Origin of the sequence: Candidatus Nitrosocosmicus agrestis, from assembly GCF_008389435.1 — an archaeon.
Lineage (GTDB): Archaea > Thermoproteota > Nitrososphaeria > Nitrososphaerales > Nitrososphaeraceae > Nitrosocosmicus > Nitrosocosmicus agrestis.
This window is the reverse complement of sequence record NZ_VUYS01000012.1, coordinates 57,672-108,802: the sequence shown is the minus strand read 5'-3', so window position 1 is coordinate 108,802 and position 51,131 is coordinate 57,672. Positions and strand designations below refer to the sequence as shown.

43 protein-coding genes (1 of these 43 only partly in view) are annotated in these 51,131 nt (G+C 32.9%); 18 read left to right on the top strand and 25 right to left on the bottom strand.

The window, feature by feature from the left end; translation table 11 throughout:
* Window positions 1-1,047 precede the first annotated feature (1,047 nt).
* Window positions 1,048-1,347 (top strand): hypothetical protein, encoded by a 300-nt coding sequence (locus F1Z66_RS09125; RefSeq protein ID WP_149863307.1) that lies wholly within the window; start codon window positions 1,048-1,050, stop codon window positions 1,345-1,347.
* Between the two features lie 483 nt (window positions 1,348-1,830).
* Here F1Z66_RS09125 and F1Z66_RS09120 read toward each other — a convergent pair whose 3' ends face one another.
* The gene (locus F1Z66_RS09120; protein WP_149863306.1) at window positions 1,831-2,043 is read right to left on the bottom strand and encodes a hypothetical protein; all 213 of its coding nucleotides are present in this window, start codon (window positions 2,041-2,043) and stop codon (window positions 1,831-1,833) included.
* Window positions 2,044-2,415: 372 nt separating this feature from the next.
* Between F1Z66_RS09120 and F1Z66_RS09115 the strand changes: the two genes are divergently transcribed.
* Window positions 2,416-2,769: a hypothetical protein gene (locus F1Z66_RS09115; RefSeq protein WP_149863305.1), complete on the top strand. Its 354-nt coding sequence runs from the start codon at window positions 2,416-2,418 to the stop codon at window positions 2,767-2,769.
* An 816-nt stretch (window positions 2,770-3,585) separates the two neighbouring features.
* The gene (locus F1Z66_RS09110; RefSeq protein WP_195907521.1) at window positions 3,586-4,341 is read left to right on the top strand and encodes a class I SAM-dependent methyltransferase; all 756 of its coding nucleotides are present in this window, start codon (window positions 3,586-3,588) and stop codon (window positions 4,339-4,341) included.
* 664 nt (window positions 4,342-5,005) lie between these two features.
* On the opposite strand, the gene F1Z66_RS09105 is transcribed toward F1Z66_RS09110, so the two are convergent.
* From F1Z66_RS09105 to F1Z66_RS09095, 3 genes are all read right to left on the bottom strand, one after another.
* Window positions 5,006-5,983, bottom strand: coding sequence for an FkbM family methyltransferase (locus F1Z66_RS09105; RefSeq protein WP_195907520.1), 978 nt, complete (start codon window positions 5,981-5,983; stop codon window positions 5,006-5,008).
* A gap of 200 nt (window positions 5,984-6,183) precedes the next feature.
* Complete coding sequence (locus F1Z66_RS09100; RefSeq protein ID WP_149863302.1) at window positions 6,184-6,531, bottom strand: hypothetical protein; 348 nt, start codon at window positions 6,529-6,531, stop codon at window positions 6,184-6,186.
* Window positions 6,532-6,738: 207 nt separating this feature from the next.
* Window positions 6,739-7,767: an aldo/keto reductase gene (locus F1Z66_RS09095; RefSeq protein WP_149863301.1), complete on the bottom strand. Its 1,029-nt coding sequence runs from the start codon at window positions 7,765-7,767 to the stop codon at window positions 6,739-6,741.
* Between the two features lie 341 nt (window positions 7,768-8,108).
* Here F1Z66_RS09095 and F1Z66_RS09090 point away from each other — a divergent pair, with 341 nt between their 5' ends.
* On the top strand, window positions 8,109-8,576 hold the full coding sequence (locus tag F1Z66_RS09090) for a pyridoxamine 5'-phosphate oxidase family protein (protein WP_149863300.1): 468 nt from the start codon (window positions 8,109-8,111) through the stop codon (window positions 8,574-8,576).
* Between the two features lie 879 nt (window positions 8,577-9,455).
* The gene (locus F1Z66_RS09085) at window positions 9,456-10,451 is read left to right on the top strand and encodes an SPFH domain-containing protein (RefSeq protein ID WP_159357627.1); all 996 of its coding nucleotides are present in this window, start codon (window positions 9,456-9,458) and stop codon (window positions 10,449-10,451) included.
* 627 nt (window positions 10,452-11,078) lie between these two features.
* Here F1Z66_RS09085 and F1Z66_RS15865 read toward each other — a convergent pair.
* Window positions 11,079-11,588, bottom strand: coding sequence for a hypothetical protein (locus tag F1Z66_RS15865; RefSeq protein ID WP_195907519.1), 510 nt, complete (start codon window positions 11,586-11,588; stop codon window positions 11,079-11,081).
* Window positions 11,589-12,448: 860 nt separating this feature from the next.
* Here F1Z66_RS15865 and F1Z66_RS09075 point away from each other — a divergent pair.
* Window positions 12,449-13,069, top strand: coding sequence for a hypothetical protein (locus F1Z66_RS09075; protein WP_149863298.1), 621 nt, complete (start codon window positions 12,449-12,451; stop codon window positions 13,067-13,069).
* A gap of 251 nt (window positions 13,070-13,320) precedes the next feature.
* On the opposite strand, the gene F1Z66_RS09070 is transcribed toward F1Z66_RS09075, so the two are convergent.
* The 4 genes from F1Z66_RS09070 to F1Z66_RS09060 all read right to left on the bottom strand — a co-directional run bounded on the left by F1Z66_RS09070 (window position 13,321) and on the right by F1Z66_RS09060 (window position 18,783).
* Window positions 13,321-14,079, bottom strand: coding sequence for a class I SAM-dependent methyltransferase (locus F1Z66_RS09070; RefSeq protein ID WP_149863297.1), 759 nt, complete (start codon window positions 14,077-14,079; stop codon window positions 13,321-13,323).
* A gap of 2,033 nt (window positions 14,080-16,112) precedes the next feature.
* Window positions 16,113-16,283 (bottom strand): hypothetical protein, encoded by a 171-nt coding sequence (locus F1Z66_RS15495; RefSeq protein ID WP_154670533.1) that lies wholly within the window; start codon window positions 16,281-16,283, stop codon window positions 16,113-16,115.
* A gap of 1,020 nt (window positions 16,284-17,303) precedes the next feature.
* The gene (locus F1Z66_RS09065) at window positions 17,304-17,663 is read right to left on the bottom strand and encodes a hypothetical protein (protein ID WP_149863296.1); all 360 of its coding nucleotides are present in this window, start codon (window positions 17,661-17,663) and stop codon (window positions 17,304-17,306) included.
* Window positions 17,664-18,132: 469 nt separating this feature from the next.
* Window positions 18,133-18,783, bottom strand: a complete 651-nt coding sequence (locus F1Z66_RS09060; RefSeq protein WP_149863295.1) for a TMEM175 family protein — start codon at window positions 18,781-18,783, stop codon at window positions 18,133-18,135.
* Between the two features lie 663 nt (window positions 18,784-19,446).
* On the opposite strand from F1Z66_RS09060, the gene F1Z66_RS09055 reads away from it, so the two are divergent.
* Together F1Z66_RS09055 and F1Z66_RS09050 are read left to right on the top strand one after the other, a co-directional pair.
* Window positions 19,447-20,049, top strand: a complete 603-nt coding sequence (locus F1Z66_RS09055; RefSeq protein WP_159357628.1) for a GlcG/HbpS family heme-binding protein — start codon at window positions 19,447-19,449, stop codon at window positions 20,047-20,049.
* A 760-nt stretch (window positions 20,050-20,809) separates the two neighbouring features.
* The gene (locus tag F1Z66_RS09050) at window positions 20,810-21,472 is read left to right on the top strand and encodes a MarC family protein (RefSeq protein WP_149863293.1); all 663 of its coding nucleotides are present in this window, start codon (window positions 20,810-20,812) and stop codon (window positions 21,470-21,472) included.
* A 461-nt stretch (window positions 21,473-21,933) separates the two neighbouring features.
* On the opposite strand, the gene F1Z66_RS09045 is transcribed toward F1Z66_RS09050, so the two are convergent.
* The gene (locus tag F1Z66_RS09045; protein WP_149863292.1) at window positions 21,934-23,463 is read right to left on the bottom strand and encodes an alpha/beta fold hydrolase; all 1,530 of its coding nucleotides are present in this window, start codon (window positions 23,461-23,463) and stop codon (window positions 21,934-21,936) included.
* 290 nt (window positions 23,464-23,753) lie between these two features.
* Window positions 23,754-24,008, bottom strand: a complete 255-nt coding sequence (locus tag F1Z66_RS09040; protein WP_149863291.1) for a ChaB family protein — start codon at window positions 24,006-24,008, stop codon at window positions 23,754-23,756.
* Window positions 24,009-24,227: 219 nt separating this feature from the next.
* Between F1Z66_RS09040 and F1Z66_RS15490 the strand changes: the two genes are divergently transcribed.
* Window positions 24,228-24,374, top strand: a complete 147-nt coding sequence (locus tag F1Z66_RS15490; RefSeq protein WP_154670532.1) for a hypothetical protein — start codon at window positions 24,228-24,230, stop codon at window positions 24,372-24,374.
* A 141-nt stretch (window positions 24,375-24,515) separates the two neighbouring features.
* Here F1Z66_RS15490 and F1Z66_RS09035 read toward each other — a convergent pair whose 3' ends face one another.
* Both F1Z66_RS09035 and F1Z66_RS09030 read right to left on the bottom strand, forming a co-directional pair.
* Window positions 24,516-24,767, bottom strand: coding sequence for a hypothetical protein (locus tag F1Z66_RS09035; protein ID WP_149863290.1), 252 nt, complete (start codon window positions 24,765-24,767; stop codon window positions 24,516-24,518).
* Between the two features lie 322 nt (window positions 24,768-25,089).
* Entirely contained in the window at window positions 25,090-25,371 is a 282-nt protein-coding gene (locus F1Z66_RS09030) for a SemiSWEET family sugar transporter (protein ID WP_149863289.1), read from the bottom strand.
* Window positions 25,372-27,037: 1,666 nt separating this feature from the next.
* Between F1Z66_RS09030 and F1Z66_RS09025 the strand changes: the two genes are divergently transcribed.
* On the top strand, window positions 27,038-27,328 hold the full coding sequence (locus F1Z66_RS09025; RefSeq protein WP_149863288.1) for a hypothetical protein: 291 nt from the start codon (window positions 27,038-27,040) through the stop codon (window positions 27,326-27,328).
* Between the two features lie 177 nt (window positions 27,329-27,505).
* On the opposite strand, the gene F1Z66_RS15485 is transcribed toward F1Z66_RS09025, so the two are convergent.
* Window positions 27,506-27,655: a hypothetical protein gene (locus tag F1Z66_RS15485; RefSeq protein WP_154670531.1), complete on the bottom strand. Its 150-nt coding sequence runs from the start codon at window positions 27,653-27,655 to the stop codon at window positions 27,506-27,508.
* 315 nt (window positions 27,656-27,970) lie between these two features.
* On the opposite strand from F1Z66_RS15485, the gene F1Z66_RS09020 reads away from it, so the two are divergent.
* From F1Z66_RS09020 to F1Z66_RS09010, 3 genes are all read left to right on the top strand, one after another.
* The gene (locus F1Z66_RS09020) at window positions 27,971-28,204 is read left to right on the top strand and encodes a hypothetical protein (RefSeq protein ID WP_149863287.1); all 234 of its coding nucleotides are present in this window, start codon (window positions 27,971-27,973) and stop codon (window positions 28,202-28,204) included.
* Between the two features lie 616 nt (window positions 28,205-28,820).
* On the top strand, window positions 28,821-29,537 hold the full coding sequence (locus F1Z66_RS09015; protein WP_149863286.1) for a hypothetical protein: 717 nt from the start codon (window positions 28,821-28,823) through the stop codon (window positions 29,535-29,537).
* Window positions 29,538-29,819: 282 nt separating this feature from the next.
* Entirely contained in the window at window positions 29,820-30,077 is a 258-nt protein-coding gene (locus F1Z66_RS09010) for an antibiotic biosynthesis monooxygenase (protein WP_159357629.1), read from the top strand.
* 213 nt (window positions 30,078-30,290) lie between these two features.
* Here F1Z66_RS09010 and F1Z66_RS09005 read toward each other — a convergent pair whose 3' ends face one another.
* Entirely contained in the window at window positions 30,291-30,533 is a 243-nt protein-coding gene (locus tag F1Z66_RS09005) for a hypothetical protein (RefSeq protein WP_149863284.1), read from the bottom strand.
* Window positions 30,534-31,349: 816 nt separating this feature from the next.
* Here F1Z66_RS09005 and F1Z66_RS09000 point away from each other — a divergent pair.
* Window positions 31,350-32,375: a methyltransferase gene (locus F1Z66_RS09000; RefSeq protein WP_149863283.1), complete on the top strand. Its 1,026-nt coding sequence runs from the start codon at window positions 31,350-31,352 to the stop codon at window positions 32,373-32,375.
* Window positions 32,376-33,020: 645 nt separating this feature from the next.
* Here the strand turns inward: F1Z66_RS09000 and F1Z66_RS08995 are convergent.
* The 5 genes from F1Z66_RS08995 to F1Z66_RS15480 all read right to left on the bottom strand — a co-directional run bounded on the left by F1Z66_RS08995 (window position 33,021) and on the right by F1Z66_RS15480 (window position 42,319).
* On the bottom strand, window positions 33,021-34,307 hold the full coding sequence (locus tag F1Z66_RS08995; protein WP_159357630.1) for a hypothetical protein: 1,287 nt from the start codon (window positions 34,305-34,307) through the stop codon (window positions 33,021-33,023).
* Between the two features lie 1,167 nt (window positions 34,308-35,474).
* Window positions 35,475-35,897: a hypothetical protein gene (locus F1Z66_RS08990; RefSeq protein ID WP_149863281.1), complete on the bottom strand. Its 423-nt coding sequence runs from the start codon at window positions 35,895-35,897 to the stop codon at window positions 35,475-35,477.
* Between the two features lie 384 nt (window positions 35,898-36,281).
* Complete coding sequence (locus F1Z66_RS08985) at window positions 36,282-36,878, bottom strand: pyruvoyl-dependent arginine decarboxylase (protein WP_149863280.1); 597 nt, start codon at window positions 36,876-36,878, stop codon at window positions 36,282-36,284.
* A 1,034-nt stretch (window positions 36,879-37,912) separates the two neighbouring features.
* Window positions 37,913-39,775: a DEAD/DEAH box helicase family protein gene (locus F1Z66_RS08980; RefSeq protein ID WP_149863279.1), complete on the bottom strand. Its 1,863-nt coding sequence runs from the start codon at window positions 39,773-39,775 to the stop codon at window positions 37,913-37,915.
* Between the two features lie 939 nt (window positions 39,776-40,714).
* On the bottom strand, window positions 40,715-42,319 hold the full coding sequence (locus F1Z66_RS15480; protein WP_154670530.1) for a hypothetical protein: 1,605 nt from the start codon (window positions 42,317-42,319) through the stop codon (window positions 40,715-40,717).
* Window positions 42,320-42,843: 524 nt separating this feature from the next.
* On the opposite strand from F1Z66_RS15480, the gene F1Z66_RS08970 reads away from it, so the two are divergent.
* Window positions 42,844-43,713 carry a class I SAM-dependent methyltransferase gene (locus F1Z66_RS08970; protein ID WP_149863278.1) on the top strand — a complete coding sequence of 290 codons (870 nt, stop codon included), beginning with the start codon at window positions 42,844-42,846 and terminating at the stop codon, window positions 43,711-43,713.
* 100 nt (window positions 43,714-43,813) lie between these two features.
* Here F1Z66_RS08970 and F1Z66_RS08965 read toward each other — a convergent pair whose 3' ends face one another.
* Window positions 43,814-44,317 (bottom strand): Mut7-C RNAse domain-containing protein, encoded by a 504-nt coding sequence (locus F1Z66_RS08965; protein ID WP_149863277.1) that lies wholly within the window; start codon window positions 44,315-44,317, stop codon window positions 43,814-43,816.
* 350 nt (window positions 44,318-44,667) lie between these two features.
* On the opposite strand from F1Z66_RS08965, the gene F1Z66_RS08960 reads away from it, so the two are divergent.
* Together F1Z66_RS08960 and F1Z66_RS08955 are read left to right on the top strand one after the other, a co-directional pair.
* Window positions 44,668-45,018 carry a hypothetical protein gene (locus tag F1Z66_RS08960; protein ID WP_195907518.1) on the top strand — a complete coding sequence of 117 codons (351 nt, stop codon included), beginning with the start codon at window positions 44,668-44,670 and terminating at the stop codon, window positions 45,016-45,018.
* 63 nt (window positions 45,019-45,081) lie between these two features.
* Complete coding sequence (locus F1Z66_RS08955) at window positions 45,082-45,261, top strand: hypothetical protein (RefSeq protein ID WP_149863275.1); 180 nt, start codon at window positions 45,082-45,084, stop codon at window positions 45,259-45,261.
* 356 nt (window positions 45,262-45,617) lie between these two features.
* Here the strand turns inward: F1Z66_RS08955 and F1Z66_RS08950 are convergent, their stop codons facing one another.
* The 4 genes from F1Z66_RS08950 to F1Z66_RS08940 all read right to left on the bottom strand — a co-directional run bounded on the left by F1Z66_RS08950 (window position 45,618) and on the right by F1Z66_RS08940 (window position 49,942).
* Window positions 45,618-46,232, bottom strand: coding sequence for a LemA family protein (locus F1Z66_RS08950; protein ID WP_149863274.1), 615 nt, complete (start codon window positions 46,230-46,232; stop codon window positions 45,618-45,620).
* 45 nt (window positions 46,233-46,277) lie between these two features.
* Window positions 46,278-47,141 (bottom strand): TPM domain-containing protein, encoded by an 864-nt coding sequence (locus F1Z66_RS08945; protein WP_149863273.1) that lies wholly within the window; start codon window positions 47,139-47,141, stop codon window positions 46,278-46,280.
* Window positions 47,142-48,073: 932 nt separating this feature from the next.
* A complete protein-coding gene (locus F1Z66_RS15475; protein ID WP_154670529.1) occupies window positions 48,074-48,214 on the bottom strand; it encodes a hypothetical protein in 141 nt (46 codons plus the stop codon).
* 231 nt (window positions 48,215-48,445) lie between these two features.
* Window positions 48,446-49,942: a carboxypeptidase M32 gene (locus F1Z66_RS08940; protein ID WP_149863310.1), complete on the bottom strand. Its 1,497-nt coding sequence runs from the start codon at window positions 49,940-49,942 to the stop codon at window positions 48,446-48,448.
* Window positions 49,943-50,387: 445 nt separating this feature from the next.
* Between F1Z66_RS08940 and F1Z66_RS08935 the strand changes: the two genes are divergently transcribed.
* Window positions 50,388-51,131: the 5' portion of an aldo/keto reductase gene (locus F1Z66_RS08935; RefSeq protein ID WP_149863272.1), read on the top strand. Its footprint extends 72 nt past the window's final position; the window shows 744 of its 816 coding nt (coding positions 1-744); it begins with the start codon at window positions 50,388-50,390; its stop codon lies beyond the right edge, outside the window.

The following is a 51,131-nucleotide window of genomic DNA, read 5'->3' as shown; positions in this document are numbered from 1 at the left end:
AAGGATAGGCCTGAAAAGTACAAATGCAACCCATAGTAAACATACTTTGAAGGTGTTTTATTTCTGGTAAACATAAAGGAGATAAAGCATCTTCAATCTATAAGAATTCCTTAAATGAACAGAGCCATTTCTTTTGTTTAGAGATACAAATGATAGGATGGGTGGTTGGGTGGATGGGTGGCAATACAATAAGTTTTAGATATACTTGTATTTAGAATAAGTTAGTAGTAGACAGACCCCAGATTATAGGTAAGAAAAACCAATTCCTTCCATAATTGTCAAATATAGGGTATTTTGTAATAAAATTAAAGTATTTATAGAAAATTTTCAGCCTCTCACAATACAAACTATCTAGAAAGAAATTCGAGAAAAGATATACCACTTATTTTTTACTATTGGTTGAGCGAAAGAAAGTTGATACCCTATATTGTCCCGTAAATGGAAATATCTTTCTCCCCAAGACACATCTTTTGGGACAATTTCAATTATATTTTCAGAAGTCGACTTGCTATTTTGAAAATATGAAAATATGTCATCGACATCATCAGTTTGGAAAATTAACCTTCCTAATCTGTCTTAGATTTAGTCGCACCAGAATATGAATGCTAACCCTTGACTAGATCCAAGTTTAGATAAACATTCGGTGTAGATTAACCAATTTGAAAAATGTAAAATATGTCATCAGAATCTCATCACCAAATACTAAATTAAATCCCGATATTTTAGATTAAAATTTACAGGTTGGTTCCATATTAGTAATTGAGAGAGTTACAGCAGAAATTCTGTGTGCGTTGACCATAAATCAATAATGTCTTAGTACTTTGCAGGGTTCATTGCTAGCACCTCTAATACAATGAACAAAAGAGGTGTATAACTACCTAGTATGATTATTATTACCATCAACAAATGAGTAAGAACTACCAAATATTAGGAATCGGTAGCACTTATAGAAAATTTAATATCAGAATCACAATACTAAAACATCATTTATCTAAACAATAGATAAGTAGGAAATCCTTTTATTATTAACTCAAAGTCGTAACATTAATGACAGAGAGGATGGTAAAAATAGATCAAGCCAGTCAAAGTGATTCTGGCACAAAGCTCCAAAACAATTCTCCGCGGTCAAATGACCCAGAAACTGGAAAGCAATTGGAGCAAAATAGGGAAAATGAAATTACCGCCCGACAGCGAGTTTTTAATAGCTCTTCAGAATATAAAAAAAGAGAGATTGTATTCGGTCAGATACAGCGCTTGCAGACCAGATTATCTAATTTAGAAACAAAAAACAGATCAAATTTTAGAAATTTTAAAGTCAAATCATCAATTAAATTCAAATTAGTCTAAAACAGATTTCACCCTATTTTCACACATTATTTAAAATTTAACATGATATTTTTCCAATCTTTATGCTCATTCCACGATAAATACGAGTCAGATGTTTTCCATATGTGGACTCTAAAGTATATAGTCTCAAAAAATCCAATAGTAAATGCATTTTAGGAAAATAATGTTTTTAGATTGATTAATGTTGTTTTACCAAATGGCAGTTTTGACACCTTTTACACATTATTTTTTAATTTTTACACACTATATGTTTCGTATCATACAGATATACCAATATTCTTAATGCAAATTGTATGACTATAATGAATAACAATATTTCTTTTGAGAACGAGTAAAGAATTAGTATATATTTATTAGAAAGTCGTATTTTCTTTGAGAAATCTAAATACAATACTCTTAATATTGGTTCATAAGATCTATTCAAAGCAGATAATGATTGAAAGGTCCTTTCATAAACCCTCACGTATAGTTGCAAAACTAAATTTACTTATTATTAGGACTTGAAGTATAATTATTCTGATTATGATTACTCATTGATAAATTAGTAGAGGATGACTCATTTATGATGGTACCGGGCAAATCAGGCGGACTTTGTATTTGAGCAGTTACCAAGAGCAATGGCGATGATAAAAATAGCAGAGCCAAACCAAAATTTGATAAAGCAAGTATGCCAAAAACTATAGCATGGGATATCATTCAACAGCAATTAAGTATGATAATATAAAACCAGTAATCAATCAATAGTCATCTTGAAGTTTTCAGAAAATATGTCGTACTTTGCTAACCCACAAAAAATTTGCCAACCTTTCCATAATAGTATAAAAATTAGAGGCGGGATTTCATAACAGGTTACCTACCCCATAGTCTTCATTAAATCCATTTTTTCAATACATTTCACGTTACCTAGTTACCTTGTGACTATCTGAATAGTGTAAGAAATATCTTGTGGTTATAGATACAAATATTTATCTACACATGACATTAATTTTTCAGAACTAATTTTCCATTTACTTGGAGATATTACCCAATGTTAGTAAACTTTTATATTGTCATATGCTAAATCATGTAATGAATTCAGTCCTAATTATTTCAGTTATAGCTGCAATATGTACTGCGGCGGCCGGGCTATTACATCTAAGCATGGTCCCCGCACAATCTACAAATTCAACCATATTGTTTTTGGTTGGCGGTATTGCTCAAGTCTTTTGGGTTATTCCAACAATTAAAAGATGGGGATTTGGCTGGGATGCAGTGGGTCTGGGTGGAACACTGGTCTTTGTCTTAATTTGGGTAATAACTCGAATCCCCGACAATCCAATAACAGGCAGAGGTGGACGTATAGGGGATACTGCCATAATTCTGGAAACTCTTCAGATAGTTTTTGTTATACTGCTAGGTATTCTGATGGCAAAAAGAAGGTGATAATATCAAAAAAAGCTGACCTTATCAGATAAATCACCTTTGATGGAATAAGGCCAAGATAAGGATATTCTACAATATCAATGCATGCATTGGCTTTTTATTATTTATTTATGATATAAATAAATAGTGCAAAGGGTTGACAATTTGTAAAAAAATAAAATAAATCTCACCTCAAGTATTATGATTGCAAACATGTCGTTCTTGTAATTTCCATAACTATATTACTAAATCAAACAACATTTAACCATACTTACATGAGTATGCAATTGAAACAGTATAGTTCACTATAAAAAAGGAATAATAACAGGTTTAGACATGTTTCACAAGAAAGTATGCCGACAAAACAAACGGTAAAACTACATTCATGTCAAACCCTAGATCAAGAAAGCGACGTTGAAAATGCAGTAATTCTGCTAAGTTATCATAATCCTACCAATACAAACAGTACACCCCAATTTTGATAAGAGAAAGTCCCAAAATTGAGGAATATGTATTAACAACTGTAAATGTGATAGAGATCTATTTATTTTGATCTATCAAGGAAAAATGAACATTTAGATAATTAACCTATACTTATTCTATGCATAGAAATGAAAACACACTACACATTGTCATTTAATTACATCGTTTTTAGTATCCGATGAAATTAATCCCTACATGATTAACATAGAAAGTAAATCAAATATTATCTTCCCTCAGTAATGAAATATGTTGGATAAGTTATGTCAAGTTTAATTGAATTGATATTTATTCCTCGTCACATTTTTTCTATTATCATTGCAAAGTAGTAAAGACGAAGTGAAACAAATTTGGAGTATGGGTGACTACAAAAGCAGGGGGCAATACTTTCCCCCCGTATCCGCTCAACTTGTAAACCTGGTTCAATTAAAACCCAAAGAAATGGTATTGGATGTAGCTTGCGGTTACGGTAACACAGCTATAACCGCATGTAGAAAAGGAGCAAAAGTGACAGGTATAGATCTAACACCTAAACTGCTAATGCTGGCAAGAGAGGAAGAAAAAATAGCAGGGTTAAGCAGCATAAACTGGAAAGAAGGAGACGTTGAAAATTTACCATTCGAAGACGAGACATTTGATATTGTACTATCGACATTTGGACACATCTTTGCATCTAACCAATCTTTGGCTGCCAAAGAAATGGTCAGAGTATTAAAAAAGGGTGGAAGACTAGGGTTTTCTAGTTGGCCGTCGGAATTATTAAGCGAAAGATTGTCAGACGTAATATCAAAATATAATCCGTTTGGAGAAACTAAAGAATTCAAACCAGGTAGTTGGGGATCACCTGATAAAATAAAGCGTTTATTGCCCGAATTAAAAGAATTGTTCTTTGAACGGGGTACGATTGAAATTCCCTGTCTGAGTCCAAATCACTATTGGAACGATAGCACCCATAAAGCAGGATATCTAATGAGAATAATTGGTGAATTAAAGTTTCAAAATAAATACGATATAATCGAAAAAGTTAGAAAAGAATACTTAGATGCTTTAGAATCATATTTTTTGGATAACAGACTGAGATTTGGATATCTCTTAGCAATAGGCAAGAAATAGCATAAATCATTTTTACCAACATACATTATTGGATATAGAAATTGTAAAGTAATCCTCTCAAATGAACTTTAAAAAACAAATTTCCTTTGTTTTGAAGTGGAAAAGAAATTGGCAATATCGCATTTACCTTTTTGACTATAGTTCAAAATATGAGCAACATGTGTTCAAATAATATTTGTAAGAAATAGTTCCTAATTTGGATTAACCCATTCTTTCACCTATCTTGTTTGTCCATATACCCAAGTTTGAGTTAGGATGCATCATTTTTAATTCAAAAATTAGGTCAGGTTTACTGGGGTGATAGGATTTACTTTTTTACTAGGCGTACGATTGTTAATAAAAATGCATTCATTTTAGGTTAATTTCACGATGGAGCCGAAAGGCCAGTTGTTACGATATGTTTGACCAAGGACATTAACAAAACTAAAACAATTCCAGTCAGTAATGCTATTGATGTCATATCCCATTAAGGTCGATAGGTGGTCCTCATAAATGGTCATAATTTTGTGACAGTGTATAAAACTGAGATATCGAAGTATTGAATTGAAGAATTTTTTCCCTTTATTAATCCCTCCTTAAATTATTACATAGACAAAAGTATTTTCCTTTTGCATACGATATTTAAATAATGCTCAGAGCTAGTGATTAGATTTAGAAGCAATACTTATCGATCGCTTTGTACGGTTTTATTTCCAAATTTCTTAAACAACACATGTGACTCACCGCTTTGTCTGCGTTCTTCAAAATCAACTAGAAATCCGTTGTTTTCTAGGTATTTCTTTATTTTTTCATAAAATGTTGTCCCATCAGAAAGATTATGAATTTCAACAAGAATGGCTAAATCATTGGATGTAGACAAAAGGTTTTTGCATCCTTCAATGACTTCGAACTCTGCACCTTCCACGTCAATTTTAATCCACGATATCTTGTTGATATCTAATCCTTGTTTAAGTAACAAGGAGTCAATTGTGATTGCATCAACTTCTACGTACGCATCCAATCCTTTTGTATTGAAATTGTCAATATTAGTTATCACAGTCCCAAATTGGTTGTTTCTTATGTTGTCAGAGCCTCCTTTATAGAATTTTATTTTTGTCTGCTTTGAAAAAGCAGCATTATTGAACGCAAATACATTGTTAAGATTATTGAGAGAAATATTCTTAATCAAGATAGGATACACATCTGGGTTAGCCTCTATTGATATAACTTTGCCATCTTTTCCAACCCTTTTTGACCCTATAATAGAGTATCTTCCAAGATGGGCCCCCACATCAATAACGGTTTCGCCAGGTTGTGGGTTAAATCGTGATAACATATTTTCTTCTCTTGAGATCAAGCTAACGTATTCCACCACATTATAAGGACAAAGAACCTTGTAATCATATTTTGGAATATAAATTGCTCCCATTGTCTTTTTAAATCCCAATCGTCCCATCATTTTGTAAAAATATATTTTTACAAAAAAGGAAGAAATCAGTTCGTTGCCCTTTCTTATTTTCTTAAATATTCTAGATTTATTTTTTCTTTCATTACCGTAAATTAAAGTTGTCAATAAATCAGATATAGTGTAAAATGACCTATAGCTCAAAACCACAAAACCATTTAGAGCTTCATTTCCAATTTCCTTTGGAGCTTCATCCATCCACCGCATTTAATGTGGATCACCACCATGTAATTTTATCATGTATTAGATTATTAATAAAAAATAATAAAAAGGGGATACATTTATCAGAATCAGTTATTAAGAATTACTACAAATTTTGAAATTTGTTTTGTTCTTCAAATTATTTAATCTTTTTATGATTAAATGTAAGGTATAATAGTGATTATATTTTGTCGTTCCTATACTTTTTCTCGAGCTTTGTCTGCTACATCCTTTGTTGTTTCAACCACTTTGTCCTTAATATCACCCATTTTGTCCGAGATATCATCCAAAACAGACTCGCCATCCCCTTCACGCTTTTGTTCAAATCCCTCTAGTGATGAAGAAGAAACATTCACGATCAATTGTTGTCCATCGTAAGACTGGACGTTTGACTTTGGAATCAGATAGATACTGTCACTTGCTCCGTCCTTTTCGACAATAATCGAGTCGCCTCTTTCACCAATTAAATTCCCCACAACTTGTCTATCAGATAAAACGACACCTTTTTTAGAAATAATTAATTCTGAATAATCTATTTCTGACATTTAATTATATTGTACATCAAATTATAAAAGACACTACAATTCATCACGAGTTCTTGTGTTGATATTATTTGCATAATAGTTATGACGAAACAATCGATTATGTTTTTCGATTTTTTAAAAGATACTAAAGTAACAAAAATTCCAAATGATTACTGAAATTATTCAATGGATAATAGAATTTTTCTATAAAAAAAATGGAGGGTCAGATTATCGATATTCGTCTCCACAATCGCCTATTATTTCAAACAAATTGTTTGATTTAGAACAGATTTTTTCTATCGCTGCACGGTCAGACTCGTCCAAAGAAAAACCAAATACCTGCGTGTTACTATCAATATGCTCCGAAACTCCGAGCCTTGCACCTATAATTACACCCGCTACTGAGGGCTTTTCTAGAATATACCTAGTGGCTACATTTGCGATATCTACATTATACTTTTGACCAATTTTTTTCAGAGTCTCCAATAACTCTTGGAATAAACTCCAATTCCCCCACAAGTCAACCATTTTTTTGTATTTTTGTAAACTCAATGTGTCTAGATCATATGTTGAAGGTTCTTGAGACATACCCAAATATCGCTCAGATAAGAGACCTCCACAGATGGTACCATATGCAAACAAGTTTTTGTTGTTTTCTTCACAAAATTGAATCATTTTTACTTCAGGTCTTTGGTCTATAATTGAATATTGAACTTGGTTAGATACGATCGGAATATTTGAATCATGTATAACTTGCATCCGTTCAGTATCAAAATTTGTTAATCCCAGATGTTGTATCAAACCATCATCACATAGTTCAGCCAGATAACCTAAAGCATCCACATAATATGGATTATCATAATCCCACCAATGAAATTGAAGTAGATCCAATGACTCTACACCCATTTTAGCCAGAGAGTTTTGCGTACTTTCTTTGGCCATAGAACGTGTAATTTTGCCGGGATGAGGCACCCATTTTGTAAATGCCCTAATTTGCCTCAATTCTCCATCTCCTTTTATCTCTGCAATTTTTCGGCGAAATTGACCCATAAAGTCCTCAGCGGGACCGTAAATATCGGCCATATCCCAAGTAGTAAATCCGGCTTCATGGTATCGCATCATCTCGTCCACGGCCAATCCGTGATCAATGTAACCATGCCCGCCGGCAACTTGCCACATCCCATTAACTACCCTATGGCACTGTAATTGCGGAGACAACGAGTAAAATCGCCCTTGATGGTTTGTCTGAGAATCCATGCGTACATTAACCTTGAAATATAAAGATATTTAAACATCAGAGTTTGTAATAGAATTGCCCAAAACCGATTACCATCTTTTGGAAAGAATGATGTTACTTAATGTTTTATAATAAAGAACATTTATTTTAAAATTTAAAATGAAATGGCTACTTAAAATTAAATTTCTATTTAATGGCAAAGAGACTATCTAATCTTTTTTTAAACCTGTCGATTTATTTGGCTTTTTATTCTTTTTTTAGATCATTTGAAGGGTAATTATAACCTAAGTTAAATAATAAAAAGAATAAATTTAATTCCATTTTCTAAAATCTTTTTATAAATGCAATCGTACGAGAACATATGAAGATAATTGATGCCTCTGCTGGAATGGGTAGTCCACTGTCTGAAACAGAAGTACAGGAATTTTTATCAAACAGTAAATTTAACATTTATATAGCTACAACAGATAGACAGGGGCGACCAAATATTCATCCAGCGTGGTATTATTATGAACCCCAAAATGGAAAGTTATATACCAATACCTCAAAGAATTCAACAAAAACAGACAATATAAGAGAAAATAGGAACCTCTACCTTTGTATCGACGATCCCAATCCACCATATAAGGGTGTTAAAGGTGGTGCAATATGTACGATTTTAGAAGATCTAGAACTCGTCATTCCAATTGCAGAAAGAATCATGATAAAGTATCTTGGCAGTTTAGAACACCCAACTGCTAAAGGAATATTACTACATGTTAAAAATGGAGAAAGTGTGCTTTTGGAAATGACCCCAAGATTCTATTCAACATGGGACTATAGCAAATAGCCTTCCAAATCCAAACTCAGAAACACATGAGTTAAACACTGAATTTTTTTACATTTTGATTTTAATTGTCGAGTGTTAAACCGCAAGAACTTATTTTGTTTAAACAAGTTTTAAATCAGATATATTAAAATAATTTATATTTTAAAAGATCAAATTGATCAAGAATCAAACATGCAAATTAATTTCCCATACCAATATGTAAATTAATAATTGAAAACAGGGTAGAATGAGATAAATGTCCTACTTGCCCTCACACTTACCCTGCGATTTTTGAATTAAGGTTTCTGTAATTAAATCAACCTTCCTTAAAAGAAAATTGATACAAATAACTAAATGAGAATAATGTTATTCAATCACCACCTTGTAAAGAATTAGAGAATCGTACTATATAATAACCCCATACAGGTCAGTAATCGGATTCTAAGAAATATTAATAACAAAACAATTGTCATTAAAGTATGATGAAAAGCAGAAAAGAAAAAGTTAATGCAAATTATTCTGATGATACAAATTTGAAAAGTATATGACCGATTGTTACCTCAATATCATTTTTATGTATTAAATCCCATATTCCATTCCCTCTTCGGAATTCAAATGGAATACTCGATTCCTTTCGCGATTTATAATCATCAATTTTTTGAATAGAATGATATGAATGTTGACGGTAAAGCTCTAACTTTAAACCAGTTATAGGAACATAGGTTTTGAATCACTAATCTTTCCCAAAATAATTTGTGTAAAAGATAAATTGATCACAATTTCAAATTAACAAATTTCTTAATGATTTATAGACAGTTGAATTATGTCAATATTTCATTCTATCAATTCAGATTATTCCCTCATCTAAAAGTTTTTCAATTGGGTAATAGTTATATAAATATGTCTATATCGAAAAATATTGATGGTTTTATTTCATCAAAAACATCAACAAAAAAAGGAACAGGATTTCAAATAATTATTGGAGTATTACTCTTGATAATTTCGATCATAATTTATCAAATCATCTCTATTGACGTATTACTCTATGTTATGCTGACAATAAGTATAATTATGATAATTTCATCTTTTTTTATTATAATTAATCAATACGAGAGAGCAATTATTTTAAGAGTTGGTGTATATCGTGGACGAATACGACCAGGGATACATTCAAGATTACCTTTAATAGACAACATTTTGGTGATAGACATTAGAGAAAAGGTTAGAGAATTTAACGCAGAAAAGATGCTAACAAAAGATAATGTTCCTGTAACCATAGACGCGATTTTAAGGTATCAAATAATTGAAGAGAGATCAAATGACGCATTGTTAAACGTCGAAAATTTCAACGAAATGATCAAACAGGTTTCTCAAACTACGCTACGAAACAATATAGGATCGTCAATATTTCAAGAAATACTATCGAAGAGAGAAGAGATTAACCACAATATCAAAGCAATAATATCCAAGGAGGCTGAAAATTGGGGAGTGATGGTTACAGGTGTAGAGATCAGGCAGGTAATCATACCACAGGAATTGGAAGCAGCAATGTCTATGCAGGCACAGGCTGAGAGAGAAAAACAAGCCAGAGTTACTTATGGAGAATCAGAGATTTTGGTTGCTCAGAAGTTTTTGGACGCCTCAAAAATCTATTCAAACAATCCTGTTGCTTATGCCTTAAGACAATCCAACATGCTTTATGAGACCATGAAGATACATGGAAACACCATAATAATGGTCCCATCTGAGACACTCAACTCGATGGGCTTCGGAAATCTGGGAACAACCATTGCTTATCTAAATAGCTTGGAAAGGAGTATAAATAGCTCAAACAAGAAACCGAGTGTTGATAACCCATCATTAAAAGGAAAGACCAAAAAAGAGACTATGGACTGATTAAGAAATCTTTGCAGTGTTTTTAGTTAATAGTTTAATTTGATTTTTAGTATTCCTTATGGTTTGTAAGCTCCATGGCAAGATACACGAACATCCTGGTTATCTAAATGATTATACTGGTCCCTCTGGCGTTTTAGAAAATGAGATCAAAAAATCGACTGCGGTTTATCTGTAACTATCATATGACTCAATTAATTTTGATAATTTCCCATTTAGGAAAGAAAACATATTCAATTCAATCCCATAGAAATGAAATAAATCAGCATCGCAGCCTATTACAGATTCTCAGAATAGGCAATTTTTATTAGGAACAAAAAAAATTATTAACAAAAATGAATACATATAGCACAATTTTGAATAGAAATTGAATCGAGCCATATTAATCCTTTGTTAGAAAAGTATCATCAGGATTTTGCCGAATCTAATGATCGAAGAACAGAGGTAACTTTGATTTACCAAACTAAATTTACTCGGACGAAAAAAAATGATTAGAATAATTGTGTAGTTAGTAGATTGCTTGAATACAAGATCGATAAATTAAAAAGGTTTTGTGATTGTAATGACGATTATTATTTTACATAGGCCATTTGAATGAATCAAAACGAATTATGGTTTAGAGTTATAACTCTAATAACCGAACAGTTCGTTAAACTTAGCGATATTACCGTTTAGATCACTAGTATAATCGCTTGCTCGCATCTGTGAGTCATCGCTTGAAGAGGTGTCAGTCTCATCGCTTGAAGAGGTGTCAGTCTCATCGCTTGAAGAGGTGTCAGTCTCATCGCTTGAAGAGGTGTCAGTCTCATCGCTTGAAGAGGTGTCAGTCTCATCGCTTGAAGAGGTGTCAGTCTCATCGCTTGAAGAGGTGTCAGATCCAGTAAGGAATGTTTCCTCATAACACGTTGTTACCTCGTTCTTTGTGGGTTCTTTTTCGAAATAATCATCCTCCTCTGCACCTTTGCTGTTGTCAATTTTTTCATCAATACAATCATAAAAAACGGGCAAACCTTTGTCCAACGTAGAGTTCCCACTGTTAATTGGAATCAATGGAACAGCCTGACCAAAAGCTATACCACCATGAATTGATACCGATACCATAACCATGGCAATAGTTGAAAGAAGTATTGATAATGTCATTGAATTAGACTTGAACTTCATGTATTTTTTGGATCGAAAAACAATTTAACCTATTCTACAATTTTATGTATTATTTTTCTATATAACAATTTGCTGAAACAATCAAAGTTCGTGATAGTGGAATATTTGGTAACATCATTAATCTACATATATTTTGTTCCAAGGTTTTTGGCGATTCAAATCAGATTTTAATTATCTGTTCATTTCTTTGATATGATGGAGTCTGGAAAAATATTATTATTAAAAGGAATAGTGTAACCAAAATTAATCACATGGCATTAGTGTTTTAATTAAATACATGACAGGGTCATCATATGCTCGATGCATTTTCCATTAATACTAAAACCAATATTTTTGTCATGATAGCGTATAGTCTAAAAGCGATTTCTACTACAACCTATGAATATTAATAAAACTAATTTGCCCGTTATTTCAATGGAGTAATAATGATTTGAATTATCAAAATCTAGTTTTTAATGCTTGATTTCGGAGTGTAAGAATGGACGGTATGAGGCCATTACAATTCATGTATTACTTTTATTTTAGAATAGATATAGATTTCACATAGCAAATTAACATATTTGTGCTTGTTTTTTATATTATAGCCCTGTCAGGATTAAAATCAATTTATTTTATCTACCACCGTCAAAGGAATCTCTAAATTAAATTAATTAGAGGTTGAAGGATAAAGCATCCACATTCGGATCATTTAACAAAAAATCCACGACAAAATTTCACTTTAGCTGTCCCAGATATTAAATTGGCAACAGCCAACAAATTTCATTTGATCTAGAACGAAAATATGGATAAATATATAAACAAAGTTTAAAGCATTTTATCACCAAGTAAATTTATCAGCAATGAGTTCTAAATTTAGTATTTGGACCTGGTTTGGCATTATAATTCTTTTTTTTACCATAGGTTCAATTCTCAGCAGCATTCCGATATTTTTAAAATCATATTCTCAACAAAGAAATGTAAATATTGCATCTAATGAATTTCCAAATCAGGTTCCTAGCAAAAGTACAGGAAAAAACCCATACTTATCAATTACCCTTCAGGTAACTAAAAACCCCATAAATCATGGATCAACGGGAATCCTATATGAACCAACAGAGAAAAGCATCATGATTAGTATTAACGACAGCGGTACTCAAAAAACAGGTCGATTTTTACTAGATAACTCTACCAGAAATCAAGTAATTGTTTCAAATGTCAGCATTTTTCCGACGTTATCCTTTTCAATGTCTGCCGACAAAAAATCAAGCATAGAAAATATTGGAGAAATAAGTCGAGTTTTCTTTGTAAATAATGTTACCAAACAATCAGACAGTCAAATATTTCAAGGGATTAGTAGGTTTACTCCAATAACCGTAGATAACAAAGTGTATCCTGAACCAATAGCATCATTTTATCTATACAAGAATGGAACTGGAACTTTAAATATATTAGATAATAAGCCACCGATACATCCTCATTGATCAAGCACAATAAATAGTAAACTCTTAATCTTTACCCTCATTATTACCAAAGTAAACATTTTAAAAACTGAGATAGGATTAAGGCAATTTTTATTGTTCCTATTACCATTAGTTTGGTATAAAAAAATATTGCAAAATGCAAGCAAGGTTCACAATTAATAATACTTATACTTATAGTGCCTCCAAACAATCATTGAGAAGATTCCAGTAATCCCGGAACCATTATTTCTAACTTAAAGTTCAACAAGACATTAATATTTAACGGTACCTATTCTAAGATTTACATCCCATCTAACAACTCTCTTTTGATTTTCCTGGCCCCACAAAATTTCAAAGTCTTTTCGGAATTGATCTAAAGGGTTGTAGTGATTTCGAAGTTGGAATTTTTTTACTGATGACCAAGTTTCCATATAAGAGAAAAGATCATTTAGATTCCAATCAACCATCATTTCAAATTTTGGGGATTTGAGCTCTTCGAATGGAAACGGTATAGTCTTATAGCCATCTTTAACAAATTCGGTTTCTTTTGGCCAATAGTTTCCCAATATATCGCCACCTACAGCGAGTCTATCGCTAATTTTGTCTATTTGGGGATTTATTTTGTGCATCCCGTAAGACCAAACGGCTATTATTCCACCAGGTTTCTTACTTACGCGCCGCACTTCATTATAAAACCTCTCAAAGTTAAACCAATGCACTGCCTGAGCTACTGTTACTAAATCAATAGAATCATTTGGCAGGTTAGTACTTTCGGCAGGAAAAACTTCGTACAGTATGTTATCCCGTACAAACCCATTTTCGATCTGATTTTTACTTAGGTCGCTGGCAATAACTTTTTTAAAGTATTTACATAGTCCAATTGCTGCCTGTCCATTGCCGGTAGCACAGTCCCAGACTACTCCTCTATGAGGAACAATCGTAGAAAGATATTTAAAAAGTGATTCGGGGTAATGAGGTCTAGAAAAAGAATATTCCTTTGACTTTGTGGAAAAATGATCTGCAGGACTCATCTTAACTTTTAATACTTAATACAATGTCTCGTTGTATTAATAATTATTAAAGTCTAAGCATTAAAAATCATTTTGTTTGATAACTACCATAGTGATCCAAAGATATAGTGGACAGTTATGCCTCTTTTTTACATGCGAACCAATCATGTTACTGATCAAAAACACTATAAATTTGGGATAAAAGGTTAGCAGTAGTTAATTAAGTCATCCTATACCTCGTGGTCACCTGTCTGAATAACCAAAGATTTAAGTTTATGGTTTCAACTTTATTTCGCTCATTCAATTGTAGTTTATCATTTTATTTTGATTCCACTCCACCAATACCCTCTTTAAGATAATGTTATATCCGTTATTACATAACAAAGAGTAGATAGCAGCCGGGGCAAATCGCTGACCGCCTTATTTAATAGTTACGCAATAAGCAGCTGCCATCATATTCACATTAGATGGAGGCATGTTATCTAACTTCCAAATTCCATTACCTCATTAGTTTTGAAAGATTCATGAATATAAAATAAAAGCCCATGTTCACTAGGATTATAGATAGACTTAACTTCAAGCTGAGTTTGACATAACCAAATCTCGTATTTGGTCCATAAAACGTTGAGTATAGTTTACTTTAGTAAAAAAGGTTGCCTGTAGCGGATAACTGATAAAGGTATCGCATCATAGCCCATTTTCTACATCAAAATAACAATCATAATCTGTGTTGAATTTTATATTAATGTTGAAATGAACATGTTGATTAGCATATAGTATTTAAAATTTTTTTGAATGGTCTATTGCAGATACAGCAATTTTTCGAATTTGTCGCAGTCTAGTATATAGTATTCAGTGCTATTCCATCGCCAAGGTAAGTTGCTTCCAGTAGATCCGAAATATTAATTTGCAGAGGAGTAATAGCATTACCCCAAGTTTGAATCCAATTATCATTTTGATCACCGGATGTTCAGGGTTCAAAGGAAAGAGATATAGAAAATATTGGAGAATTGAAAAAAATAAATGCTAAATAACATAGATATTAAAAATACCTAAAAAAACTCGACATTAAAATCGAACTCATTATATTATATCTATGAGATCGATGTCGATCAGCGAATATATGTGAGAGAATTTGTCCTATCCACTATCCAAATTCACATCGATTCAACTTCAACATGTTAATCTGATGTTTTCCCCTAAATGAAGCCTTTGAATGTATGAAAATCTTGATTTTGTTGCAAAAAATCTTAAATTCTTTTAAACTCGTGTCCTTCTACGACTTTATTGAAAATTTAGAAAACAATGGGAAAATAAGGCTCACAGTCTAAACAATAAACTCTACCTTTTTTAAGGTTATATAAATCGATATATAATAGGTAAGTAGGCTTTGTTTCACAGTATTCCAAGTCGTGCTACGAAACTTATGCTATGGTTTTACCTTTCATGAATAATTCAAATGCTATTTCGGTGATTATTTTCTCTGTTTTGGAGGTCTTTGGCTCCATATTCGTCAATTATTATTATTCCACTATCTCAAGCGGAAATTCTCGCTAATTTAGTTATTTCAGAACATTTTTTTGTCTTATTATAATAACGGTATACCAGTCTTGCATTTCTTTATTCTTATAGATTTGTATTTAAGACTATTACCAAAAATTACCTTTGTTATCAAATCATTTCCCTGCTATCATTAGGTTTGCTAGGCTTTCATTTATGAAGGAACCTTTGCAGAAATACATGCAATTAGTATACAAGTGAGCAGGTTAGACATCACATCATGTCCAAGTTTTTCAGGTGATAAAAGATCTATTTAAAAAATACCCATTTAAAGTTCATTAAACACATATTTTCTGCTCACTGGCAGGATTTGTAAAACAATTTTATTTCAGAACTCAAGATCCATCATAATTCATAGAAATCTTTGCTTTCTCAGTTAAGATTAGTGAATAATTTTCTTGATAATACATATAATGCATAAAAACCGGACAAAAAAATCTATGCTTTTTCTCTCTCATTAAAAAAGAGCATTTGCAAATTTCATATTAAAATTCCTATTGATCACAATTGAAACTTTTTGATTCAATAGTTTGGTTTTCTGGGTCATCTGAATTGCTATCAGCATTCTTGCGTTTTGCTTTTATTCCTAAAAAAGGTAGGAAATACTGTTTAACAAAAAAATAATCTTCAAACAGAATCAAAGAGTTAAGTTGGCTGGTAAGCATTATAAGAAATCACAAAAATAGTGAAGAACAAGAGAAGAATTTTTCAGGAGATTCCATAGAACCAAGAAGATGTTTAATAGTTAATGATTTTTGGCAGTAGTAAAGTGATTATTAGTTTTAGGCTTTTTTTAGGTCAAGGAAGCGAAAATTAGAGACAATAAACTCAAATGAACATAATTTATTTTAATTAATCGAATGCGGGTGCATCTACTGGTGATAATCATGAATTCTAAATGTACTGAATTCCAGAACAATAATATCACTCCACTATATGCATGATAAAACCAGCCATGTGTAATTAAAATACAGATGATGACTGTAAAGGACAAAAAGCCAGTAGGCAAATTATGAAAAATCGTCAATGGCAAGTAGAGTTGTTGATAGTATCCCTCTACCAATATACACAGAGCAAAACCAAATTCTCCTCTATGCACTCAACATGATAAGATAAAGTATGTAGAGGTAGTAGTGATCTAACCAAATGGAAAATGACTGTCTCAGCTTTTGTTATTCTCACTTAGAAACAGTAGTTACAACATGAGTTTGAGGTCGGGAAGATAATAAGAGTAATAAACAATAACTGGGATAATCCGATACGTTACACCGAAAACATATGTGGATCTCCACCAGCAAATAATAAATTCGATATGGTTGTAGCCATTTCCCATGCTATTGCTTCCCCGCCTTATCAACCGGTATGCTTGATTCTAATTGATCAACCAAATTGAATGAAGGGTATGAAATTTCAAGAGTATTTGTCGAAGGTAGCTCCTCCGCGGAAGACATATTTTATTACTGAATACAGGATAACGATATTAAAGAAACAAATAACAAATAATTTTCCAGTCGACATAAGGTAATACGTTTGTGTTAAGTTAATTCTGTAATAAAGAATTGGATCTAACTTACCCAACATTACTACGAGTAATGGTTATTTCAGCCTCTGAACTTTTTTGCAAAGTATTAGATGGTATAGCCAATTTGCAAATCGTATATCTAAAACCTTCTTTCAAAATATATTTATTTTTTTGATCGTATTTCTCTGAGAACTGTTTCATAATCGAGATGCATATTCTTACGCATATAAGGAATCAACTTGTAATGTATTGAATAATAATCCTTATCCTGTTGTATTATGCCCTTAACTTTCAATGATACAATGCCGCCAGCCATTCTTGAAATTGGGATATTTTTTTCATTTGAAATATGATTCCTCATTTTATGATATTCTCTGGCTGTAAAATAACTCCTATTCAGATGTAAAACCAAGGGCCAAATGATAAATTCCCACATCATCCTTCGATTTTCGGTAGAAGTAGCGTATTTCCCCTTGGAATTTTCATTAATTTTGGTATTGTATTTTTGTTTTTCTATTGTCATTTTGATATTTGAAACATGCCCTTTTGAAAATTAAAATACATAAATGATATTATTCAGCATATCTTATATTAATATCTAAATCCAAATCTCAAAAGGTGTTATAAAGTTTAATTGTTTTACTAGCCAAATGGAATAAGAATACAGAGTGTATCGGTAATGCCATTTCGTGAACGAAAAGTTGGTCAAATATTTTTTATTTAAGAATTAATTTCCGTCCATAGTAGACTCATTTCCCTATATTTTAACAAAACTGATAAACATGTATATTACAAACACTGACGCGTTTCCTACGTTCTATTGCAGAACAATCCAAGCTCGTATATTAATATTAACAGTATGATTTGAAACTATATGTACAGCCCTATCACAATAATTTTTGATCACCTGGTCATTATATATATAAGCAATTTTGGTTCAACCAGCAGAACGGAGGGCGCAAAACAGGAAAATTTATTGTGATAAAGACTAATCACACTTCTTCAGCATGCAAATCACTATGGCTCTTGTATCGCCATCGGATCAGGAAGGACACCGGAAGTATTATGATCAAAGGGAATATTGACGCTAAATGTGGATGAAGAAATGAAGCAAGGATCGAGATTGCATACGTAGTTGGGATTATCATTGTCCTGATATATGTAAGTCTTACTAAAACCAAGTTTAGTTCATAGTTACTATTTTCACCTTTTGTAGCAATCAATTGTCTTCGTAAAGCATGTCTCCACATAAGGAAAAGGATTAAACCTGTCAAAATTTGAATCAAAGAGTAAAAGATAAATGAATTTTGATTATTATACTCATTCATAAGCCTAATTGAAAAAGGAACTATTGCAATAAACATCAGAAATGCCAAGTTTAGCCAGATCATTAAATCCGTGGTACGTTTAATAGGATTGAAAACTGCATGATATGTAATCCAAAATATCCCTATAATGACAAATGTAGTTATGTAAGAGATAAAGGTTTTGGCAATTTCGCCAAACTCCGTACTGTCAACGAGTTTGATCCCATCAAGATTTGGAACTTGTAGTTCAACTGCTAATATAGTAATTGCGACTCCAAATACAGCATCAGTAAAGATCTTTATATGAAATTTGCTTATGCCATAGATATTAACCATATCAACTAGATAATAGTAACGCCAGATGTGAACCTATTAAACATTTAGAAAAAGATTTCAGTATGATTCACATTATCAAAATGTATTAATGTTCAATAGCGGTTATTAAGAGAAGCAATCAAATAGTTTCACTCCGATTCGGATTTCTGTAAACAGTTATCCGTGCCCGAATACAGGATTTTGGCATAAATACAGATTGTGTCTTCAAATTTAATATATATCTTGACATGGAAAACCGTGGCTGCATATCAATTAATTATGCTATTTGATAATAGGTCGTACTGCGAACTTTTAATCAAGCAAATTAGTATATTATTTGATCAGCTCGTAAGCCGGTGTAGGCCTGATATATGACAAGGTAGAGTCAAAAATCAAAATTGCAAAGTCCTTGGGATTTACCTTCTTGTAAGGCCAGGTGAGGTTGAATTGCACTGTAAAGTTTTAGGATGTCACTTGGATTTGTTTAACAAATAATTAATAATTAATAATTATTTAATTATTTCAATATTAATCAGTTAATTTGTGTTTTAGAAATGTATTTTCCGTTTCGACTATATTACCAAACCCTTAATAAATAATCACAGCCAAACCACAATATTGAAAAATCACAAATTAAATTTAAATCAGTTGGATTACTCAAGGTTTCTTGGAATTCCCATGTTATTGGTTATAGTAATATTTTTCTCCTCATCTATAGCTAATGAAGTCATCGCTTCGAATGGTAGTAATTCAACTTCATTAGAGTTAAACACTCAACATGTAATTTCACTGAAACTAGCACAACAAATAGCGACTGCAACCCAAGCAGATTGTAGTGAAAAAGGGTTCCCAGTTACCGTGTCGATACTGAATAAGGATGGTATAGACATATTATTAGCCAGAGGCGACGGAACTACTGGTGCATCCGTAGAAGTTGCACGTGATAAAGCATACGCTGCGACAGGATTCCAGTCACCAACATCTGCATTGGAAGAGCGAGCCAAAACTAGCAGTCCCGGGATTATAGCGGTTGAAGGTTTTACAGTTCTCCCTGGCGGTTTGCCTATTAAAGTTAATGATGAATTAATTGGGGGAATTGGTGTTAGCGGAGCCCCAAGTGGAAAAATTGACGAGGCATGTGCCAATGCAGGATTGGCTACAATAGGTACAGATATTCCTAGTGTAAATGCCAGTGACACTACTAACGCAATCAACAATCAATTAACCAATACTACGAGCCAAGATGCCAATATCAACAACAACAACAACACCAATAATTTAGTTTAGCAGATCCAATTCCAGAATTCAATTGAATATTGGTAAAGAGAACGATATTGAGTAAATAAAGGGTCGATCCAAACACCATGTTTTTTTAGATCATGTAATTCATGAAGTTGGCTTTCAAACCTCTTGTCATAAAATATTTCAATAAATTTTAATCATGCATTGTGACTGATTGAATAATAAATAATTCTTCAAACCGTTTTCCTCACATATTTGAGAACAGCGCAAATAGGATATGGATATCTAAACCACCGATCAAATAAGTACACATCAATTCCATCAATCTAAGTCACAATCTGATTAAATTTGTGAAGGCAAATTCAGATCAAGGTAAATTCCAAATATTAGATTCAATGAAATGTTGATAAAAAATCTCTGACTTTATCTTGATTTTCACATTATTGTTAATTGTTTGCATAGGTTCCAAAGCTTTCTCCAGGATCTTGAAGAAATCAGACTTGACACCTAACTTGTAGACCTAATTTACTGAACTACTATCTTGATTGATTATTCATGATAGAATATATTCCACTTCCAATTCAAAATCGTGTCCGCAGTGGAGTATAATAATCATGTTCTCATTACCTAGAATCTTTTAATGCTGTAGTATGTGCTTACTCATTCATATTTTTACTTTTTGATTATCTTTTTTAATCATATATTTGTGTCTTTAATTTCTTTGCGACTCAGTCTGAACTTAGTAAATGGCGTATACAATAGAAGAGAATTTGTATTATTATACAAGTAAGTAGAAATAGTAAGTATGATATCAAATGAAATAGTAACTCCATTTTTGGATATAATCTCCTATGCTAATTCATTTGGTTTAGAGATCATGAGATCAACTATTGCCCTTTTTGTAGTAATCAACCCCATTGGGACATTACCTCTTTTCATAAGCATAACAAATAAAATTTCCAAACAAGAGAGAAATCAAGTTTCAAAGACCGCTGTAATTACTGCAGGGGGTTTGCTAATTGTGTTTGCGGTATTGGGCACGCAAATTTTATCATTTTTTGGAATTACCATCGCAAGCTTTATGGTGGCAGGAGGTATTTTGTTACTAATAATTTCATTGCAACTTATTACCAGCGGAGGTTGGAAGTTTGTTGCAGGAGGAAATGGCAGAGGTAAAGGAATAGCCGAAGCAGATGAATCAGGCGTAGTACCCTTAGCTTTTCCCCTGTTAGCCGGCCCTGGAGCAATTACATCTGTTTTATTATCCTTTCAAACATCTGGCCTGGTAATAACAATATTTTCTATAGTAATTGTCATTGGGTTAACTTATATTATATACTATTATACTGATCCTATTCATAGAATACTTGGAAGAAGAGGGGCTTTGATTACTACCAGGGTTTTTGCCATACTTGTAGCAGCTATTGCTGTACAATATATCGTAGACGGCTTCAAGTCATTTCTATAGTCCGTGCTTAATTTTGTTGAGATATGATCAGTAAAGGCCATCATCCAAGCTATTATCAAGTATACGAGTCATGCTTTACATGGACATCATACATGACCAATGATATCATATGAAGGTCAAAATAATATCGAAAGCACCAATTCATTGAATTTGGATTCTTGTGCTAAATAATTGCCCTTTATAGAATAACCTTGTTAAGCACTCAATAATCACACAAATTAAAATGCATGCTTCTAATATCTGTGTATAGATCTCATACGTTTGAAATAACATTTTGTTAAGAATCGATATAAGAACAAAGAACCATCATTATTATTTCACAACAGCTGTTTTTGAAACTCAATTCTACTCACCTTCAACATCCCTTATCTTCAGAGCAGCATCTTAGATTAGTAGTTGATTACACAATAATTGCAAAAATTTTGGAAATATCAAGTATCAAATAGTATTGGAAATAAAAGTCAGTTTTTTCTCTTTTTTAGCCATTGTCCTACTTTGGGCCATAATTGCTCCTGTGCTCGCGAGCTAATACAGGCCCCAACATGACCAGAATCAAACTCCAATATTGATTTGTCTTTACTTCCAACCGTATCATTTATCGCTTTACTTGATTTTGGATCAACGAGATCATCTCTTTTTGCAATTACGTTTAAAAATGGATGTTTAATTGTTTTCAGATCAATCTTATTCCCGTCACCGATCACCATTTCATTATTAATTAACAAATTTTTCTTGTAACAATCTTCTACGAATTGTCTGTAAATTTCACCAGGTATTGGCGGACTGTCATACAGCCAAGTTTCTGTGGCAAAAAATTGAAGTATTGAGTCCATGTCTTTTGGCTTCCCCCCTTCAAGGAAGAAATGCGGATACTTGTGTAAGACATCGACCGGACTACGAAGTAAGAAGGAGCTGTTTATAAATACTTCGGGAGCGTTACCAAAAGTATCAACAAGAGAATTCGCATTCATATTCCTTGTCCATATACTTAACAAATTATTGTCAATTCTAAAATCACCGGGTGTAGCAAACGTCACAATATTTTCTATTTTTTCAGGATGCAAAGCAGCAAGCATTAGAGAAAGGTCACCGCCCCAACAATAACCTAACAAGGAAACCTTATCTGAATTTGAGTGATCAATTATATGGTTCACTGCATCAAGAAGATAACCATTTACATAATTTCCTAAGGTCAAATTCTTATCATATGGGCTAGGAGTACCCCAATCTGTAGTATATACATCGAATCCCTGATTCTGAAAGTTTCTTACAACACTTGAATCCGGAAGCAAATCGAGTATGTAGTTTCTATTGATAAAGGCATAAATAATAAGAAGAGGTGTGGAATTGTTGGTATTTTGATCAATCCCGTCCAATTTTTGGCTTAAAGTATTTAATTTCAACGTGCTCTGTCCTTTAGATTTTTGTCTAGTCCAATCCTGTTGTGGAGTATAGTAATGGAATAATGAATAATTATCCTCAGAGTGTATTTTATGAGAAGGTGTTCTGTATATTATATCCCGGAATATTTCAAAATATCGATTATTCAATAATGAATTTGCATAGGAGAATTGTTGATACAAAAATCCCATTCCAGTCATCTTGGCAAGTTTGCAGTTAAGGTCAACACATTGTGAAAGCGCATTGACAAAATCCTTGTCCCTAAATTTAGTATCAAATGTATTACGGATCTTTGCAAGTATTATTTTTTCATATTTCTTGTAAAATTCCAATTGTTTATCAAAATTTCCATCCCAATTAAAGTTCATGAGAGTATTTGGGTTTTCAGATTCAACTATCTCTTTTTCAGGAAGTACAGATGATGAAGAATAAGCATCAATAAATGCACGATAGATTTTGGAACAAAGATTGAAAGAAGAGAATAATGAGTTGTAGTAAATTTCTGTAAACGAATAAGGATCATAACCTAAATCTATGTCATCATACCCCTCTGGAGCCATTATATTCGATTTGCTAGGTTTATGCATCATTATTAATACTAATCAAGATTAAAGTATATTAATAAATGCTGAATCAGGCAGTGTAATCCCCCATAGATATCTCATTAAGGTATATCACATAGAGTTTGTTAACTTAGAAGCATTTTAGTAATAGTGGAAAAGTAGTAGACAAAATAATAAAAGATTTCTTTCCAGTTAATCTTTATAGAATTTACTGCTACAGAGATAAGATATAGGCAAAATGATACAACACATAATGACTCATTTCAATCAAAATGCCAATAGGCTAGAATAATAAATTTTTAATATAGTGATAACAGTCAATTTTTCTTGACCCAATCGTTGCCTTCTTTTTTGTATTCCTTTTTTACAGCAGCCCATGCTACCTTGTGTGCAACTGCTTCTGCAGATTCACTTTTACCACCTCTTCTCTTATCAGGATCCTTGTACTCATCGAGAGCACTAGCATGAGCCTTTTTAAAAATATGCTGAGCGTGTTTTGGAAGATCATCAATTCTTTTCTCGGTAGACTCTGAAAGTCCATCATCAGTATTCCCATTCTTTTTGTTAGACATATCTATTGTTAGACATAATAAAATAAAAGCAGCGTAATCAAAGTAGGTATTTTTTTAAAAGGATTTGTTGTTTATATCGCATTAGGATAGTTATAGAATGACAAATTGAACAAGATTCAATCCACATCTATCATATTCAAAAAGAACGTATTTTCAATTGCCATCTAATTTCCGATACCTATGTATATTTTATAAATAGATTAGAACACAAAAATACTCATGTCAGAAGAACCACTTATCAGAGAAGATGAACTTCAACAAGAATTGCAAGATATTATTTATAGCGATTTAGAAGATGCGAGAAAAAAATCAGAAATGCTAACAAATCTTCATCAAATAATACCAATAACCCCGGCAAAAATTTAGATACGAAACATCGTTAGAAAAAAATCTACGAGTCTGGAAAATGCAAATAACCAATACCCCATTTTTTTTAAACAAGCATAGTTCTTTCTCTAACCATTTTAGATAGGTTTTACTAAAAATTAAGGGGTAGAATAAATATAGTTACTCTACTTTAGTCATTCCCCTCTTACGATATTCCTCGCGTGCTTCTGGTGAATTTGTTCCAGTCTGACCTTCTGATATTATTTTTTGATCTTCTTGATCCCTCTTAACTGCAGTAGGTTCCCCTTCATTTACCTTGGCTGGAGTCATTGGTTCTTTATCTGAATACTCATTTAATGGATCACTTTTTCTTTCTTTATTAGTGCCTGCTACACCTTCTTCATACTCTTTAGCATTGTTGTTTGTTGACATGGATAATAATTGCTAACAATGTATATAATCAAAAGCAATAAATTATCTTAATGCATATAAATTGCATCACTTTTCCTTTTTCATAGTTTAATAGTCATTATTATAATTTACATTGAATTAACTCATGCTTAATTTAAATATGAATGATCATGAATATTAATACGAATAAGAACAATTATTTCCTTAACTTATTACAGATGGCCATGTTTTAGCAATGTCAAGTTTCAAAGTTGATAAAAATCATAATCATTAGTTGATTTAGACATTTGATTTAAAGTATATTGGAAAAAGCAATTTATTACGTGATCAAATTTCTACTAATTTAACCCTCATCCAAAGGCTTGTTAGAGTATCTTATTTTTAGTATTAACATGAAAATATTTAATGACACTCCCACTAAATTACCCAAAAAAATGACAATATCTGACTTTCCTATACCATATATTGCCCATAGAGAAAGACCTATTATCAATACTACCAAGAATCTAATTGACACGTCATCAGTGTCTTTTGTCCTCAGTGCTTTTTTGATTTGTGGAATCGTACTTGCTACGGAAAACGCTGTTGCAAATAATCCAACAACTGTTAACAAAGCATCAAACATCAGTAAGTAATAGGCATTCTAGTTTTTATTTAGGATATAAATGATAAAATGGCTTTCCATTAAATAATTTTTTTTGAATGAACATACTATTAAGCAGATTTAACATTTTCTCCAAAAAAATAAAGGTGGTTAGAAGAAAGAGTAATTATTTACCTTCAAATTATTGAAAAGTGGAAGAAATATAGTTCATTTAGTAAAACAAACCAAAACATCAATCGATATATTAAATTCAAGATACCTAATCACCACTACAGTTTCTTCATATTAATATGAATACAATAGTCCATATACATAGACTCAATTTTCCCCGTCTTATCTTCAAGATGAAAATCAAAGTGGAAAAAATAGAAAATTTTGATCCTGAAAAATATTGATCAACATAGGCGTGATGGAACACAGTCCTAACTACTAAAAAAAATTTAAGAATATATTACCAATAAACAGAAAGAGAATTTCTCGACAGGTTACTTTATCTACTTTAACAAGATCATGTTCTACGTTTTCAAAGATCTAAGACAATTAAATTAAAGTGTAATTTCTGAACCTTATTTAGAGCAATCTAGAAAAAGATCGTAACCATACAGAGAAAAAATCTCGAAGAGCATCAAATATAATTCCATAACTCGAGCTGCTCAACACATATTCAAAGTGTCATGCTATAGATAAAGACATTAAGTATCCTTAACAGTAAAATCCAGATTGGCATAACAGCATATCCAGCAACTTTATTTCTTTTTACTTTTTATTATAACTAATTCCATATTAAGTGAGGTTACTTAATTAATCAAACGCAATATAAGATAGGTGACACAATCCTTTTGTCCATCTATGATGTTTCGTTCACATGTTGTTTTATGAACAAGCATAAAAGTATTGTAATCGGAATGGAATTGTTTTGGTAAATACAGATTTGAAGATATCACACAGGTGTTGAACCAGATCTGTAAACACATCTTTTTTGTAATACAGTTTCTGATTGTTAAAGTATTATCTGTTATATCTACATTTTTTATACATCTAGTTAATTAAAAAATCAAACTACCAAAGATAAATATCACCACGACAAGAAAAAAGGGAAGTCAGAAGTAATGAAGAGGCATTTTACAACTCCTTACTTCCCAACAGCTATATCGTGGATGGTATTGTGATTGTTATTTAGCAACAAACCTTATTAACATGATACATTATTTGTATTAGAAATATATAACTAAATGGCAAAAAGCTTGATTTTAATACTCATTTTCATCATAATTTCAGTGAATGATATCATAACCTTCTTTAGTATAAAGTCCTTTAATTCGCATACAAGATTTTATGAACCTATCTGAAATAACATAAAAATATTAGAAATTAGATAATTACGACATTAAATCTAAATCATGTTGGAGGAAATGTCGGTAAATAATTCTTGATCCATATTTAAGTTATCACCCTAACACAAATTAACAAAGAATATTCATACAACATATGAAGGAAATTCAAATGTATCCCCCCTACTCCGAATAATTAATTTCAACATTATAGTATAGCATTGCAAGATCTTTGATGCTCTAACAGAAATAGCAAAAATAAGATCATTTGTTTAGAAGATGAGTTCCTATAATTATTTTGCATATAGTTATGATGACAAAGTTAAGGATTTATGTGATTTATTTACATCAATGATATGAATGAAAAGAACATAGACGAGCCTTACAATGAAATTGAAAAAAAGGTGCAGAGTATAATATTGGCTCATCTTTACATAAAAAAAAGGGAACGTCAAGAAAAGGTATCTCTTCAAGAATTGGAAGAAAAGGTATCTCTTCAAGATAAATCATATCTGGAACTAGATTTGATCAAACTATGGAATAACTCTAATTTGGTAGTAATTACAGATGATAACCAATTTAGTATTACAGAGTTAGGTATGACCGAAGAGGAAAGGAGAATAAAGGAGAATAAAGTAATTGATTGATTTATTTATTTATAATCAAAGCAGACGCATTAATATGCAAACGACATTTGATGGTTAAAAAGACGGCAATCTGTTTACAATTAACTAATTACGGAAGCAAGTAACTAAATTTGAACAAACAAAAATAAGACTAGAAACATCAAGGAAAAAAGTTAGCATAATTTCACTATCCCAAAATCAATCTAAAGCAATCATCATCGGAAATAATACAAACCGGGTTTCACCCTGTTGTTCCACTTCTTTTTGATTGTACTGCCAAGTATACTCTATCAAAAATAGAGAAAAAGTACTCTGTAGCAAATAACCTGAAAGAATTATGGAACTCATTATAATTCTTTATACTAGATTATCAGTTTAACCGATAAATCAATTACTTTGCAATATTATATTTTTTAATAAATTAGAAGATAAAGAGATACAATATAATTTTTAAAAGTATCTGATTTCGATATTATCATCCGACCTTCAAAAGGACACCAAGGTTAAACGCTTGAAATTTTTACTACCTTCCTTAGGATTTACCAAATAAATAATGTAAACACTGCTAAATGTCGTGCTACAAGATAGAAAGATAAATCTATTTCTTTCTCACTGTGATTTTTTTTCTGAATTCTTTATTAGCATGATGGGCTATCTTAAAGTATGGAATGTCGCATTTGCAGTCATCCCATAGTAATGAGTCGACTTAAAAGAGTCAGATTGGATAATAATAAAGAAATTTTTTATGATATCTTATTTGATATTTGCAATTCTTGCAATGGACCAATCATTGGTGTAAAAAGATACGATAGACAAAATTCTAATGTCAGTTACAGTCAAAATCCTGAAGAATGGTCTTCAAATGATATAGAATTCTACTCTAAAAGTAACAATTAGAACATCTAAGAATAATTTAAAGATATATTGTTATCTTTCTAACGGGCAGAATTTGGATGGGTATTCGGACTAATATATCAATATCCAATTGTTTGAAACCGGAGGACATATCTCTAACATATAAACCAATACACCGATAAAGATAATTCATCAATTAAAATGGAAATAAATTGTAGAACCGTGAAAAATAATTTTATACTTCAGGTTGAATATAATAACCACATTGGATCTAGTTAGCCGGTCCAAATTGCAAAATTAGCAGATATTGTTCCTTTTGCAACAACAGAACTTCTGTAAACTAGGGCTAAATATCATGGTGATATTTTTCATCAAGCACATAATAAAAACTAATTAAAATAATAGAAATATGATGTATGTGCTAATGTGATGACCAATTTGCAAATTCTCTTGCAAATTGCAAAAGTAATTTAGAAAACTAATTGCACTAAGCAAGTATTAAATTATAAAACCAAATTCTATATTTGCTCTGTTATATGCGAGCATAACTGATCTCCTTTTTTTACTTTGATACACATATAAGTAAATGTGGGTGAACCATGGACTTGTTATACTACCAATATGGGCTATTACTAAGGTTTAGGAGTGAAATCATTTAATGAAAATAGAAAGTTCAGAAAGCAGAATGATAAAAGATAAAGAAAGCAAAGACAGTTTAGATACACCGTTAAATTATAACAAATCTTCACATACCAATTATGAATTATTACATCAAGATAAGAGAGAATTCATACTGTCACAATTAGATCCTGAACTAAGAAGAAATGAGTTTCAGAGATATTTCCGGTTATTTGGCTATAATCCAGATAAAACTATTCTTCAGGTTCACATAGTAGGATTCTTCAACAAGGGACAGTTGGATCCAAAAGAGAAGGAAAGACGAAAATCGTCCATAGAAAGATATGGGGCTACTACATTCATGGTAGTAGGAAGAACCCATGATCCTTCAATATTAAATAATGTAATTCAACCTAAGAAACATAATCCATATCAGAGGAGTCCAGGATACGTCGGATATTTATGGAAGGTTAAGAATAAACAGAACAGGCCTCCGCACGAAGTAATCCCATTAGATTTTACCCCTTTAAACATACCCTACCCAAACGAATGGAAAAAACTATTCGCAACCAAAGGGTTCATGATAGCTTTACATGTACCGAGTAGACTTGCTAAGGTCAAAAATAACATAACAAGGTTGCTATATAGAATAGGGAAAAAACCTGGAATAGATGTACGCAAGGAATGGTCATTTTTAGACGACATAGAATCCGAAATGGAAAAAATTTCTGAGAAAATGACAAATTCAAAAAAATAAAATTCCTGAGAAAAAAGTGATTTTTAATTGCAGTTTTTAAGGTCACATACTTTAAAGATGTGACGAGATAACTTTAGAGCATTTTATCCGTCATGCCGTGTCGATATATAACACCTTGTCATGAATGAGACTCCAACAAACTTAGTATTCCGAAATTCAATTTACCATGCAATTCCCTAGTTATTTTATTAATCATTAAAACTATCATACATAATGACTACTAACCAAATGAAAGGGAATTTACTGATTTCTGTAAGTATTTTCAATGTTAAGGACCAATTGATGCAAGAAAAAGTAGTTAGTTTACTTAAAGAAGCTACCCAACAAATATTGCACAAACACGAAGGTTTCATATCCACGAGAATTTACAAGAGCTTGGATGGAACAAAGGTGATAAATCACATAAAATGGAGAAATAAGGGAACATTTGAAAAGCTGCTCAATGATCCTAGAATGATTATTCATATGAACGACATTGATAACTTAGTCAAGGTCGAAAGAAGCTTGTGTGAACTAGTTTATGTTGACAAAAAACAATAATCCCCCATCTTTTTCAATTTATAGAAATGTAGTGGATAATGTAATTTAAGCGACTAAAATATCTATAAAATCCTGATATAACGGGATTAATAAATTAAAGTATCAGCTAATTCAGCAAATATAAAAAATTTTAGAATTTGTGAATTCATTTGCTGACCGTATAAAATTGAAAAATAGAAAGAATCATTTGATTATCAGAAGATGAAAACTTTGCTAAACAGAATTGTTCAGTTCAAGTGCTCTATCCTCTCTAATAGTAGGATTCTGGAAAATTTGTGCAGTTGTACCGGCTTTTGAAAGAGCATGTAAAAATAAAAACATAAAATTCATTTGATGTTGAATATCCTCAAAATACATGTTTGATTCGCGTGGGTCTATTACCCTCCCTGAGCCAATATTATTTCCTAAACTGAAAAATCGCTTGTACCAATCATTTTCAATATTAGACTTACTCAATGTAATAATCTCTTAAGTATGTAATAGAGTTTACACTATTTAAGGATTATTAATTCTATAAATAGAATTGGCATTACTATAATTTCACAAACAAAGGTTTTTTCGTAAAAAGGCTAAGCATAGGACCAATAACGGAAAAATCCATTACATTACCTTCCTAAAGCCTTACCGACATGTATACAAAACAGCACAGAATTAAATAAGGAATTTGCAAAATAGAAACTAATAATTTATTACGCTCTCATAATACTTTATAAGAGGGCAGTAAATTTAGAATTTCATTAACAATAAACTTAGCCTATGGTTTAACAAAAAAATACTTTTCCTTAAAATAGTTCATCAGTTATCATATAAACTCCAAATTAGCATTTAACAAAACTAAACCGATAGCGCTCTAACAATGAAAGAAGAATATAAAATAACATCGATGTTGCCTGCAAGTATGGCAATATCTATGAACAATAAATTGGTCCAAAAAATGAATAAACAAATAAACTGGCAACAAGTGAAAATATAGTTCATATCCATTTTAAAAGATCGTCTTGAAAAAATTTAAATCACCTTCAAAACATTGAACAGCCAATGTCCTAGAAGTATTCGAAAAACAAGCTAAAAAAAGGCCTTGCATCCCCTTTATAAAATAGAAAGAACTGAAGATGAACCATATTCATTTCACTCCCACAAATGCATAGGAGTTTACTTATTACTAATGTTCGGATAATCCTATTGGTTTATTCACATCATTAATTTATCCACAAGAATGGGCTTTTTTAAAAATTCGATTAATATATAATAAAAAGACTGACAGATAACCATATGACCGATATTAACAAAACTATTGATATCATTTTTGGCAGGTGGAAAAGCCAAATACTTTATGCAGGAGCCAAAACTGGGATATTCGATTACTTGTCAACAGATCCGAAAGATGTAAGTCAAATTGCAAAAGATTTAGAATTAGATGAGGCCATGACTTATCGTATTCTTCGGGCACTGGCATCCTTGGGTTATCTTAAGGAGGAGAAAAATGAACGCAAATTTTCAATTTCCCCTGAAGGAGAATTTCTAAAGAAAGACCATCCTCAAACCCTCCAAGGGATTTTACTATTAGAAGAAGGACCAGAACACTATCAAATATGGAAACATCTACCAAGAATGATTAAGGAGGGAAATCAAGACGCATTTCTGTCAGAATATGGAACCAAAATCTTTGAATACGCTGCAAACAATTCTGAATATTCAAAGATATTCAATGAGGCAATGAGTAGCTATTCTGCGATGCATACAGCCATGGTCATAGATGCGCTGGACGGATATGATTTTAATAATATATCTCACATCTGTGAAATTGGAGGAGGCCAGGGACATCTTTCGAGTCATTTACATTCAAAATATGATCACACAAGGGGAACGATACTAGAGTTAGAACAAGTCGTTAATAACCACCATACAGCATGGCCCACTAAAATGGGTTTGCAGGATCGATGTAAGTATTTGAAGGGAGATATGTTCGACTATGTTCCTCCTGCCGACCTTTATATGATGAAAATGATACTTCATGATTGGAGTGATGAGGAATGTGTAAAGATACTTTCAAATATTTACAAATCTGCTCCAGAAAAGTCAAAGGTATTCATTATAGAGCATTTAATTCCAGATGCAAGTACTTCACACTTTTCCAAGTTGTTTGATATACATATGATGTGTGCAACAACCGGAAGGGAAAGAACCCTTGAAGAATATATTCTGATTCTTAAACAAGCTGGATGGAATTACGTAAAAACTCATTATCCTTCATCCAAGATGATTGGAGTGATTGAGGCCATCAAAGGAATCAATTAAATAGACTGATTTAGGTAATTCCTTTTTTGTTTTTAATATTTACACTAATATTCTTAACTATCCATAATTTAAAGACACAATTTCAAGCACATACTCTAGGCCCATTAAAGACACAAAGTAAAGCAAATTATAATAAGATATGAAAAAAAATTTAAGGTGAACGGATTCAAAGATTCACTTTATTTTGAAGATTGTTAAGTAACCAATTCCTTAGTTGACTAAAAAATAAAAAACCAAATACCTTCAATCATAATATACAAAAATGATATCAAAGGTTAAAGTATAATCAAGGTTTTGACTTACAATAGTTGAAGGCTACGATGATAGAAATCAAGGCAATCAAGTCGTTTTTGATTTTCCGCTGATACTTCAGCTAGATGGTATTGGTTCGTGATCAAATAGTTAGTTCAACCATAGAATCATGAGGACATTCTGTAAGGATAATATCTGAGAACTTCCCAAATGATGAACTCATTGAGGCTAACAAACTAATCAACTAAAAAATGATACCATACCACCTCTCGCCTAATTAAATAAAATTCAAGAAAAATTTGGCGCAAAGTCAATAAGGAAACAAAGTAAATGTTCGATTATTCATGACCCACTGGTGGTAGCTTTATCAGATAACTCCGTTTAGGCAACTATTTAAACTGGCTCAAACATGCGAACACCAACACTTGTATCAGGATTTGCCCTTATGCAATTATCTACATAATCTTTATCAACAGCCTTATTACATTCGTTTTCCCAATCTTGTTTGTCTGTATATAGGTACATCTTTATCCATATACCCATTATATAGTAACATGTTGCTTTGAACTCAGGGTTTGAAGAACCGCAGAAGTTAAATCCAACGTCAGTTTTTCCATCGCCTTTTAGAATTGTTTTTAGTGTTCCTACCATGCAATCCTCTCTGTGACTCGATTCATTTGCAATATTACAAGCCGCAACCGGTACATCAGGATTTGTTGAGGCCAAGAAAGATAGCAGTCTACCTATACCCTGATAGCAATACTTTGCAAACTTACTTGGAGAGATCCCATCACACTCACCATAAGCATCAGCCAAATTATAAGAAATAGTGACATTTTTTCTCTCCCATTCATATTCTGGAAAGTAATAATAACACTGAGGCGCAAATTTATCTACAGATTTATTGCAAGGAAAATAAATATCGTTCAAGTCGATATCCCCTTTTCCCGTGTCAAAATGATACTCATAGTTTTCCATGAATACGCCTCTAGAGCATGCGCTCTTGGCCCATAAGGGTATAAATTCGTCGCAACGCTCCGCAGCAGTTTTCGTATCATAATTGTATAGTTTCACCAATCCATGTCCTATTCCATGAATACAATCACGTTCATGTAACCAACTTACATCCACTTGACCAACTGGGCAAAGATTAGTTATCGTTATATTATTCTTATCTTTGATATTAATGAATTTTTCTTCTCCAAAGAAACTTTGAAATATTCCATGATAAACTGCACCTCCACAAAGCACTGTAGCGCTTTTTAAGGCTCTTGTCAAATTCTGCGTATATTCATAAAGCCAGATACCAAGATGATGTCCTTCATGATGGCATAAGTAATTATTTTCGTCGTAAAGCCTTACGAGATTTAAAAATGTTTCTAATACTACGGTTTGGGAACCTATTTTGTTTATTTCATCCAATCCCATCATTGGACAATGTTCATTATCAGAATTCTGACATGATAAAAAGATCTGTTCTGCATAGGATTGAGATGAAATATTATCAGATAAATTTTGGTTTTGTAAATTAAATTCATGATGAGGTAGCATTGTCAAGTGTTTATTATTTTCAGAATGATTACTAATTGGATATACTGATAAGGTATTACCCAAAATTAAAACTACAGACAGTATTATTACAACCATCATATTATTTTTAAATAGCAAGCTAAATGACATCAGTAAACCATTTCACCTTCAATTAACCTCATATGAAGAATATTTCGGAATCTGAATGATACACTCGATATTATTGAGCAACCTTTTAGAATTATTCTTTTACGAACCACAAGGGTCAGAACATAAACAAAGTAATTAATAGAGATAATAAAGTCGGTCAAGAAGTGGAAAATATTGTCAGTATACGCTCTATTATTCCCAAACGTCATTTCATTTGTACATTCATTTCTGCTTTTTAAATATAAGGAAGAAATATTCTGCATAACTAGAATACAATAAATTAAAATAATGATTATTAAAGATATTGACAAATATTCACAATTACATTAACTGATAATAATTGGGAGTACCAAGCCTAATGAAACCAAACTTATTAGATTTAAGGATTTTCATTAATTATTAATTGTAAAATTGGCCAATTCTGCATACCCTTGCAGCATGTAAAGCCATTCGGTAATCAGCAATTCTAAGAAAAAAGATAAAATTATTTTACTACATTCAGACTATAAAATTAGATCGTAATGAAAATCACTTTGATTGCAGACAGGTTAATTTCATACGAAAGCATATTCAAAGATTTTGCTAAAAAAGAAAATATAATCAGATTTTAGAAAAGTTTTTTGATACAAGATTTAAAATAAAAAAATCAGGATTATTCAAAAGAAGAGCGAATAACTTTTCAGTTCCAGACAATGCATAGATGATTAATCCTAATTTCAAAAAGATTAGTAGGTGGTTAAATTACTATTACGCTGAGAAATTGAGTTTGATATCTCAAAGCAATCAGATAGAATTTCTACCCATTTACCTGGAGGCCCTTTCGCAGACAATTTAGTTGTATTCCTAGTTGATAGGATGGGTTGTTATAAAATATTTATCTATACCAGTGGTTGCATCATATTGAAGGTTAGGTGTCTGAGAGCACAAGATATTATTAATATTAATAGCGACCTTATTAGAACAAGTCCTTTAACTAACGGATTCGTATATATTTCATCTGTAAATAAAGAAATTACAAATAACTTTCATCAATATCATTATCCGAATAACAGACAAATTTTCTAAAAAAATTTAATGGATTGAGACAATCTTTGATACATAGGTTTAAAGTCATATTCACAATCTAAAATCCCATATAAGAAGAAAAAGATATTGAAGGAACTTGATTTATGTAAATATCTGAGAAGCGGGTGTTACCTTACTTAGTTTCCATGCATTAACATAATTTGATATAGATGAGCCAGTACCTGTTTGTTTAGCAATTCCAGGTTGTTGCGAGTCGTGAGTTGTTTGAATAGACACATCTTGTGGTTGAATCCCATTCATTGTTGTAACAGGCATTTCGGACGCCTCTATAGGTAAAGATGAGAAGGTTTTAGCATTGGTATTCTCTTTTTCATCTGTTAATGCCGTTGCCACAAGAAATAATGTGACAAAAAAAATTGAAAAAATAGAGGTTAGTCTGAATGTTTTGTTTGTACTCGTTTTAAAATTGATTGTTTGGATATTCATAAAATCATATAGGAATTCAAACCTAATAATATCCACGTTTTTGTTGTATTCAATTGCAATTAAATGCGATTTTACCATTGGACTGCAAAGAGTTCCAAATTCAATTCATTTGAAGGATCGATGCTTTTAATTTAAACGTCTCAACTTGAAAATAAGGATAGTTTTTGATATTGAATTCTTCCTGTGGTTAGTTATCCATTCATTTAATGAATGAAATGAATTGAAACAAACATAAGAGGCAGTTTTGTATGATATTAAAATAACAATACAAATTGATCCATAATTAACTTTTAAACATTTGTGTTAGATTAATACGATATACAGTTAGGGCTCAAAGCAATCAATAAACGATAGTTTAAGGAGCGATAAAGTATCTAACTTAGATCTTTTCATACAATTTCATAGGACTGTCTTGACATGGGTAAATACTTTATAGAACTACTTATACATGAAGGAACAGGGTCATAGAATCATTATGGCTGCACTTATCACAGTGGTCCATAAGCCATCCTTATTTCCTTGAGCAGACTGAGTAAAATTTTGAGTCTTGTAAATTTTTCCCGAAAGTTTCCATTGTTCTTCTCTCTGATCCCATGTAAGCGTATGATCCGTTGGTAATCCAATAGTAGTAGCTAGCATTTCCATGGCCAAATCCTCTGCATAATCTCCTGCTTTGGTAGCTGTTTCACCTGTAGAATGATGTTCTGATAAGTATCCATATTGAGTATCATCAACCGGTCTGGCCAAACCTATCGATGCAGCTATTAGACGGTTTGGTTCACTAGTGGAGGATCTGGCCATGACTGTAAAAACTATTTGTCCAGGTCTCAAATGTCTTCGTCCTTCTTCCCTATTCACAATCTTACATGTTGGAGGTTTAATACTTGACACAGATACTAAATTTAGATCGCTAATGTTAGCATCTCTCAAAGCAAGTTCAAAGCTAGTAAGCTGGTCTTTGTGTATTCCTTTTCCTTTGGTAAAAAAAATTATCTTTGGGACGTAAGATGATGGATTAGCAAAACCAATTGTTTTAGAAGATTCGTTTAAAGTACCCATTATTGTTTATGTAAACAAAAAGATAAAAAGATAAAATATCATTCGGTCAATGAATATTTGCAGTTCTGAGCTTGTCCGAGTTAGCACAACAGCAAAATTTCGATAATTATTTGAAACCAAAGGAGCAAAAAATATTACAAAATGATATATGGATTGCAGATCTTCATTCAGGCCCTTAGAAACAAGAATATCCCTTTGAATAACATTCAGAAATCATCAATGTATGATACAACTTTCGTTAAAAAATTATCATATGAGTCAGGATATTTTATTCTTAATCGTTAAGAATCTACTGTAGCAGATAGATATTGGAGGCAGAATAAAACAACAACTATAGAGCATGAGTAAGATAGATAGAATAGTAGAGAGATAGAATCTTAAAATAATGCAGCTCGATACACAGCTCTCTGAAACTATGGAAAATATACTTCATTTTATGCTTATAGGAAGAGAGTAGGAGGATCCTTCCCATGAATCAAGTGCACAATCTGAAAAATAGATAATGTGATTTGAAACTCTTCCCCTACTACTCCAGGTGGGGCCCTTGTCCTTTGAAAAAATTTATCTTATGTGCTGTCCATCAATCAAGAATTTACGACAAAAGTATCCAAACACAAGTTTATAGTCTTTCTGACAAAGCATATCCTTATATACATACATGTGTCTTTATTTTGAATTTAGAAATCAATTTTGATGTAATCGGGATATCTTTATTTTGTCCATTTTAGTCGTGATCAGTTTTGACTTAACATCTCCAAACAATAAAAGATTTATGAGAAACATGATCTGCTGAAATTTCAGATAATACAAACATGAGAAGAGCAGAATAATCATCTCCTTGTATAGTAATAGATCATAGATCTAAAATAGTAATTCAAAAGGAAGAATTGGAAAAGGAATTCGATAGTATATAGTCGAATAAGATTATTACAACTTAGGTGTTCAAAAAATTGATGTAAGCAAATTCGAAACCTTTCAATAGTTAAAATCCCAACTAGTTCAAGTTCTAGTTTAGAATTCTCATTCTTATTAACCTAGTATACAGAAACAATCTTTGTTGCAATGATGTGTTTGCAAATACTCTTTCTGAAAACAAAATCTGCACACGTGCAAGTATTGTCTTCCAAATTTACGTTATAAAATTTTGACTTGTCAGTATTACTCCTTACCGTAAAAATTCTATGAGAATTATTTTTGATCCGAATAACTTGGCCAGTACCATCTGTTTTTTTATTGTTGTCTACTTTTCCTTTACCTTTCTCTTCTACAATGAGGGAATTATCTAGACTTGATTCTATAATGCTGATTGCACGTTGAGTTCTCGATACCACCTTTTTTGTTGGATTCTTGATTGTTTCACCAAAGTTTTTGATATCGATGCGTTGTGTTTTATCTATTATTGGTGTAACCAAACCTCTTCTCCTATGTTTGTCTGAAGAAATTTTATCAGATTTGAAATCTGGATTAGCATTTATAGCACGGTTTATTACACCTAGTACTTTATTGTCAGTAGTATCATCCACATAAATTACATAGATTAACGCCATAGTCTTCCCTTCGACTAAACGCAGTACTCTTCCAATTCTTTGGACTATTTGGTTTATGTTAGATGTTGTGGCCAATATTATTTCAATTCTTACTTGGGGAACATCAATCCCTAATTCCAGTGTATGAATGGATAATAAGATGTTAAAATCAACGCCCCATTTTTCAAGAATGTTGGCACGATCTTTTGTTTTTACCTTTGCATCAATAATTCTCGATTGTATGTTATGCTGCTTTAGAAGATCTCTAAATCTTTCGATTGATTCAAGTGTTTCGCTAAAAATCATAATCCTTTCATTTGGGAATCGATTCTGGATAATATCTAATGCAGTTAACAATTTATTTTCGTTATAACTTAATAGGAGTTTTCGTTTCCTTACATTGCTAAACCAAGCCTTGGCCATCCCACTTGCAAAACCCCCCTTTTTTAGTAGCAATGTCATGGATGTAGCATCATAACGCTTGAATTTGTTTGATATGTTTTTTATTTTTGTACTATATTCATCATACTCTTTTAACTCTGTATCAGTCAATTTAACGTCAATTGGGATAATAACAGGTTTGGCAAGTCTATTATCTACAACTGCATCTCTAATAGGATATTGCTTCAAAGGTGGAAGAACTGCTAAAAGTGATTTATTTCTAGAGTCTTTTGTGTTCAAAGTGGCTGTAAGCCCTAAAATGGCTTTATTAGGATCCTCAACAAGGTAATCAAAAATTCTCTTGAATGATGATGAAGTATCCCTGATCAAATGTACTTCATCGATTATTACCATATTGGAACGCTTGATCAAATGGGGATTCCTAATAACGCTGTGAAAAGTGCTCACAACTATTTCACGGATTTCCTTCCGTTCACCAAAGTACCCACCTATTCTTTCTGATGGAATATTGTATTTGATGAGTCGGTTTATTGTCTGACTTATCAAAGATACCCGAGGTACCAAAACCAAAATGTTAAAGAATGAAATTCGATAGTTACCATGGCGTGAAATAACCGAGGTTGTTGTAAAGGTATAATCTTCAGGCTGAAAATAGCGGTCTTTGGTATCCATAATTGTATTGGTATCGCAGCATGTAACCAGACTAGAATCATCACTCAACACATCAGAATTAGCATCGTCCTCTCGCGTTGAGACAATTTTTGCTTGTAGATTCTTTGGTCCATCATTTTTCTTGTAAGTTTCCACTAATCTTCTTGCACATTCAAAAGAGATCTCGGTTTTCCCTGTTCCTGTGCTATAAAGAATAGTACCCCTGCAGTTATTATTCAGCCATGCATTAACAGCTTCAACTTGATCATTCTTTAATTCAAACGGAAATCTTAAATGTGAAATAACAGGATCGTTCATATTTTATTTAATTTTTCATATAACAGGATGAATAGAAATTTAGTTCTACCGGTGGCATTATCGAATCAATATTTGTAGTTATTGATCTAATTGAGATACAAAAATTTGCAATCATTATTCTCGAATGTATCATAGATTTCGAGAATTAGATACATAAACATTCCCTTTTCCTATAGATCCTTTTAAAGGTTTTAGGATGTAAACAAAATGATGTCTTGAAATATCATCCCTATAGAAGGATTAGAAACAATCTTTCAGTGCAATAAAGTCCCTGAGTATTCATATAGAAGCGCACTTTAGGGGTAATAATTATACAATTCTGCAACTAAAGTCAAGACGACGAATCTAAACGAAGGTAACTAGAGGTCGTTATTTATCTTGTTGTGTTTAAGGTACTTGTCGAATAGATTTTACAAAATTAGTAGAGTCTATACATTAATTTGTCGGAACATAATTTGGTATGTGCTAAATTTCACTTGCAGAATAAACATAATCCTGCAATGCAATAATCATAATAAAATTATTATGATAAGAAGTACATTAGTTTTCCTAATTTAACAATTTCAGAGTGTTACTCAAATTAATAACGATGCAAACGGTTTGTATTGTTTCATTCTAATCATTCAGGTATTCCAAATGAGAATATATATATTGTTCAGAAAGTTCAAAAAAAATACGACTAAAATTCTTTCCTTGGGAACAAATCTCATGATTGCCATATCCATTATTTATTTAGAAAATTGATGCGGTCGGACAATCAGATTTAAAAAAGAATACTTAAAATCAGTAAGAATGAAAATAAAGATGACATGTTTAATCAGCACTTCAAACTAATTATAAAATAATTGGTGTCGCCACCATTCTACATGCACCTGACAGATGCTAGATATTAGTTTGAGATTTCTATCGCTTATTTTCGACTCTGCTAGTTGAATCTACCTATTGACCACTGCTGTCACTGCTGTCACTGCTGTCACTGCTGTCACTGCTGTCACTGCTGTCACTGCTGTCACTGCTGTCACTGCTGTCACTGCTGTCACTGCTGTCACTGCTGTCACTGCTGTCACTGCTGTCACTGCTGTCACTACCACCTTGTTGTGCGGCGGCATTGCTACCAGTGTTTGTTTGTGATTGAGTACTTGCGTTGTTGCAAGATTCATCTACGTTTCCCCCAGAAGCACATTGGGCGTTTTGGTTGTTAGATTGTGATTGGCCTATACCCTGGGTTGCAGAGTTTCCACCGCTGCCACTACCACCAAGCTGACCTAACACATTGCTGCCGCTATTTACTTGATTTTGGAAGCTTTGATTATCACACGATACTATCGCATCTTTTCCAGAGACACATTGGGCGTTTTGGTTGTTAGATTGTGATTGGCCGATTTTTTGGGTTGCAGAGTTTCCACCGCTGCCACTACCACCTTGTTGTGCGGCGGCATTGCTACCAGTGTTTGTTTGTGATTGAGTGCTAGTATTACTGCACGAATTGCTCAATGAACCACCTGCCACACATTGGGCGTTTTGGTTGTTAGATTGTGATTGGCCTATACCCTGGGTTGCAGAGTTTCCGCCTTTACCGCTGCCACTACCACCTTGTTGAGCGGCGGCATTGCTTCCGCTATTAGTTTGAGTTTGAGTACTTGCGTTGTTGCAAGACCCTGCTACGTTTCCACCGGAGACACATTGGGCGTTTTGGTTGTTAGATTGTGATTGGCCTATACCCTGGGTTGCAGAGTTTCCGCCTTTACCGCTGCCACTACCACCACTTTGAGCGGCGGCATTGCTTCCGCTATTAGTTTGAGTTTGAGTACTTGCGTTGTTGCAAGAATCGGCAGTGTTTCCACCGGAGACACATTGGGCGTTTTGGTTGTTAGATTGTGATTGGCCTATACCCTGGGTTGCAGAGTTTCCGCCTTTACCGCTGCCACTACCACCTTGTTGTGCGACGGCATTGCTACCAGTATTATTTTGTGATTGAGTATTCTGGTTGTTTCCGGAGCCTTGTGTATTACCACCAGAAGTCACACCGCTGTTTTGGTTAGAGGTTTGTGATTGGCCTATACCCTGGGTTGCAGAGTTTCCACCGCTGCCACTACCACCACTTTGAGCGGCGGCATTGCTACCAGTGTTTGTTTGTGATTGAGTGTTGTTATTGTTTCCAGAGTTAGTTGTATTACCACCAGAAGTCACACCGCTGTTTTGGTTAGAGGTTTGTGATTGGCCTATACCCTGGGTTGCAGAGTTTCCACCGCTGCCACTACCACCACTTTGAGCGGCGGCATTGCTACCAGTGTTTGTTTGTGATTGAGTGTTTGAATTATTACATGAAAAGACTGTACCGTTTCCGGATACGCAGACACCAAGTTGAATCCCAGATTGTGACTGGCCAATTCCTTGGTTAGCCGTATTTCCTTGCGCGAATACACTTAAAGTCACCGATGTTGGACCTGCTAGTAGTAATATTGATAAAGTTATTACCACCATAAAAGGAGCCACTACACCTTTTCTATTGTTCGATTTACCATTATTTTGTGAGTTATTCACATCCCTACTGGATTGACGAAGTATATTTAATTTGCTGCATAATTGCAATATTCTAATACTGTTAGAACTTTAGAAAGAAATAGGAACTGTTGTAGTGTACACGGTTTTATAGCGGCTATAGAATTTTATCAGCAAATCAACACAATTATCGGTTTCAGTATTACAATACATTCATCCAAAGTTAAATCAAAATATAGGATTTAAAAACAAAGCTACCTTATAAAATAACAAAGAAAAAGATGAAGGAAATGATATATGGTCGGCATATTTCGTTTCAGAAATGGTGATACCATAAATAATAAAATAAATTATCTTTTTAAAAGCGAAAGAACCACACAAGTAATTACACCCTTAAATTAAAACAAATAGCAAAAGAAAGAAGGAGAAGTTCTCAAACTTTCTTCTTATTATGCATACGGTTAACAAATCATAATCAAATGACTCTTGTTGTCTGCACTCATTAATACAGCCGCATTAATACTTTAGGACTAAAAGTTAAGAGTCAGGGCGCGTATTAAAGGAAAATGTCCGACCCGTCTAATGACCTTTTCAAACAACAGGCAGGAGCAGACTGGGAAGTGGTTGCAAATGGATGGCAGAAATGGCATGCAACTTTTGAAAATGCTGCTTCTAACATGAGCACCAAAATAATGGATATGACAGAAGTAAGAGAGGGCGCAAGCGTTCTTGATATTGCTACAGGTATAGGAGACCCAGCCATAGCGGTAGCAAGGCGGGTGGGACGTCGAGGGAGTGTGTTAGCCATGGACATTTCAGAACAAATGTTAACAATTGCAAAAAAAAGGGCGATCAAAGATCAAGTAGACGGAATAATTAACTTTAGCAGAGGAGATGCGGCCACAATGGCGTTACCCGAGTTGGCTTTTGACTCGGCCCTATGTAGACTCGGCCTGATGTTTATAATAGACCTAGACAAAGCGATGTCTAATATTTACAAATCACTAGTAAGTGGCGGGAATTTTGCAGCTAGTGTTTGGTCCACATCAGACAAAGTACCCCAACTTGCTTTGGCAATGGAAGTAGTAAGGAACGAACTCAAACTTCCTCCAGTTCCTCAAAACACCACAGGCAGTCCATTTAGTTTGGCTGATGTAAATTTTCTCAAACAAAGTTTTATCAAGTGTGGTTTCAAGGATTTGAAGGTCCAACGGATAAATGTAAGATTTGAATTCAACTCAGCCGAAGAATTTACTAATTTTACCAAAGACATTGCAGCACCTGTCGTTGCATTACTAAACGGTCAAACTCCTGATCGTAAAAATCAAATATGGCGAGCCGTGACCGAGGCGACCGCCAGTGGATACACGAATAATGATATAAAGTCAGTAATACTCGATAATGAAGCAATTTGTATATGTGGCAAAAAAAAATAATACTATATTTTTGCAGATCGCAATATCATTACATAGACAGCCAGTAATAATTTCCAATAATATACAGGCATGTACAAGGTAACCAAATTTCAAAATAGATTTAGTAAATCGTTTCAACTTTTTTTTGTAAACGCTTGTTTATATCAGTTATTAACAAATTTATGCTATCAATGTGAGTACCATTCCAGTAAATCTTTGGACACGTATTGCATTTGTAAATCAACTGAATATTAGAATATACTTTCTCAGGTATCTTCCTTATTTCCAAGGATTTATCAGCTGAAATTAAATCTCCATTACATTTAGTGCACCGCGTATTAAGATTTGGTACAATATCAACATGATGTATACCACACTTCCTTAAAATAGTAACTAAACTGTCCGGTTCATTGTCTGACGATATCAAGACACCAAGTAAATTTTTCTTTACTAGTCTGTAATAAAGTCCCTTATCTCGGGTTAAAATAATTCGGTTTTCAGAAATAGCCCTTTTAAGTATACAATTATCAGCGACGTTCAAAAAATATTCGGTATTGTAGCCGAAAATTCTTAATTTTCTAGCAATTTTTCCTAGCATTGAATCAGCGATGAATCGTGGATTCAATCACAAATTAATCCAAATTGTGAGTAATAAACTTATAATCATAGAAAAGTCCTTTTAACAATACTCATTGCGTTTTAATGCAAAGAAAAACCAAGAACAATCAGATAAACAATCTATCTATCCAAAACACGGTATCTGAAAATTTGATTTCAGACAATTCTTCTAATGCATTTTTTACACATCATTTCAATTATATTATGAATAACAAAGGACGGTTGACTCAAATAGAGATCTTAACCGGACATTCGTATTCACAGATTACTCTAACGAGGAAATAAAAGAAAAATCATGCCAATAGAGCCCTCAAACAAGATAATGATTTACAAAGACAACTCTAGTAAGTCGATAGTTTGCGAAGTACAATCGGAAGCACACATGTGCAGAAACCCATGTCAACCTATATAGTAACAAAGATCAAAGGAAAAGCCAATTCTTTAAAACATCTCAATTCATTAGCCAAAGCAGGCCATCAAAGCATAGGAAATATTGCAGTAGACATAACGGATAGCAACGTTAAGAATACTGATTTACACTATAAAGATACTTTATCAAATGTTCCAATTATTTTAGGAGAGGATGACAAAGACGTTTTAGAGTCATATCTCTTATTGTTAAAATCAGAAGGCTATGATAATATCAAAACATTCTCAGATTCTAGAAAGGCCCTTTTACACTTGGTTAATCCCAAATTTGTACATTAGTATCGACTGGTGATTATTGATATAACAATGCCAGAGATAAATGGGATGAACCTGTAAATAATATTGAAAATTTTAAACCTATCTTTAAAGGCAATTTTTGCGACTGGCCTGGATGCATCAGAAGAAGTTATGAGTATTTATCCTGAAATAGACACCAAAGATATTTTTGGAAAACCCGCTTCAATAGAATTGTTTGTCAAGGCCATTAACAGCAAGATTAGTAATACTACTCCCGATTGGTGAAGTACCATTTTGACATATTTAATTTGTTGACGTTGACTTCTCAGCACAATGTGAAAAATAACCGACAATATTTGATAGTAGGAAAATCAATTTATATTGGCCAAAATATTCATTTTTTTGAAGAGATAGTCCAGTTCGATCCCAAGTAACATCATTGATATAGCATATTATTTCCAATATGGTTTATTTTTTTTTACAAAAAGAAGGATAAAAAGAGAAAATTAGATATCGAGCCATTCAAAAGAATATCACTTGTTTTGTATTGTAAAGCAATCAATAATTTTGTCTCCATATCACTAAGTGTTTGGGAAATCAAAATTATTGTTTTATGAACTTGCCCGTTCTAAGTACAACTCTTACAACGTCAAATTCACTTGTGGAACACTTATTCTAACTAATTGATCTGCCTGAAATTGAGGCAGTTCTGCAAATCCCCATGGTTTGAGTCCTATTAGTCCATCATTATTGAATATAACATTTGGGAAAACTTTCAGAAAAGTGTTATAATCTCTAACTCCATCATTGTAATAGGTCCTAGCAACCGTAATTCTATTCTCTGTCCCTGCCAATTCGTCCATCAATCTAGTCACGACGTTATCTGACTTTAGTGAAGGGTATGCTTCATAGGTTAAAACAATTTTACCCAGAACCCCCTCGATTAAATTACTTAATTGATTTTTTTGAGAAATATCGGTGCTTGGTGTCGCCATCCACTGGGTTCTCAAACTGGTTATTTCAGCGAGTGTTTGATTCTCAAATTGCATGTATCCCTTTACAGACTGGACCAAGTTGGGAATCAAGTCGTATCGTCTTTGTAATTGAGTATCAGTATCTGCAGCCAACTTCTTTACGTTTTCATTTTTTGCTTGAGCCGAATTAAATCCAGAAAAATAAGTAACAAACAGTATTATAACAATAATAGCAATAACAATCACTATACCTAATGGGATAGCTACTCTTTTGTTTACCACTTTATTCAGCTTCTAAAAAAATCAGAATTAGGTTATAAATAAATGTTATCGTCCGGCACCTCCACCACTAGAGTATCCACCTCCGCCAGTGCCTCCGCTTCCAAAACCGCCACCAGTGCCTCCACTGCCCCATCCAGACCCTAACCCGCCACCAGTACCACCGTACCAGCCCATACCACCGTAACCTCCCCATCTTCTCCAATTTCTACCACCCCTCCTACGAAGAATTAGTGAAAAAACCGCCAAGAAAACTATCACCATTATAATTATCCCCAAATAGTCTAGTGGAGACTGTTGTTGTGTTTGTGGCGTTAGTTTGTAGATTGGATCACTATTGGAATATCCGATGTATTGTCCTAATGAAATTACAGTGTTTAAAATACCTTGATCGAGTAAAGTAATATTTCCATTTTTGACATAGACCTCTCTGGCAGGTACCAAATAAGTATCTAATATTTCTCCGGCTATACCATCTGTAATGTTACCCTCAAGTCCTCTCCCAACTTCAATTCTCATGGATCCTCCAGAAGTGTCAGGCTTTGAAGAAAATAATACTAATACTCCGTTGTCCTTACCAGTCTTACCAATTCCCTTTATGTCATCGAGGTACAACTCATTGAATATGTAATTTGAAAGTGTATCCCTATCTTGGATTTCTTGTCCATCTTTCTTGATACCGTGTCCTATAAAACCGGGAATAGTATAAACAATAACTTCAGCAGTTGTTGAATCATCTAATTGTCGAAGAAAGGTATCCATTAAATTCTCGTATTTATCATTGATAACACCAGCATGGTCGAAGACATAATGTGGACGTGTTCCCGTGGGAGATGATTCAACCAGAGATATATCAAATGTAAAAGCTACAAGCAATAAGAAAGAGCAAATGAGGATGAATTCAAAGACCACATATTGGGACAACTGAATACCTATAGCAAATCTATTTAAAAAAGTTAGACATCGATTACTATTTAATCAAGGTCTAACAATCTTTAATGTAAGATCCCAGGCCAAGTTTGGGTTTATATTATTATGACCTACTTTATATTCTCCAATTTCTTGGAACAGGTGTTCCAAACAGTTTCATCCTCCTTTGAAATAAATAACTGACCACAGGATTTGCATTTCACGGTATGTTTCTCATACATTGTGATTAAAAGTATTCAACAAAATAATAAAACTAAATATGATAGTACAATCGAAAATATTTAATTATAACAATAAATGATCAAAAGTGAGAACCCTCCAACAAGTTAATTGTCAAATATTTAGATAGATTACTTCAATAAACCTAATACAGTTGCTTAATTACAATATCAAAAAAAATGAAAGAGGGTTTAAACATGACGTCAGATCTATGAGGATAATTACCATGTACCATATGTGTATTCATTAAAGCTCATCTGAAGGAAAAGAAAATAATTTGTTTGTCATATCAATAATTTAAATGGCGCTCTCTTTATGGTTATGTGGTATATACAAAGAGATCAATCAAGTAAAAGTTTTAGGACATCCAATCAATGTGACATCTAATAATACAACTTATTCTTTGACCCAGAATCAAAAGATATAGAATATATCATCTTTTTATCCATAAGAGATCAGCAATCCACTTGTCAATGAGGCACCAAAACAACTAGTTCAGGAATTCTCAAAACAAGATAGGCACAAACAAACAATAATCATTTTTCCTTACCGAGATGATAGTTCCACTCTTGAAGGTATTCTATCATTTACTTTAATCTAGAGGTTAGTTATTGAATAGTATACTGATTTCCAGCAAATAATTTTCGCATCATCAGAATTTGGTCACAGAAAAGTAATCCCACCGTTAATGTCACTTAAAAAGACAAGTTTGAAGCAGGAGATGCTAGTATCTTAAGTGCGCCATCCAGAATTATTCCGGAACATGGAATCAATCCACCACCATTTCTCTCCGCATCCGTTCCATTTATTGGGAGATCACTGTTTCTGAGTACCATATCTGGAAATTACAAGCCTTCTGCCATTGTTTACATAGTAGTGGAGGAAGTCACAGGGGCTAACTATGGACATTATCCAGCCTAGTCATCTCACATGCTGTTTAAAGAAACACTAACTAGATAGTCTTATCGTAATTCTTTTTAATTATTTTGAGTCGCATCATGCTAGAAGCTAAAAAAACTCAGCAATAATTGATTGACATTATCAAGTGCCAAACAAATAGTCAGGATTCAAACACAGTATTTATTCTCTATATAGGTAATAAAGTAATCCGGGTTGTAACATTCTCCAAAGTTTTTTGCGAGAAGATCTTTTGGAGCGTATGTAGAACCATACTGATGTATATTTAACCTCAACCAATTTCTAATCGGATCAAAATTTCCTTTCTGGATATCTTGTTCGTATTCTGACAGGTCCTTATGCATTTTGGAAGCAATGATAGCCGAAACTAAGTTTCCTAACGTATAGGTTGGAAAATAACCGAATAGACCACTACTCCAATGGGTGTCTTGAAGAACTCCCTGCGAATCTGTTGTCGGTCTGATTCCAAGAAGATCTTCCATTCTATCGTTCCAATAATCAGGAATTTCCCTAACTCTCAGCTCATTACCGAATATTTTTTTCTCAATTTCATATCTAATTGCTATATGTAAATTGTATGTAACTTCATCCGCATCGACTCGTATGTAATCAGCTTTAACGTTATTAAAATAAAAGAACAAATCTTCATCCGTTGCCTGTTTTGTATGATCAACGTAATCTCTAATCAAAGGCGCTATCAAGTGAACAAATTGTATGCTTCTACCTACAATATTTTCCCAAAATCTTGATTGAGATTCATGAAGACCAAGTGAAGTTCCACCTTCAATAGGAGTATGAGACAAAGATTGGTCGCATTGTAAATTGTACAGTGCATGTCCACCTTCATGAATAGTGCTAAAAATCGACCTTTTGAAGTCTGAACCTTCATACCTAGTAGTAATCCGGACATCATTAAGACCCATGGTCTCTGTAAAAGGATGAGTAGAAATATCCAATCGGAATCGCTTCATGTCGTATTGTAAAAGTTTTAAAATGTCTTGATTAAGTTTATCCACTTTTTCAATATCATATTTTATTGTAGTAAGATTACTCTCTTGGCAAAATGGACTGTTTGAATCTCGGAGTTTTTTTAGAATCTGTTGAATACGCGGTGTTAATGTCCCAAAAACTCTATCCATATCGGCTACAGTTAGTTGCTCTTCAAAAACATCTAAAAGCGCATCATAAGGATGTTTTTCATATCCCTTCTTGGCAGCGATCTGTTTTTTTATCTCCACCATATTTTCAAGATAGGGCTCAAACATCTTAAAATCAGATTTAGATCTAGCTTCCCTCCAAGCCATATTTCCCCTTATTCTAGCAAGAGATTCTGCCTCTGTCAACTCCTTTGGTATTTTAATCTGTCTTACAATTTCCCTGTCTAGTACTCGCACTACACCTTTCTCAGTGTCACCGAGATTTTCTAGATTTTTTGCCGATTCAACAAGACTGACAAAATCTTTGTCTAGTAAAAGATCTTTATGTAACATTTGCAGTTGTGAATCGGCTACGCCCCTATCCTCAGTTCCTTGTCTGGGCATATATGTCTCAAAGTCCCAACTCATTAAAGAGATGGCATGTTTTAAAGACCATAGTGGCTTGTAAGCATCAAGGACTTGATTCATTAGGGGATTCTCGGATCTCATTCTATTCTTACCTTTGATGCAATCTATTTTATCGGTCAATTAATTTTTGCTGAATAAGACAGTCCTTTCAAAGATAAAACTTTAGAAAAATAACCTGAGTCATTATTCCTATATATAGTATATAGACATATATTCATTAAAACTATTACTGCCCTAGTCTTCTATTACAGTTCAGCAGCAAGAAAAAGTTCACTAATGTATTCAAAAAAGATACAGAATTCAGTCACATAGAATAATCGCTCAATGAATTAATCCTCAAAGCAGTAGAAGCAGCAAATAGACACACAGGTTAAGACATTTAAGTACATTCGCAAATGCATTTTCAAAATGCAATAAGGATCTTAGGTTTCAAATCTACAACTTAAAAATAAATTTTTTGATGTCTTTTAAGCAACGATTATCATAGATAGGGTTAAGTCTATTAATGATAATTTCTTTCGTATAGATGTCTTTTTCGCTCAACTCTACTACGAAATTAAATAATGGAGTTCAAATCCCAAGAATCGGACTAGGAGTTTATCAAATTCCCCCGGGCATACCAACAGTCAGAGCAGTTAGGTATGCTTTAGAGGTCGGATATAAACACATTGATACTGCCAAGATATATGGTAATGAAGTTGATGTTGGCAAAGCATTAAAGGATAATTCTTCAAAAAGGGAAGACATATTCATAACAACAAAGGTCTGGAACACCGATCAGGGATATGATTCTACTCTTAATGCTATTGATTCCAGCCTAAAACGACTTGGACTTACCTATGTGGATTTGTATCTCATACACTGGCCAGTTGCGGGAAAAATCAAGGAAACATGGAAAGCCATGATAAAGTTATTGAAAGAAGGAAAAGCAAACGCCATAGGAGTCAGTAATTATTCCATTGATGAATTACAAGAAACGATACAAGATAGCGATATTATACCTGCAATTAATCAAGTGGAATTCCATCCCTTCAACTACTCAAAAGATCTATTAAAGTTCTGTGTAGATAACAAAATTCAAGTCGAAGCTTATAGTCCATTGACTAGGGGAAGAAGACTAAATCATAATGAAGTTCTTAGAATTTCAAAAAAATACAACAAAAGTCCTGCACAGATACTAATCCGTTGGAATTTGCAACATGATTTGGTTGTAATTCCTAAATCTAGTCGCGAGAATAGAATTTTAGAAAATAGTGAGGTATTTGACTTT

Excerpts from the sequence above, each read along its gene's own strand:
- F1Z66_RS09125 (WP_149863307.1), top strand. The coding sequence starts at position 1,048 with ATGACAGAGAGGATGGTAAAAATAGATCAAGCCAGTCAAAGTGATTCT.
- F1Z66_RS09120 (WP_149863306.1), bottom strand. The coding sequence starts at position 2,043 with ATGATATCCCATGCTATAGTTTTTGGCATACTTGCTTTATCAAATTTT.
- F1Z66_RS09115 (WP_149863305.1), top strand. The coding sequence starts at position 2,416 with ATGAATTCAGTCCTAATTATTTCAGTTATAGCTGCAATATGTACTGCG.
- F1Z66_RS09110 (WP_195907521.1), top strand. The coding sequence starts at position 3,586 with ATGGGTGACTACAAAAGCAGGGGGCAATACTTTCCCCCCGTATCCGCT.
- F1Z66_RS09105 (WP_195907520.1), bottom strand. The coding sequence starts at position 5,983 with ATGGATGAAGCTCCAAAGGAAATTGGAAATGAAGCTCTAAATGGTTTT.
- F1Z66_RS09100 (WP_149863302.1), bottom strand. The coding sequence starts at position 6,531 with ATGTCAGAAATAGATTATTCAGAATTAATTATTTCTAAAAAAGGTGTC.
- F1Z66_RS09095 (WP_149863301.1), bottom strand. The coding sequence starts at position 7,767 with ATGGATTCTCAGACAAACCATCAAGGGCGATTTTACTCGTTGTCTCCG.
- F1Z66_RS09090 (WP_149863300.1), top strand. The coding sequence starts at position 8,109 with ATGAAGATAATTGATGCCTCTGCTGGAATGGGTAGTCCACTGTCTGAA.
- F1Z66_RS09085 (WP_159357627.1), top strand. The coding sequence starts at position 9,456 with ATGTCTATATCGAAAAATATTGATGGTTTTATTTCATCAAAAACATCA.
- F1Z66_RS15865 (WP_195907519.1), bottom strand. The coding sequence starts at position 11,588 with ATGACATTATCAATACTTCTTTCAACTATTGCCATGGTTATGGTATCG.
- F1Z66_RS09075 (WP_149863298.1), top strand. The coding sequence starts at position 12,449 with ATGAGTTCTAAATTTAGTATTTGGACCTGGTTTGGCATTATAATTCTT.
- F1Z66_RS09070 (WP_149863297.1), bottom strand. The coding sequence starts at position 14,079 with ATGAGTCCTGCAGATCATTTTTCCACAAAGTCAAAGGAATATTCTTTT.
- F1Z66_RS15495 (WP_154670533.1), bottom strand. The coding sequence starts at position 16,283 with ATGCTTACCAGCCAACTTAACTCTTTGATTCTGTTTGAAGATTATTTT.
- F1Z66_RS09065 (WP_149863296.1), bottom strand. The coding sequence starts at position 17,663 with ATGACAATAGAAAAACAAAAATACAATACCAAAATTAATGAAAATTCC.
- F1Z66_RS09060 (WP_149863295.1), bottom strand. The coding sequence starts at position 18,783 with ATGGTTAATATCTATGGCATAAGCAAATTTCATATAAAGATCTTTACT.
- F1Z66_RS09050 (WP_149863293.1), top strand. The coding sequence starts at position 20,810 with ATGATATCAAATGAAATAGTAACTCCATTTTTGGATATAATCTCCTAT.
- F1Z66_RS09045 (WP_149863292.1), bottom strand. The coding sequence starts at position 23,463 with ATGATGCATAAACCTAGCAAATCGAATATAATGGCTCCAGAGGGGTAT.
- F1Z66_RS09040 (WP_149863291.1), bottom strand. The coding sequence starts at position 24,008 with ATGTCTAACAAAAAGAATGGGAATACTGATGATGGACTTTCAGAGTCT.
- F1Z66_RS15490 (WP_154670532.1), top strand. The coding sequence starts at position 24,228 with ATGTCAGAAGAACCACTTATCAGAGAAGATGAACTTCAACAAGAATTG.
- F1Z66_RS09035 (WP_149863290.1), bottom strand. The coding sequence starts at position 24,767 with ATGTCAACAAACAACAATGCTAAAGAGTATGAAGAAGGTGTAGCAGGC.
- F1Z66_RS09030 (WP_149863289.1), bottom strand. The coding sequence starts at position 25,371 with ATGTTTGATGCTTTGTTAACAGTTGTTGGATTATTTGCAACAGCGTTT.
- F1Z66_RS09025 (WP_149863288.1), top strand. The coding sequence starts at position 27,038 with ATGAATGAAAAGAACATAGACGAGCCTTACAATGAAATTGAAAAAAAG.
- F1Z66_RS15485 (WP_154670531.1), bottom strand. The coding sequence starts at position 27,655 with ATGAGTTCCATAATTCTTTCAGGTTATTTGCTACAGAGTACTTTTTCT.
- F1Z66_RS09020 (WP_149863287.1), top strand. The coding sequence starts at position 27,971 with ATGGAATGTCGCATTTGCAGTCATCCCATAGTAATGAGTCGACTTAAA.
- F1Z66_RS09015 (WP_149863286.1), top strand. The coding sequence starts at position 28,821 with ATGAAAATAGAAAGTTCAGAAAGCAGAATGATAAAAGATAAAGAAAGC.
- F1Z66_RS09010 (WP_159357629.1), top strand. The coding sequence starts at position 29,820 with ATGCAAGAAAAAGTAGTTAGTTTACTTAAAGAAGCTACCCAACAAATA.
- F1Z66_RS09000 (WP_149863283.1), top strand. The coding sequence starts at position 31,350 with ATGACCGATATTAACAAAACTATTGATATCATTTTTGGCAGGTGGAAA.
- F1Z66_RS08995 (WP_159357630.1), bottom strand. The coding sequence starts at position 34,307 with ATGTCATTTAGCTTGCTATTTAAAAATAATATGATGGTTGTAATAATA.
- F1Z66_RS08990 (WP_149863281.1), bottom strand. The coding sequence starts at position 35,897 with ATGGTAAAATCGCATTTAATTGCAATTGAATACAACAAAAACGTGGAT.
- F1Z66_RS08985 (WP_149863280.1), bottom strand. The coding sequence starts at position 36,878 with ATGGGTACTTTAAACGAATCTTCTAAAACAATTGGTTTTGCTAATCCA.
- F1Z66_RS08980 (WP_149863279.1), bottom strand. The coding sequence starts at position 39,775 with ATGAACGATCCTGTTATTTCACATTTAAGATTTCCGTTTGAATTAAAG.
- F1Z66_RS08970 (WP_149863278.1), top strand. The coding sequence starts at position 42,844 with ATGTCCGACCCGTCTAATGACCTTTTCAAACAACAGGCAGGAGCAGAC.
- F1Z66_RS15475 (WP_154670529.1), bottom strand. The coding sequence starts at position 48,214 with ATGGTACTCAGAAACAGTGATCTCCCAATAAATGGAACGGATGCGGAG.
- F1Z66_RS08940 (WP_149863310.1), bottom strand. The coding sequence starts at position 49,942 with ATGAGATCCGAGAATCCCCTAATGAATCAAGTCCTTGATGCTTACAAG.